Genomic DNA, 56,045 nt, shown 5'->3' with positions numbered 1-56,045 from the left:
GAAGAGGTTTGACGATCTCGCGACACACCGCATCGAATACTCGTCAATTAGTGACACGCGGTCTTACGGTGCGTGACGTGAGCACATCGAAGACGCCAAGAGAGCACAGGCGTTTTCATGCTGCCCTGAACCGGGCCCGGAGGTGGTCGTGAGCAGCGTCCTCCTCTACCTCGCCATTGTCGTCATGTGGCTCTGCGTCCTGGTGCCGATGTGGTTGCGCAGGGACAAGACCAACCTCGCCGAGCTCGCGGAGCTCGAAGAGGAGTACTACACCGGCGAGCACCAGCTACCCGATCTGGAGCAGGTCTCCGGGGCTCCTCCGACGGATCACACCGATTCGGACGAGACGCTGGAGGAGACACCCGTCATCGATCCGCGCCAGTTCCGGGCGCGGCGCCGCGCGATCATCGTGGCGCGGCGGAGACGGCTGCTGTTCTTCACGGCGCTGCTCGTGATCGCCTCTTTGGTCACCGCGGCGGTGAAGATCATGCCGTGGTGGGGCGTCGCGCCCTCGGTGGTGGTCATGATGACGTACCTGGCCTTTCTCCGCATCGCCGTACAGGTGGATCGGGAGCGGCAGCGCCGCGTCGCGGAGATCCGCGCCGAACGGGCGCGCCGCCTGCGCGAACGCCGACGCCGCGAGGCCGAGCAGGCGGAGGCCGAGATCATCGAGTTCACGTCCCGGCAGGCGGACGCTCTCTTCGATCAGTACGCCGAGCCGCCGCGTCGGGCGGTCGGGGACTGAAAGGGTGGCGCGAGGACCCCTGGGAGTTTGCTAACCTGGTCGAGTCCTTGGGGATGTAGCGCAGCCCGGTAGCGCACTTCGTTCGCATCGAAGGGGTCAGGGGTTCAAATCCCCTCATCTCCACCAAGGGCCGTTCTTGAAACGGCTGGACTGACGTTGACGGGATCCCGGCTGATCATCGCGATCGGACGGGATCTCGTCGTTTCAGGGGTTTCCGAATCGGGTTCGTCCTAGTTCGGGGACTGCGGAGCGGGTGGTTGGGAAGGCCCGGGTGGTGTCAGGCCGCTGGTGGAGGACCGAGATCCCGCCGTTGGGCATGGCGAAGCCGACGGTGGGCCGGGCGCTGCGGTGGGGTGGCGGGTTTCGCGGCTTATGGGGCGGGTGGTGGCCTGCTCTGGCCTGCGGGTGGCGTGCCGTCGAAGGTCCCGGTTGGAGTCTGCGGGGCGTCGGCCGGTGTGATCGGCCCGGTTCGGGGCCGGTGGGTGTGGCGCCACTGGTCGAGGAAGTGGTCGTTGGCGACTGTGACGAGCAGTGCGACCAGGATGGTCTGGGCGACGCGGCCGTGGGCGAGCCGGTTCTTGGGATCGCCGAGGTCGAGGTCGTGTCCCTTGAGCTGGCCGTTGATGCCTTCGGTGTTGGCCCGGACAGACTTGTAGGTGGCGATCCAGGCCGGGCTCAGGTAGGCGAGGTCCTGGCGGAACTTGTCGAGGTGGCCGAGGTCGCCGGGGTGCAGGGTGATGGTCTGCTGGTGGCAGATCTTCGGCAGTTCGCCGCTCTTGTGGTCGGGGGTCGGGGGTCGGACACGAGGTTTGGCCGCGGCGTGGGCGGCTCTGTGCCGGGCGTCGGTCAGATCGACCGCGGTGGACCGGCGGGGCCCGCGCTGGTGGAGGCGCTCGAAGCGGGGGCAGGTGACCGACGGAGAGGTTCCTGCTGCCGGGCACTGCAAGCGGATCGCGCCGTCTGCGTTTGCGCTCTGTTTGAGGCGCAGCAAGTACGGCTCTCGCGCGCTGATGAGCGCGGCGAGTTCTTGCGATGGGGTGCGGACGGAGGCGTCGTCGAGGCCGGAGGTGGCCTGCGCGAGCCGGCCGGGCGTCAGCGGGCAGGCCAGGGAGCCGTCGATGAGCAGGGCGCCGTGGGCGCTGCCCTGCACTCCCCGCTGATCGACTTTGTAATCGAGGGCGAGCTTGTAGCCGAGTGCGCGTGCGGGCTGGGCGAAGTGGACGGGTTGCTGGTCGGTGTAGGCGCGGTCGGCAACGGCGAAGGCCGCGGGCAGGCCGAGCGCGGCCAGAGGTTTGAGGGTGGTGACGGCGTTGGCGCCGATGCGTTTGTGCGGGGTGTCCAGGACCAGGCCGAGCGCCAGTTGCGGAAAGGACGCGGAAACCGGGCGGGCGCGGGCGGCGACGGTGAGCGTAGCCGAGTAGCCGTACTCGGGTGGGCCGTTGCCGGCCGAGTGGTGCCAGCCCGCGGTGATCTCGGTGGAGGCGAACAGTTCGCCGGTGGAGCGGCGCGCGCGGGGCGGGCGGGCGAAGACCGGGGCGGCGGTGGTGTCGATGCCGACGTCGCCGCCGAATCCGGCCAGGTAGCCGCGGCCTTTGCCCCAGCGGACCGGGGTGAGCACCAGTTTGGTGACGAGGTCTTGCAGCAGGTCCCGCTTGCGGGTGTGGTCGGGATCGTCGTCGTGCCAGGCGGTGGCGTGCAGGTCGGCCTCGTGCTGGGGCAGGCGGGTGCGGCGGTCGTGCCGGGCCGGATCCAGCAGGCTGGTGAGCCGGTCGAAGGCGCGGTAGAAACGCCGGTTGTCGGCCAGGCAGGCGTGCGGATCATCGACAGGTGGCCGGTCGGCCTCCAGCCCGAGGTGCTCACGGGCGCTCGGGGACAGGCAGAAGGCGGCCAGCCGCCAGGCTTCGGCCAGGGTGGCTTTGCCGCTGTGGTGGATCGAGACCATCAGGCAGACCAGCACCGCCCGGATCGGCACCCCGGCCGGTCCGGGGCGTGGGCCGAGCTCGGCGTCGATCAACGCCATGATGCCGGAATCCTCCAGCAGCCGGGCGTAGTGGCCGATGACGGCGTCGGGGATCTGGGCGGTTTGCTTGACGGGAGGCCGGGGTCGGGTGGTTCGGGCTCGGGTGGTGCGGGGCGGCCAGGCGCGTGGCTTCGCCGTACTCACTTGGCCTGTTCGTCGGGCCTGCCGCGCAGCAGCGCGACCGCGGTGGGCTCGTCCAGGGCGGGGACGAAGTGTTGGTAGCGGGCCAGCGCGGAGACGCTCGTCCCGGCTGCGGAGGCAACCACCCCCAGGTCGATGCGGGCGCTGAGCAGCTCGACGATCCAGGAGGAGCGCAACCGGCGCACCGACAGGGCGGGCAGGCCGCCGGTCGGGGTGTGACGGGCGGTCCAGGAGCTGAACAGGTTCTTGGCGTGCCGGGCGGCGCGCCTGGGCCGGAACACGAAGGCGTCGCTCGGCTGGTCGGCGGCGTGGGCCAGGACGTTCTCCCAGGCGGAGCGGCAGACGATCAACCGCTGCGTGCCGGGGACGGTGACCACGATCGCGCCGCAGGTCAGGCGGCGCAGATGCCCGGTTTGGACGGCGGCGACCTCCCCAGAGGTCAGACCACAGCCGAAGGCGAGCGCCATCAACGCCAGCGCGTCGCCTCTGGCCTGGCCGGGCAGGCGTTCGGCCCAGCCGCGAAGGCGGCCGAGCTGGGCCGGCGAGTACGGCGGGCTGACCTGCTTGGGGGCTGCCATCGGAGGCGGTGCCTGTTCGCCGCGTTCCAGCCAGGCCAGTGTGGCGCGCATGTGCCGCAGCCAGCTGCGGTAGGTCTGCGCCGAGCGTGGGGCCAGGTCGGTGCAGCCGGTCAGGACGAACGTGTCGATCGTCTCGTGCCGCAGCCACACTTCCGGGTCGTCCGGCAGGCCGGTGCGGTGACACCACACGGCCAGGCGGGCGGTCGCGGTGAGCAGTCGTTCCACCTGGTAGGGGGAGCGGTCGGCGCTGGCGGCGACCAGCATGCGCACATGCCCGCGGACGCGGTCCCACTCCGGCGGAGCGTTCTGCGGCCGGTAGCCGGTGATCGTGGCCGAGGTCGCGGGGTCGAGGGTCACACCCCACCCATAGTGGCAGGACAAGCAGCCGTTACGCAGGGCGACGACATCCACTGAAAGGAGCGTTTTGTGATGGTCGGAGGACGCGCACGCTCGGCCGCCCCCCGGGACCTGGCCGAAGACCCGCAGGCCTGGCCCCACGCGGACCTGGCCCGCCATCCCGCCGCAGCCGTCGTCCAGCAGATCGCCGCCACTCTGGCCGGCATCCTCGCCGAACGCCGCCTGAGCCTGCGCGGCCTGGCCGCCGCCTCCGGCGTCAACCGCCAGTCCATCGCCGACCTGCTGGCCGGACGCTCCTGGCCGGACGTGGCCACCATCGCCCTGCTGGAGACCGCGCTCGCCGTCCGGCTGTGGCCGAACGACACCTCGGCGCCCCGATGACGGCGCCGAACCCCGAGACGAACGCCGTGATGACATCGACGGCATGATCGAGCCTTCCCTCCGCCGCCCCGACAACCCGGACATCCGGGCAGAAGCAGCCGTCATTTGGCTCGACAGCCTCCAAGCGACCACCTATCGCGTTAAGCTCGGAAGGCGAGAGCCTTCGAAGAGTCAGAACCTGTTGGGCGCTCACGCAACCCGGTGCCGTCGGGCTGCAACTCGGCGGCACCACCGTTCGACCCGGTCACCAGACCGGCAAATCGCTTCAGCTCGTGGCGGCGCTCCCTCCGCCGGCGAACCCGTTCACCCCGGACGCGATCGAGAACAAGCCCTGCTCACGCTCGACCAGCCAGCCGTCGACCACCAGCCGCTTGAGCCGCGCGCGCATCCCCTCCACCTGGCCGCGGACATCCTGCTGCCCCAGCGCCCGCACCACATCCCGCGCCCGCAACGGCTCGTCGGAACTGGCCAGCAACACCACCGCGTCCTTGCGCAACCCCCGCAGGGCCGGACGCTCCGGGGGAATCTCTGCGTGTCCGGGAGTTTCCGGGGCGCTGCGGACCGCGTCCTGATCGCCTTCGGTGGCCTTGCCGGGCTTCGCGTCGGCCGGCTCGTCAGCCGTCTCCAGCGCGGTCAGTTCCTCGCGCGCGATGGACAGCCGTTCCAGGCGACGCTGTGCCACGGCCAGCCGCTCCCGCAGCTCTTCCAGTTGCCTGGACAGCTCGGCGCATTGCTGCCGTGTGGACTCCTCGGCCCGCTCCAGCTTCGTCAGCAGCGACGTCACCATCGACTCCCTCTCGGCAGTCCCCCGGACCACCGCCATCACTCAACGCATGGCTGCAACTCCACACTGTAGGCGGCAATGGCATCGCTGACCCTGAAGACTGCAAGATCCCTTACGGGCCGCACGAAGACGACATGCCTCCACCACGCGGATGAGGACCACAGCATCCCCATGGTTCCGAGGCCCGAACCGCGACCGAAAGGGATGCCTCGGACGGCCATCACGAGCGCCATGGCGTCAGGACCGAAGACACCGGCACCCGCCGTCAAATGTTCGACAGCAGGCGCGGTGCACCGGCGCGGGTTGGCCCCTCGGCGGGTCTCGGCCGACCACCGTAAATCGGTGGAGCCGTATGTTCCGCGCACGGCAGCAACCCGCACAAGGGCTTGTGGCTACTGGCCCGGTTCTGCGGGAGGTCATGCGGTATCCCGGCGGACCGATCGCGCCCGACGAGCAACTCGACGCCGGACGCGGCAACTCCGACGCGCTCTGACGACCGTGGGAAACGATCATCTCGAGCCCGGGAAGCGATCTTCTAGGCGGCTACTTCACCGCTGTTCAGCGCCATTCGTGAACACCCCACCAAGGGCCGTTCTTGAGACGGCTGGACTGACGTTGACGGGATCCCGTCTGATCACTGAGATCGGGCGGGATTTCGGTGTTTCAGGAGATTCTTGAATCTGGTTCGTCCGGATTCGTGCCTCGGGATGCGGCGGGGTGAGACGATCACGACGCTGGTGGTGAGGTCGCCACGGGCATTCTCGGGCTCAGGCGCGGGATTGCGTTGGTGGGTGCTGCGCCAGTTGTCGAGGAAGTGGTCGTTGGCGACGGGTGATCATCAGCGCGGTCAGGATCGTCTCGGCGACCCGGCCGTGGGCGAGCCGGTTCTTCGGGTCGCCCAGATCGATGTCGGAACTCTTGGCCCGGCCGTTCAATCCCTCCGTGTTTGCCCTGATGGGGCCAGCGGCCGGGGCGCCATCGAGTTCGTCCTCCTCTTGCGCCGGCTCTGGCTGAGTCGCCTCGTCCGCGTCTTCTGCGGCCTGGCCGCCGCCCGCCTCGGTCATCGCCGCAGCCGCGGCGCCCTCCGAGGTGGCCGTGCCCGGTGAGGCGGCGCCGGGCGATCAGCGTGAGCATGCGTTCGATGGTCTCGGCGGGGATCCGGGAGGCGATCTTCGTGGTCAGAGCCGTTTCGGAGCGGCTCAGCGCTGAGCCGATCACCCTGACTGATTCGCAGACGGGCGGGCCGTTCCAGGCGTTCCTCGCGCAGCTGCGCCTCGCGTACCCGCTCGGCCCTGCGCTCCCGATCACACACGTGGGTGGCAAGCCAGTGCGTCGGCCACGGTGCATTCTCGATCCGGCCGATCAGCGGCGCCGGCAAATGGAGGTCAGCGCGCGGGTGAGGCCGCGCGCGTGGAGACGGCCGAGGTCTTCCTCGTCGGCGACGCCCGTGAGGATCCTGGTCAACTTCGTCTGGCAGGAGATCCGCTCGCGGACATGTCCGGTGTCCTTGATGGCCTGTAGCAGTTCGCCGGTGATCCGGTCGAGGTGGGGGCGGACCTGCGTGGCCAGGTCGGGGCGCTCGGCGGGCTGTCCACCGGGGTGAGCCCGCCAGCGCGCGTGCAGAGCGCGCTGGACAAGCTTGTTGGCCTCGATCTGGTCGCGGAAGATTCGGGTGGCGACGGCGGGGTTGAGGCCGAGTGTTTCGGATTGGGTGGCGACTGCGTCGAGTACCTGCTTCTCGCGGGCGGGGTCGTCGATCGGCAGAGTGGTACCCCACTTGGCGGCGGCGACCTTGTCTGCCAGCCGCACCCTCTCAAGGGACAACTCCACCAGCGGCTCCAGCCCGCCACGGTCCGGGGCGATGGCAGACGATGCGGCGCGGGGGTGCGCGGGCGCAGTGGCGGAAGCGAGGGCGAGGCCGAGAGCGAGCGATACGACGGGGATGAGCATGGTGTCCCTTGTCGGTGGTGATCAGCTGGCAGGGCGGGACGGCCGGACCGGAGGAAGACTAGCGAACGGGCTTGACCCTGATCGGCGGGATGCGCCGCAGGCAGGAGGTGTCGCCGAGCCGTTCGAGGCGGATGAAGCTTGTCACGATCGCTTTCGCGCAGCCTGTGGCGCCGAGCTCGGGTATGTGCCCGGTGTTGGGCACCGACAGGAAGCGGGCGCGAGGGAATTGCGCCGCGTTGCGCCTGCCGTTCTCGTCGGAGGTGTTGCTGTCGAGGTCGCCGGAGATCACGAGCGTGGGGACGTCGGGGAGCTTCCCGGTCAGCGTGTACGGCCGGGCCGTACCGTTCTTGGGCCAGGCGATACACAGGTCGCCGCCGTCGAGGGGGCTGGTGGCGAAGGCACGCGGGCTGAACGTGCCGAACTCGGCGGGGCGGGCGCGTTCCACGGAGCGGTGGAACTGCCGCCACCGCTCGCGCAGGGGTGTGTGCACCGACCACGGCCGGGCGTAGTCGTTGCAGACGACACTGGTGGCCTGCGCCTGGTCGTCCTCGTCGGTGGCGAGTTCCTCGAACACGCCGCCGATCTCCTTGACCAGCGGGCGGAAGTCGCCCCGGGCCGCGTGGTGGAGGCGGGCCGGCAGGCGGCCGAGCAGCGGCGCCTTGCCCGGAGTGCTGCCCACGGAATGGCTGGCCGGGAAGGTGAGCACGAGGGCCAGTGTGGACTCGGTGAGCGTGAGGGCGCGCGGCTTGCCGTCCACGGTGACGGTCATCGGACGTGGCTTGGCACGCAGCCGGGCGTTGACGGTCCGCAGGTCGGCGACGACGGCGTCGCCGTCGCAGGCGGCGGCGCGCTCGCAGATGCGCCGCAGGGTGAGGGAGATCGCCCTGGCGCTGGGCCCGCCCAGGGGGTCGAAGCCGACCGGGTAGGCGCCGGAGAACAGGATGGAGCGCACGGTTTCCGGGTGGCGTTCGGCGTAGATCGACATCAGGTAGGTGCCGTAGGAGACGCCGTAGAGGACGATCTGGTCGAGGCCGAGGCGGCGCCGTACCGCGTCGATGTCGTCGGCGGTCGCGGCCGAGGTGTAGCCCTCGGCGCGGGGGCCCAGGGTGGCGGCGCAGCGGGCGGCGGCGCGGTGCAGCTCGGGCCGGGTGAGCAGGGCGAGGCCGGTGAGGCCGCAGGTCAGCTTGCCGGACTGGCCCGTGCCGCGCGGGTCGATCAGCAGCAGGTCGTGGTCGGCGGCCAGCGGCTTGGTCAGCTTGGTGTATCCCTTCACGGACTCGATGGCGCCGCCGCCGGGTCCGCCCGGGTTGACGACGATGGTGTTCTTGGCGGGTTTCGACTCGTCCTTGCGGCGGATCAGGGCGTAGGCGACGTCGATGGTCCCCAGCGCCGGCTTGTCCGCCACCAGGGGTCGCGATTCGGTTCCGCATTCCACGCGGTGGCCGGCGACGGTGGGACACCAGGCGGGCGCGCTCTGCGCGGGGGAGGGCGATGACAGCACGGACAGAGCCGTGGTGATCGCCATGAGGGCGGAAATCAATGACGTTCCTGTCTTTCGCGAAAGCGGGTCAGCCGCAGAACAGCGAGTTGACCACCTTGAAGAGCTGCGCCGGCTCGGCGAACTTCGGGCTGGCCGTCGTCATGTTGAGCACGGCCCGGTGACGCCCGTCCAGCGTGGAGGCGACGTAGGTGGCGTAGCCGGAGATACCGCCGCTGTGCCCGTAGACGCGTTTGCCGCACGGCGTGGTGTACCGGAAGATCCCCAGGCCGGGCTCACCGTCGCCTTGGTCACCGGCCGGCGGGGCCGTGACGTCGAGCATCTCGCGCAGTTGGGCCGGCTTGAGCACCTTGCCGGACAACAGGCGCTCGATGAACCTGTCCAGGTCGGTGGTCGTGGACACCATCCCGCCCGCCGCGTTGGCGGCGGTGGTGTTGAGCCGGGTGATGTCCACGGGCTTGCCGTCGGCCCACTGGTAGCCGCGCGCGTGCGGCCGGGGCAGCCTCGTCTTGTCGCCGGGGTAGGAGGTGGCCCGCAGGCCGAGCGACCTGGTCGCCTCCTCGGCCCAGGGCTTGCCGGTCACCGCCTCGATGATCATGCCGAGCAGGTAGTAGTTGGCGTTGGAGTAGGAGTGCTTGGTGCCGGGCGGGAAGTCCCGGGGCGAGTCGTCGGAGAGCTTGACCAGCTCCTCGACCTCGACGTGGGTGTAGCGGTGCTTCAGCTCGCCGTCGGCCAGGTACTTGCTGTCGCTGGCGTCGGAGTTCAGGCCGCTGGTGTGCCGCAGCAGCATCCGCACCGTGATCTTGCCGCCGTCCTTGAGTACGCCGGGCAGGTAGGTGTCCACCGTGCCGTCGAGCCGGACCTTGCCCTCGCCGACGAGCCGCAGCGCTGCCGTGGCCACGATCATCTTGGTCACGCTGCCGATCCGGAAGTGCCCGTTCAACGGCATCGGCGCCTTCCTGCCCCACACCGCGGTCCCCGAACGCGCGGTCCACGTCCGCCCGTCCTGGACCACGCGCACGACCGCGCCCGCCTGGCTGAGCGCGGTCAGCTCGTCCAGGTTGCGCTGCACGACGGCCTTACGGCTGTCGGGCGCCGCCTGCGCGGGCGCCGAGGTCACCGTCACGGCTGCCGCCGCGGCCAGGATCGCGGTCAACGTCTTCTTCATGGGATTCGCCCTTCTCACACATCGGTACGGCGGCGCCGTCCGCGGCCCGCTCGTTCATGGGGATGGTTCGACCCTAGAAGCGCCTTTGACCGGGGAAATCGGCCCAGAGACCGATCCGGGACACAGTCGGCGGAAGGAGCCGGACGGGGCCGCGTGTCTTTGGATACGCGACCTAAGTCGGAGCTCGTCTAGGCTGGTGCCTCACATGACAACCCAGGTGTCGGCGTCCGTGTCCGCGCTGCGACGGTGGCTGACCGGGCATCCGCGCGCGGCCGACCTCCTCTTGGTCGGCACATTGATCGCCTTCGACGTGCTGGTCTGGGCCGACTACAGCACCGACGAAGGCCCACTGCGGCCCGCACTGATCGTGGCACAGGTGGCGCCGCTGCTCTGGCGGCGCACCCACCCCTGGACGGTCCTGGCTCTGGTGAGCATGTTGAGCCTGGTTCAGGGAGTGACCGCGCCACCGGACGATCACACCGGCGGACTGTTCGTGGCTTTCGCCGGATACGCCGTCGCCCGCCACGCCCGCCCGCCACTCAGCGCAGCGGCCGTTCCCCTCGTGGCCGCCACCATCCTGCTCCCCGACCTCATCCGGCCCTGGCTCGGTATGCCGCCGTCCACCGACGACCCGGGCTGGAGTGTCACGACCCTTCTGCTCCTGCTCACGGTCTCCGCGGGAGCGTGGTCGCTGGGGTTCGCGCACCGCCGTACCCACCTGTTCGCCCAGCGATTGCGCGCCGAACAGGAGCGCAGCACGAGGCGCGCGGTCGCGGCCGAACGCGCCCGCATCGCCCGCGACCTGCACGACCTGATCGCCCACCACGTCAGCGTCATCGCCATGCAGGCACGCTCCACCGCCGAGACCCTGCCGGAGGAACCCGGCCTCGCCGTGATCGGAACCTCGGCCGACACCGCCCTGACCGAGATGCGGAGGATGGTCGGCCTGCTGACCGACGAGCACGACGGCCCGCAACCGTCGCTGGCGCACCTCGACCGGCTCGCCGCCCCGGCCAGGGCCGCCGGATGCCAGGTGGAGATCACCGTACCCGGCCGCCTCGACGCCCCGGACGCCGTCCAGATCACCGCCTACCGCATCACCCAGGAGTCGCTCACCAACGTCCTCAAGCACGCTGGCGCCACCACCGTCGACCTCACACTTCGCCAAGCACCGGGAAGACTGACCGTCACCGTCACCAACGGCCCACCCTCGCGCCCCCGGCCTCCCGCCCCACCCGGCTCCGGGCTCGGCCTGATCGGCATGCGCGAACGCACCGCCCTCTTCGAGGGCACCTTCAGCGCAGGCCGTACGCCCGAGGGCGGCTGGTGCGTCGAAGCCGCCCTCACCTGGCAGGAGACATGACCCCGATCCGGCTGCTGATCGCCGACGACCAGGAACTCATCCGCGCCATCCTCAAGGCCACCCTCACCCGCCGCCCCGACTTCGCCGTCGCAGGCGAGGCCGCCGACGGCGAACAGGCCGTCGCCGCCGCCCTCGACCTGCGCCCCGACGTCATCCTCATGGACGTGCGCATGCCCGGCCTCACCGGCGTCGACGCCACCCGCCGCATCCTCACCGAGTGGCCACACCCCGAGCCCTGCCCCCGCGTGCTCATCCTGACCACCTTCGACCTCGACGAGTACGTCCACGACGCGCTGCGGGCCGGAGCCAGCGGCTTCATGCTCAAGAACGCCACCCCCGACCAGCTCGCCGAAGCCGTCCGCGTGATCGCCGCCGGCGAGTCCATGCTGGCTCCCACTGTCACGCGCCGCCTCATCGCCGCCTTCGCCGCGACCCCTCCGCCCTCTCCCCTGCATGCGCCGGAGGCTCTCGCCGCCCTTACCGAACGTGAACTCGACGTTCTGAAGCTGCTGGCACGCGGGCTGTCCAACGCTGAGATCGCCCAGGCGCTGAACCTGACGCAGACCGGGGTGAAAGGACGGGTCAACCGTCTTCTTGGGCGGCTCGGGCTGGCCAATCGTGTTCAGGCGGCGATCCTCGCTCAGGAACATGGCCTGATCACGCCGCCCGGGACGTGATCACGACTCTGTAGCCGTCATTGGGAAGGTGGAGCTTTTCCGGCTCCACCACACAACTCGAGTGACCTGCGGTTCGATCCTTAGCGTTACCACCCGGGCGTGACGTCGGGAGGAGGATGCTCATATCGCCCCCTGAACTGCGCGAACATGACAGATGGCGGCTGGTTGGGCGTCCTTACCGATAGGCCGTCTCCCCAAGAGCTCTCATCCGAGTCACTCTCGGGCATGTCTGTTCCTCTTCCGGCTGGGTGGCCCGCAGCGGAGTGATCACCTTCTCGGCGATGTCGATCTCGCGCGGTTCCTCTTGCAGGGCTTCCACCTGCTCGCGCACAGCTACCAGCCGCTCGTGCACAGATGCTCTGGCAGTGGCCAACTGCTCCAGCACAAAAAAATGCCATGCCCGACCTCCATATCCCGGCGTTGCGCAACCGACAGAAGGTCTGCGACCGCAAAGAGCCACAAGTTGCCTGCAAAACGTAACTGCAGATAGCGGTGCGGCCGCGTGAAGACACATCTGCAGCAGGCGCCTCACCGCGGAGGCGGCTCACACCCTGTGCATCTACAGCCCGTGCGGATGGCTCGACAGCCACTCCCCATGCGCGGCCTCAAGACGGTTTCTCGCCCCGGGGCTTTCAAGGACGCAATCGGCCCCGCCGTCGTAGGGATGGTAGACCTGGCTCATCTGCAGGTCGGTGACCAGGACACCGGCGACGACATCATCGGCCACGGCTCGCAGCAAAGGGTCGAGCGCTCCCGTGCGCCAGCTCTGCTGTGTCACGAGCAGATGCGAGTAGAAGGGGAACTCTTCGTCCTCTTTGTAGTCCGTCGCGGTCATCCACCGCTGCGCACCAGGATTCAAGGTGAGCGGCTCGGGATGCTCCAACGGCTCGACGAGCGCACTTTCACCGGTGCCAGCGACGGTGACCACGAGGACTTCCCGGCCGTCGAACAACTCCGTCAGCACGGTGTTGTGCCGCTGCAGGATGACGTCGTACTCGGCTGGCGTGTCCGCATACCGCTTGGACTGCGGGAGGCTGTGAAACCGAACCCAGCGTGAGCAGTAGTAGGCCTTCAGCTCGTGACCTATCGGCGGGCAGTCCGGCCATTTCTCTCGCCATCGGCGGCTCAGCTCCGGCTGGTCATCGTGGACGATGCGCCATGTCATCCGGTCAGCCTAGAGAGGTGATCGCCTAGGCTGCGACGGCATTTTCGAAGGCATCAGCGGGCGAAGAACGCGCCCCGCAGCCGCGAGTCAAGCTCAGGAAGCGATCTTTGACGCTCATGCATCGCTACTGCTCAGCCGTACTCGTGAACACCCCACCAGGGGCTGTTCTAGGAACGGCCGGACTGAAGTTGACGGAACCCCGGCTGATCGCTGAGATCGGGCGGGATTCCTTCGTTTCAGGAGATTCTCGAATCTGGTTCATCTGGATTTGTGCCTAGGGATGCGGCGGGGTGAGACGGTCTGATGCCTGCGCGCCGGTGCATAGGCGCGGTGAACGACCTGGTGGGCATGGTGAAGCTGACGGTGGGCCGGGTGGTGGGTTTTGCGGCTTATGGGCGGGTGGTGGCCTGCTCTGGTCTGCGGGTGGCGGGCCGTCGAAGGTCCCGGCTGGAGTCGGCGGGCGTGATCGGCCCGGCTCGGGACTGGTGGGTGTGGCGCCACTGATCGAGGAAGTGGTCGTCGGCAACCGTGACGGGCAGAGCGACCAGGATGGTCTGGGCGACGCGGCCGTGGGCGAGCCGAGGGGGCCGGCCGTTGATGCCTTCGGTGTTGGCGCGGACTTGTAGATGGCGCCGCCTGCGTTCTGCTTGAGGCGCAGCAAGTACGGCTCTCGCGCTGATGAGCGCGGTGAGTGGGGCACCGACGGCGGCGGTGTCCAGGCCGGTGGTGGTGCGGGCGAGCTTGTCGGGTGTCAGACCAGAGGATGCCGTCGCCAGTTAGGGTTGCCGAGCGAGCGCTGTCTCGAATGCCGTAAAGGAGACATGGATGGCAGTACTACGGGAGATCGTGTTCCGCTGTGAGCGGCCGGCGATGATGGCCCGCTTCTGGGCGCAAGCGCTGGACGGATACGAGATACGACCATACGACGACGCCGAGATCGAACGGCTCGCCAGTCTGGGCCGAACACCCGAGACCGACCTCAACGTGGCCGTCGACGGCCCCGGGCCGATCTTGTTCTTCAGCGAAGTTCCTGAGACCGGAAACCCCGGCAATCCCATCCATCTTGATCTCGTGGCAGCTGATCGGTCGGCTGAAGTCGAACGGTTGGTCTCCCAAGGCGGGTCGGTGGTGCGTGAGCTCGACGCCTGGACGATCATGCGAGATCCCGAGGGCAACGAGTTCTGCGTCGCTGACCCCCGCTGAGGTCACGCCGGTCTTTCACGGCCCTGGGAGGCTGCCGGGCATGACGAGAAGCACGAACCACGACGGCCCTGCCGGGAGCGCGGCCGGTGGCCGGGCGCCCGCGTCCGCTGCAGCCCGAGGAGTTCCCCGATAGCGGGTCTGTCGCGTCGCGATCTTCATGGCGCCGGTTCGCACCAGCAGTGACGGGAATGTTCTCAACGAGGGAGGGGTAGCAGTGAGAGACCAACTTCTCGGGGGCCGCTACCGGTTGGTGCGAGCGCTCGGCGAAGGTGGCATGGGGCAGGTGTGGGAGGCGCGAGACGAGACTCTGGGGCGTCCCGTCGCCGTCAAGGTGATCTCCCAGCTCGCCGGTGGCGGAAGTCGCGGCGATGAGGAACGCGCCAGGTTTCTGCGTGAGGCACGGATCACCGCCCGGTTACAGCATCCCAACACGGTGACCGTCCACGATCTCGGCGAGATCGGCACAGGGAACGACTGTGTCCCGTTCCTGGTGATGGAGATGGTCCGCGGCGAGAGCCTGGACGCGGTGTTGAAACGAGGCGCCGTCGCTCTGCCGAACGTGGCCCGGTGGGGCGCGCAGGTTTGCGAGGCGCTCGACGACGCGCACAAAGCCGGGATCATGCACCGGGACATCAAGCCGTCCAACATCTTCGTCACACCGTCCGGCGTCGTGAAGGTCCTCGATTTCGGCATCGCCAGGGCAGCCGATCCCATCGCGACCCGGGTCACCAGGACGGGCTTCATCGTGGGCACACCCGCGTACATGGCCCCCGAACAGGCACGCGGCTACCCGGAACCCAGCAGCGACCTGTACGCCCTGGGCTGCCTTCTCTTCGAGCTGATCACGGGGCGGCTGCCGTTCCAGGCCCCCGATGCCATGGGCTACCTCACCGCGCACTTCACCCAGCAGCCGCCGGCACCCAGCTCGGTGGCCGAGGGTGTCCCGCCCGACTGGGACGATCTCGTGCTGACTCTGCTCGACAAAGACCCTGCCCGGCGGTACCCGGACGCCGCTGCCCTCGCGCAGGCGCTGCGGCAACTCGACAGTGGCCCGTTGGGCCCGTTCCACATCTGGACGTTCGCCAGCAGGAGCCTGGACGTCTGGGGCGTCAGCACCGCAGACCATACGCGGATCGTCCAGCACAGTTGCCACGGTGGACCGAACCAGCAGTTCACCTTTCACCCGGTCGGTGATGGGCTGTACGAGATCAGGACGTTCGCCGGCAAGTGCCTGGACGTCTGGGGTGCCAGCACCGAGGACTTCACCCCGATCGTCCAGTACAGCCGCCACGGCGGGGAGAACCAGCGGTTCTCTCTCCACCCGGTCGGCCAGGGCCTGTTCGAGATCGGGACGTTCGCCGGCAAGCGGCTGGACGTCCTCGGAGCCCGCACCGACGACCACGCGCCGATCGTTCAGTACACCCGTCACGGTGGGCCGAACCAGCTTTTCCGCCTTGTGCTGGTCGGCTGGGAGAACCTGCCTGCGTAGCAAGCTGGTCGCCAGGTCTCGTGAAGCGGCCCTCAGGCGGGGACGGGCTCCTGGTCGGCGCCGTCAAAGGGTGGGTAGCTCTCGCCGGCCATCCGATCGGCGGCATCGATGTAGTCGGCAAGAGCGGCACGGGACTGGGCGAGCCTGTCCATCTGATCGTCCAGTCGCCGCAGCCGTGAGCGCATCGCGGCCACCAAATCGGGACATCCGAGCAGTTCCGGGGCCTCTCCCACCGCACAGGGCAGCAGGTACGCGATGTCCTCAGAGGACAGTCCGGCGCCGAGCAGGTGCCGGATCTGTTTCACCCGGAGCATGGCTGTCTCGTCGTACTCGCGGTAACCGTTCGTGCCGCGGTCTGCCTTCAGCAGGCCCTGGGCTTCGTAGTAGCGCAGCTGGTGGGCGTTCACTCCCGTCCGGCGGCTCAGTTCCCCGATCAGCATCGAATCCTCACTTGACCTTCATATCGGTATCAACGTTGACGATGCTCCCATGGACCGCAAGACCAATTCACCTGTGACAGTCATCGGACTCGGACTGATGGGCCGCGCACTCGCCGGCGCGTTCCTGAAGGCCGGGCATCCCACAACCGTGTGGAACCGTACGGTCTCCAAGGCCGACCAGCTGGTGGCCGAAGGTGCACGGCTGGCGCCGACGGTTGGCGACGCGCTCAAGGCGAGTCCCCTGGCGATCATCTGCGTCACCGATTACCAGGCCATGCGCGAGCTGTTCGATACGAGCGACATCGAGCCGGACGGCCCTATGTTGATCAACCTGACCTCGGGCGACTCGACCCAGGCCAGGGAAGCCGCCCGATGGGCCCAGCAGCGCGGCGCCCGTTACCTGGACGGTGCCATCATGGCCATCCCGTCGGCGATCGGGACCACTGAGGCGGTGATTCTGCACAGCGGGCCGCAGGCGGACTTCGAGGCGCACAAGTCGACGCTCGACGCGCTCGGTACCGTCGCCTACCTTGGCGCGGACCATGGGCTGGCCTCCCTGTACGACGTGGCCGGCCTCGCCATGATGTGGAGCGTCCTGAACGCCTGGCTCCAGGGTACGGCCCTGCTCAGGACGGCCGGGGTGGACGCCGCAACGTATGCGCCGTTCGCGCAGCAGATCGCCGCCGGTGTGGCCGGCTGGCTGCCTGGATATGCCGAGCAGATCGACAGCGGCTCCTTCCCCGCCGAGGTGTCGGCCCTGGAGACCGACGCACGGGCGATGGCACACCTCATCGAGGAGAGCGAGGCTGTGGGCGTCAACGCCGAACTGCCGAAGTTGATCAAGGCGATGGCCGACCGCTCGATCGCCGCCGGACACGGTGGGGAGCAGTATCCCGTCCTGATCGAGGAATTCGGCAAACCCCGCAACGACTGACCTCCCGCCACAGCCATGCCCCGCTTCGGGGCCCAGCTCAACTGATCAGGCTCAGGGATTGTTCGGGGGGATACCGGATGGTTCGGGGAGCGCGCTCCGACAGGCTGTCGATCATGGATGATCATGCGGTTCTCCTTGAAGAGGTGACCATGACCTACGGCAAGGGGGCAACCGAGGTGGCCGCGCTCCGGCAGGTCAGCGTCGCGTTTCCACGCGGCAGTTTCACCGCGGTGATGGGCCCGTCGGGGTCGGGCAAGAGCACACTGTTGCAGTGTGCCTCGGGGCTGGACCGGCCGGATTCGGGGGCGGTTCGCATCGCCGGGCGGGACATCACCCGCCTGAGGGAGAAGGCGTTGGCGGTGCTGCGCCGCGACCAGGTCGGCGTCATCTTCCAGGCGTTCAACCTGGTGCCGTCGCTGACCGCCTGGCAGAACGTGATCCTGCCCAGCAGCCTGGCCGGGCGGCGGCCCGACCCGTCCCGCGTGCGCGAGCTGCTGCACCGGGTCGGCCTGGCCGGCAGGGAGAGGCATCGCCCGGCGCAGTTGTCCGGTGGCCAGCAGCAGCGGGTGGCGATCGCCCGCGCCCTGCTCGGCAGGCCGGAGGTGTTGTTCGCCGACGAGCCGACGGGGGCGCTGGACCGCAGTGCCGGGCACGAGGTGCTGGCACTGCTGAGGGAAGCGGTCGACGCGTTCGGCCAGACGGTGGTCATGGTCACGCACGATCCGCAGGCGGCGGCCCAGTCCGACAGCGTGTTGTTCCTGACCGACGGGCAGATCGTGGACGTCCTGGACAGGCCCTCGGCCGACCGGATCGGCATGCGACTGGGCGGCCGCCGGTGACACTTCTCCTGGCCTGGAACAACGTCCGGACCGATCGAATGAGCTTCGCCGCGTCGTTCGCGGCGGTGCTCCTGGCCGTGATGCTGGTGGGCGGCAGCGGCATGGTGGTCGCCGGCGCCGGAGCCCGTGACGACCTGAGCGGCGTCGTAGGGTTGCTGGTGCTGTCGGCCATGGTGTCGGGGTTCGTGTCGGTCTTCGTGGTCGCGGGCATGCTGAGCCTGCACGTGCTGCGCCGGCGCAGGACCTGGGCGCTGCTCCGGTCGGTCGGCATGACACCTCGGCAGGTGCGCCGGCTCGTCACGGCGGAAGCGCTGGTGGTGGCCGTGCTGGCGAGTGCGGCGGGTTGCGTGCTGGCCGTGCCGTACGCCGCGGCGATGGCGGAGTTCATGCGGATGACCGGATTGGCGCCGACGAGCGTGCCGGTGGAGGTCACGTCGGGGCCGTTCATCCTGGCGCTGGTGGTCGGGTTGGCGGTGACGCTGCTGGCGGCCCGGGGCGCGGCACGCAAGGCGGTGCGCGTGGGACCGCTTGAGGTGCTGCGGGAGAGCGCGGCGCAGCGGCGGCTGCTGTCCTGGCCCAGGGCAGTCTCCGGAGCGGTGGCACTGGGCGGGGGGATCGCGCTGCTGTTCCTGGTGCCGCAGGTCAAGGCGGTGGCCGCAGTGCCGACCGGGCTGGGGGCGACGATGGCGCTCTGCGTGGGCGCGTCCGCACTGGGTCCCGTCGCGCTGCGAGGGATGGGCCGGCTGCTCGGAGCCGTGGCGGTCCGGCTCGACCCGGGCGCCGGGATGCTGGCCGGGTCCTCGCTGGTCGCCCAGCCACGCCGGGCGATGGCGGCCGCGTCCCCGGCGATGTTGACCGTCGCACTCGCCTGCACCTTCTTGTTCGCGGTGGCGACCGGCGACGCGGCGGCGGGCGTCACCCGCACGGGGCCGTCGGCGTGGGCGGCCCCGATGCTGGTGGGATCGGCGGTGGCCTACACCGTGATCTCGGTGCTCAACGCGACGGCCATGACGATGACCGAGCGAACCGAGGAGATTCGGCTGCTGCGCACCTTGGGGATCACTCCGCGGCAGCTCACCAGGATGGTGTGCTGGGAGACGTTGACCGTGACGTGCGCCGGGGCGCTGCTCGGAACCGGCATCGCCGCCGCATCGCTCACCGCGCTCGGCGAGGCCGCGACCGGCCGGCCGTGGTTCGCCTACTCCGTGCCACAGTACGCGGGGCTGGTGCTCGTCTGCGCCGTGAGCGGCCTGGCCGGAGCGCTGACCTCCACCCGGAAGGCACGGCACGGGTCGCTTCGGCACGATGGCTGACCGGCGCCCGTGACGGTGACCGGGGGAAGCCGGGAGCGGTCGCGGGTGAGCCGGTTCCGGTCCGGCGTCAGAGTCCGATGCCCTCGATGATCTTCGTGAGTTCGGGTACGAGAGGCTGGCTGGCCATCACGGTGACGACGACGCCCTTGCGCTCGACCCAGCCCGCATACCTGCCGTGGCCCAGCGCGCCGTCGCCCACCTGGGTGAGCACACGGCGCTCGCCGATCTTCACGGTCTTGGTGGTTCCGGAGAACGTCCCGAGGTCGAACGGCGCGTTCTTGAGCTGGGCCGTCGAGTTCGCCTGCGGCCAGCACACCACCCGGACCCACAGCGACCGGTGTCGGCGGTCGACCTCGCTGCGGTCGTCCGACCACTGGTAGCTGTACTCGGTGAGGCCGTTCTTCTTGTTGACGACGACCTGTCCGTTCGTGAAGCCCGTCGGAATGTAGGCGACCTTGACCCCCTTGATGGCCGTGGCACCCCTGGGCGGCTGGTCGCCCTTGGCGTCGCCCGATCGCTTCTCCTCGGCCTTGCTGGGCACCGGGCAGGCGGGGCGCTCTGCCGCCTGGACGGGGGACGCCACGAGAACCGCGACGACGGGCAACACGGACAGGGCGGCGAGCTTCTGGATCTTGTGCATGCTGGGTTGGATGCGACGAATGTGCGAAAGGTTCGGCAGACGTTCAGCGGCGGCGGATCTTGATGTCGCGCATGTCCGTCACCGCGATCTTCAGGATCTTGTACGGGTGCCCGTACGCGTCCAGCGCCGCCATGGCCCCGAGGGCAGCCTCGTCCTCGCCGTCGTCCGGTGCGGCAGGCACCTGGCAGCGGAAGGTGAAGGCGGTCACGTCCTGGTCATGGGTGAACGTCCCGGATTCGGGGTAGGCGGTGTCGCCCGCCGCGCGCACCGCAGCGCGGCCGTCCTCGCCGAGCCCCTGGAACTTGCCTCGGATCGTTACTCTGAACATGATCAGCCCCTTCGTACGGCGTAGGCGAGAAGGCGTTCACCGAACAGTTCCTCGACGCCGTCGAGGAGGTCCAGCACGGCGGCGGAGATCGTTTGGGGCGATTCGCCGAGCGTTGTCCGCCTGGCGACCTCGGCGTACACGAGTGAGTGCAGGCTTCCCAGGTGCCAGGCCACGACCCGCGGCAGCGGATCGTCCGGTGCCGCCTCGGTCTCCTCCGCCAGCGCCGAGGTGAGCACCGCTGTCATCTCACGGCCGAGGTCTTCCAGTCGGGCGGTCAGGGTGGGTGCGCCGCGCATCATCTGCAGCACCTGCCCGAACCCTTCGGTCAATCCGACGCTGCGATCGCATCTGCGCACCTCCTCCCGCAGACGGGTCAGGACGGCACCGGCCGCCGACTGCCCGATGGGCCGCTCCAGGACGATGTCGGCCAGCCGCCGCGCGGACGCCTCGTCCGGCGGCAGGACGAGATCCTCTTTGCAGGTGAAGTAGTTGTAGACGGTGTTGACCGACACCTCGGCGGCGGCCGCGACCTCGGTGATGGTGACCTGGTCGAATCCGCGTGCCACGAACAGTTCGACGGCGACGTCGGCGATCCGCCGCCGAGTCTGAAGCTTCTTCCGTTCTCGAAGTGACATATTTGGAGTCTATTGCAAATTTGGAGTCAGTCTGTGTTTCCCGACATGGGGCGGCCCAGGAGGGCTGTGGCGACGGTCGCGATGTGCGGGGCCAGGTCGGAGGTGCGGGCCTCGGACAGGGCGGGGGTGGCCACGACCGAGCGGAGGATGCCGATGCCGACCATCCAGGCGCTGAGCAGTTCGGCCCGCAATGCGGTGTCCTCGCCCTCGGCCAGGTCGCGCAGGGCGTCGACGTAGGTGTGGCAGACCTCTTCGCGGATACGCAGCCGGGTGTCCTCGTGGGCGGAGGAGCGCAGCATGGCGACCAGGGGGTGCTCGCCGCCGTAGGCCGTCCAGTCGTGGTCGACGACCGTACGCACCATGCGGGCCACCAGCTCCTCCGGCGGGCCGGCGAGCAGGTCGGCGGGCGAGTCGGCGGTGGTGGCCTGGTCGAAGAGCTGCTTCTTGGAGCCGAAGTAGCGGAAGATCAGCGTGGCGTCGACGCCCGCGTCCCCGGCGATGTCGCGGACGCTGGTGGCGTCGTAGCCCTCGCGGGCGAACCGCAGCCTGGCGGCCTCCAGGAGGCGGGCCCGGGTGGCTTCTCTGTCCCTTTTCTGCAACGCGGGCTCCCTCGCTAGGTCATCGACCGTTGACATTGTATGCGGGTGCTGTGCTACGTTTCCACAAGTCAGCGTTCGATGACTTGAAGGATGTGTAATGCGAACGTACGTGGTGGCAGGTGGAACGAGCGGCATGGGCCGAGGGCTCGCCCTGCACCTCCTGCGCCAGGGCGCCCAGGTGACAGTCGTGGGCAGCGACCCGGACAGGGGGCGCCGGTTCCTCGACGAGGCGGCCGGGCTGAGGGCCGGAAAGCGGGCCGAGTTTCTGCGGGCCGACCTGGCGTCGGCGGCCGAGAACCACCGGGTGGTCGGCGAGATCAAAGCACGGTACGACGCACTGGACGGTCTGGTGTGCACCGCGCTCCGCCCCTTCTCGCGGCGGGTGGAGACCGCCGACGGTTACGAGGGCACCTTCGCGCTCTACTACGTGAGCCGCTTCCTGCTCGCCTACGGCCTGACCGACCTGCTGGAACGCGGCGAGAACCCGATGATCGTGAACATCTGCGGCGTCGGCGCCAGCAAGGGCCGCATCCACTGGGACGACCTGTCGCTCAAATCCGGATTCAGCACCGTCAAGGCCATGCTGCAGGCCGGACGCGCCACGGACCTGCTCGGTGTCGCGTACGCGCGCAACCACCCGGACGCCCGTACCCGCTACCTCCTGCACCACCCCGGCTTCACCCAAAGCGGCACCGACCACCTCCGCCAACCCGTCAAGACCGTCATCAAGCTGCTGGCCAGGCTCGCCGCCCAGCCGGTCGAGCGGGCCATCGCGCCGATCATCGAGCTCATGGACGACCCGCCCGGCACGGGCGGGCTGCTGGCCTACGACCGCCGCCGGGCGCTCGAACCCTCGCTGCCCACGCTCGACCCGTCCGCCGCCCACCGCCTGTACGGCCTGACCAGCCACCTCCTGCACGTCTAGAGAGGCGGGAGCTGACCCGGTCCATGCCCGCGCCCGTGGATTTCGCGGCCGAGGCACAACTGGTGGATCCCGGGGAGATCCGTAATTTCAACTGATCATCCATGCCTCAGCGGGAGGTGAAGAACTGCACCAGCGACCAGGCGGCGAAGGCGAAGAAGACCAGGGCGACCGTACGGCTGATCGTCCCGGCCGCCCTGCGGTAGGTCTCGCGCACCACGCGCAGGCCCGAGATCCAGGCCAGCAGTGCTCCGGCGGACACGCTGCCCACGAGCGCGGCCGTGAGGAACATCGGGATCGCGGCCGCCGTCAGCACCTCGATCCGGTCCCCGAGCAGCGCGGCGAAGACGGCCAGGGTGACCGGGTAGCTCTTCGGGTTGGTGATCCCGAAGACGGCGCCCCGCAGCGCCGCGCGGGTGCCGGCGGGAGCCGTCTCCCGCGTGGGCGCGCCGGTGAAGGCGCGCACCCCCAGGTAGATCAGGTAGAGGGCGCTGACCACGGTCAGCACGGCGAAGAACGCGGGGGAGACCAGCCGTGCCCAGCGCAGTGCGAGCAGGGCGAGCAAGGTCCAGATCAGGTCGCCCGCCATATGGCCGAGGACGAAGCCGAGACTGGAGCGCCGGCCGCCGCTCGCGCCGAGGTGCAGCACCATCAGCGCGCCCGGCCCGGGGGTCAGGACGACGAGCGCGCACGCCAGCGCCGTCGCGGCGAGCAGCGGGAGCACCGCTCAGCGTGGTTCGAGTTCGGCGTTGGTCATCCGGCCGGATCCGGTCACGGTGCCCTGGCCGGAGGCGTACGACCTGATCGTGAGGGTGGCCTCGATGAGCTCGTCCCACGTCGCGTGGCTGAAGATCGTGCACCAGTCTCTGGAGACCTCATCGAAGTCCACCATGTCGCTGGTGCCGTACTTGTCCGGCATGGAGTCGAGGAGGGCCTCGTCCAGGATCTCGAAGCCCTTCTCCTTCGCCACCTGCCGGGCGAGGGTCGGGTTCATGAGCCACTTGCCGGTCAGGGCGCCGAAGTCGGGGTAGAGCGGCTGGGCCTCCAGGGAGGACATCATCTCGTTGTCGATCAGCCAGCGGGCGAAGGCGACCGTGTTCTCCAGGCTCTCCTGGTCCTCGCCCGGCCCGCCCAGGACCAGGGACCCGTGGATGGGGATCCCGGCCTCCTTGAACAGCAGGCCGGCGCGCCGGTTGTTCTCAAGGCTGTCGCGGGGGCCCTTGAGAACCTTGAGCATCCGGGTGTCCCCGGATTCGAGGCCCATGTTGACCCGGTAGACGCCGAGTCGCCGGTAGAGCTCGACCAGCCGGGGTGTGGTCTCGGCGGCCTGCGTGTACACGAAGAACTTGGGGTCGCCGATGTCGTCCGGCTTGGCGTCGACCAGGCTTTTCACCCAGCGCGGCGAACTGCTCATGCTGTCGAACGACTCGTAGAAGATCCGCGCCGAGATCTGGTCCTGCGCGGTGCGGACGTCCTGCCAGAACAGCTCCGGCGAGGAGAAGCGCAGACTGAGGTCCATGATGCCGCAGAAATGGCAGGGCGCCTTGACCCGGGCGCAGCCGCGCGCCCGGTTCATCGTGGTGACGCCGGTGATCTGCTCGCCGGTGTGGAAACCGCCGTAGCGGTTCAGGTAGTTGGACAGGTACCGGTCCCAGTTGTGCTCCGGCATCAGCGTCCGGTCGGGCACCGGGATGGCGTCCAAGACCGCGTTCGCGAGCGCGCCGCCGCTGCCCTTGATCCGGTCGGGGGGTATCTCGGGCAGCCGGTTGTGGGCGATGCCGTCGGGGGTGCGGTACAGCAGTTCCGGGACGGTCTCCAGCGGGCGCTCGCCGTCGAGGGCGTCCACGAGGGCCGACAGGGCGAACTCGCCGACGTCGGCCGCGCACACGTAGTCGACGGCCTCGCGGTGCCGCAGGATCCGCTCGGCCATGGCCGTGGCCTGGTCGTTCCCGAAGACGGTGACCGCGCCGTGCTTCTTGCCCAGTTCGGCCAGGCGGAGGCTGTTGCCGTACGAGGTGGCGAGGACGCCGACGCCGAGCAGATCGGGTTCGAAGTCCGCGACCAGTTCCTCGATCTGCGTCATGGGCGTGATCTGCCCGTCCACGGCGATCACGTCGAGGTACGGATGGTCGTGCTTGAGCACCGTCGCCAGTGAGACGACGCCGAGCGCGGGGAAGGTGCCGTCGTTGGCGATGGCGGTGAAGTCGTCGTCGCTACCGGCGTTGACGAGCAGGACACGTCGTACCTTCTTCGTCATCACGGGCCCTCTCTCAGAAGTCGGACGTACGCTCACTCTCACTCGGGCTCGGGCGCCGTATCAACAGGTGAGACGCAGACAGATAGTTGGCATTGACCGCGTCTGGTCAAGGGTGTAAAGGGTGCGCTTCGTCAGGAGGTCTGCGCAGTCAGCCGGTTGCTGAAGCGCCTGAGCATGCTGGTCTGGAGGGTTTCCGGGACCAACCGGCCGATCGCCCGGGGAATGCGCCGGTTGGACGGGTTGTGCTTGGTCATCCGGGACACCAGGGAGATGTGCGGGTAGCGGGCCCTCTCGAAGGCGCGCAGCCGCCGCACCGGGTCGAAGCCGTCGCCGGCGAACTCGCGGCCGAGCACCCACGCGTCCTCCAGGGTCTGGTTCGCGCCCTGCGCCAGCGTGGGCGGCATGGTGTGGGCGGCGTCGCCGACCACGCTGATGCGGCCCTTCCCCCACACCGGGTCCACCCTGTTCCAATGATGGCCGAAGAAGTCGAGATCCTCCTCGCGGGCGCCGGCGAGCACCTCGGGAACGGGTGAGGCCCATCCCCGGAACCGGCGGCGCAGCGCGTCGAGCGGGGCGGCGGGCCGGGGTCGCGAGGGCGTCCAGCGGACGTCGAACCACCACTGCAACAGGCCGTCGCCCGCAGGCATGAGCCCGCAGGCGCCCTCCCTACCGGTGATCATGAGGGCGCGGGTCGAGCGGGTGAGCTCGATGTCGATCTCGCTGAGGCCCTGCCAGGTGCCGTAGGTCGCGGGCTGGACGCGTCCGTCCCCCCACAGGTGGCGCCGTACGACGGAGTGGTGGCCGTCGGCCCCGATGAGCACGTCCGCGGTGGCCGTCGAGCCGTCGTCGAAGGTGGCGGCGACCCGCTTGCCGTCCTGCGACACGCTCCGGCAGCCCATGCCGAATCGGATCAGGTCGTCGGGCAGGCCGGCGGCCAGTCGCTCCAGCAGGTGCCGGCGGGCGACGGTCTTGGTCTCGAAGCCGTAGCGGGCGGCGGTGTGGGCGAGGTTCTGGCCCAGGCGCAGGTGTCCGTCGGCCGTCATCAGGTCGAGCCGGTCGATGCGCCCGCCGACTCCGTCCAGGCTGACGCCGAGATCGTCGAGCACGGCGTGGCCGTTGCTGAAGACCGTCACCCCCGCGCCGCCCGTTCTGAGCGTGGGGGCCCGCTCGTAGACGCTCACCTGATGGCCGTTGGCCAGCATCGCGCGGGCGACGGCCAGCCCGCCCACCCCTCCACCTATGACGAGGATCTCCATGTCCGCTCCATGGGGCAGTATTCACTACGATCGTTGTAGTACGGATACTGTCTATCATGGTGGTGTGCCGCCTCTTAACCCGGCCAGACGCCGAGCCCTCACCGACGCCGCCATACAGCTCCTGGCCACCTCAGGGGCACACGGCCTGACCCACCGCGCGGCCGAGCGGTCCGCCGGGCTCCCGCCGGGGACGGCCTCGAACTACTACCGCAGCCGCGAGGCGCTCCTGGTCGCCACCGCCGAACGCGTCGCCGAACTGCACCTCGCCGAGATGGAGCAGGCCGTGACGGAAGGCGACCTCCGGCTCGTCGAGTTGCTGTCGCATTCACTGCTCGAAGCGGCGACCACGAACCGCGACCGTTACGTCGCGGTCTTCGAACTCCAGCTGGAGGCCACCCGCCGACCGGCACTGGCCCGCATCCTCGCCTCGATCCTGGACGCCACGGTCCAGCTCACCGCCCGCCATCACACGCGGGCGGGGCTCGCCGTCCCGCCCGACAGAGTCCCCACCCTGATCACCCTGTACGCGGGCGCGCTGTACAGCCTGGTGACCATGCTGCCCGAGCAGGTCGAGGCGGACATGGTCCACGGCCTCGCCCGCGCCATCGTCACGGGGGCGCTGGCCGACGGCGAGGCGCCGTGACAGGAAGGGCCGCTCAGCCGAGCAGGTTGTAGGCCGACGCGACGACCAGGTAGGCCGTGGCGGCGACGGTCACCACGGTGAGATGGACGCGGCCGAACCGGCTCCACCACTTCCGCCGCCAGGCGAGCACCGTGGTCACCGCCGCCCCCGCCGTGGCGACGGCGGCGAGGAGCGGCATGGTCCCGATGAGCGTCAGCAGGGGAGAGCCGCCCAGGAAGTAGGCCGCCTGGTTGCCGTCGAAGTCGGCGAACAACACCACGAGGGTCGCGGCGGAGGCTGTGACCAGCGCCGCCGCCGCCCAGCCCGGCAGGCCCGCCAGGCGCGGCGCGCGGGCCGTGCCCGCGTGCGCGGGACGGCGGCGGGCGGACCGTACGGCGAGGGCCACCGGCCACACCAGCGTGGACAGCACCAGGATGCCGAGGCTCGCGGCCAGGGTGCCGAGGTGCAGGGCGGGAAGCTGGTACCAGGCGACCTTCTGCAGCGGGTCGGACGGGTTCTCCGTGGCCAGCACCCCGTCCTCGCGGAACATGATGCGGCGATGCCCGCCCTTCTCCTGGAACAGGCCGGGCGAGACCTGGGTCCACTGCCGTGGCTCCACCGGTCCGTGCCCACTGGTGCCCGCCGTGGTCAGGGTGCCGTCGCTCTGGGCGGTGACGGTGGTGGTCCTCATGAGCGTGGTGATCCTGCTGAAGTCCTCGGCGTCCGCCCCCTGGAGGGAGCGGTAGGTGCCGGCGAACCCGGAGGGATCCGGCAGTTCGCCCGTCGGCGGGGCGTCCTGCCGAGGCGCGGCGTAACGGTCGGCGAAGGCGTCGACCAGGGCCCAGACCGAGTCCGCGCCGCCCTTGCCGCTGCCGTTGTAGTGGGCGTAGATGCCGACCCCGCGCTCGGGGATCAGCGCCAGCATCGCGAAGTAGCCCGGGATGTTGCCCCGGTGCAGGATGAGGCGGGTGCCGTTGCGCGTGTACTCCTGGAAGCCGTAGCCGAGGCCGTTCGCGCCCTCCGCGTTGCCGAACCGGCGGCTCTGCATCAGGCGGGCGGACTCAGGGCTGAGGATGGCGCCGCCGTCGTTCAGGTGCGCCTGCATGAACTTGGCCATGTCGGTCGCGGTCGTGCGGAATCCGGCGCCGTGCGGCGGCATGTGGCCGTACCTCGCACCGGCCGCCGGGATCTGCCGGTCGCCGGCCAGGCGGTAGCCGACGGCCAGGGCCCCGGAGATCGCATCCGGTTCCGGCTGGGCGAAGGTGGTGCTGGACATGCCGAGCGGCTCGAAGACGTTCTTCCGCATGTACTCGTGGAACGGCAGCCCGGAGCGCAGTTCGACCAGGTGGCCGGCCAGTCCCATGCCGAAGTTGGAGTAGACGGCGGTGACGCCGGGCGGACGGACCCTGGCCGGCCGGCGGTCGGCCAGGTAGGCGCCCAGCTCGCCGATGTCCTTGGGGGAGGCCGCGCCGGTGCCCCGGTCGCCGCCGGCGAACCCGGCCGTGTGGGTGAGCAGGTGGGCCGTCGTGACCGGTTTGCCGGGGTAGGTGTCGTCGATGCGGAAGTCGCGGAGATAGTCGTTGACGTCCGTGTCGAGGGAGAGTTGCCCCTTGTCGACCAGTTGCATCACGGCGGTGGCGGTCATGAGCTTGGCGACGGAGGCGGGGGCGAACACGGTCTGCTCCGCGTCCACCGCGCGGCCGGTGGCGAGGTCGGCGACGCCGTACCCCTTGGCGAAGGTCTGCTTGTCGTTCGTCACCACCACCACGGCGGCTCCGGGGATCTCATGGCGCTTCAGCTGGGCGGTGACGTGGTCGTCGACGAACCGCGTGAGGCTCGTGTCCGCGCTCGCGGGCGCGGCGGATCCGAGAAGTACGGCGACGCCCGCCGACCAGGCGGCGAGGGCGCGCCGGATCGCCGGTTTGCGTTCGAGCAGCATGAGCTGCTCTCCTTTCTTGTGGAAGCGCGTATGCGTTGAAGACACGCCGCTCGCGGCGTGGTCGTACGGGTTTCCCGCTCCGGGGTGAGTTGCCGCTCGCCCCGGAGCTTTTCAGCCGACGTTGCGCAGCAGGTGTTCCAGCGCCGCGATGCGGGCGGTCAGCTCCGCGATCTGCGTCTGCGAGTGTTCCTGCTGTCGGACGGCGCGCTCGGCCTGTTCACGGTTCCTGGCCAGCTCCGCCGTGAGGACCTCGGTGCGGTGGCGTTCGTAGCGGAAGTAGAAGCGGATGCAGAGCGTGACGGTCACGGTCAGCAGCAGGACGATCGTGATGGGGATCACGACGGAAGGCAGGTCAGTCACTGCGGTCTCCTGCACGGGAGTGTCCTTTCTCCTGGTCGGCGTGGAGAGCCGCGAGGACGGTCGAGACGGTAAGGGTGAAGCTGAACGGTCGCAGTTCGATGTACTTCATCGCCTTGCCGTCCGGTGACAGTTCCAGGCGGCCTTCGACGAGACCTGCCTTCTCCAGTCGTTCCAGGTGCATGTAGAGCAAGGGGCGGGACACCCCGACGCGGCGGGCCAGCTCGCTGACGTGCACCCGTCCGGTGGCCAGTTCTCCGATGATCTGCAGGCGCAGCGGATGGCCCAGCCCGGTCAGCACGGTCAGCAGCTCTTCACTCGTCAAGGCATCCCGTCCTTCCATCTGTTAGTCAGAGCTTACAGATGAAAACCGGTGACGCCAACTGATGTCGGTGGTGTCCGAAACCCGCCGGTGGCCGGAGCGCCGCGGCTGATTGGCTGAACTGCCTGATCCGGCGCTTCCCTCCCTCGAACGGACTGCCCATGCCCACGCTCGCGCCTGCCCGCCCGCTGCTCGACTGGCTCGCCGTCGGGTCGCTCACGGCCGGGGTCTTCGCCATCGTCACCAGCGAGATCCTGCCGATCGGCCTGCTGCCCGAGATCGGCGCCGACTTCGGCGTCTCGGACGGCGTCGCGGGACTGACGATGACGCTGCCGGGCCTCGTCGCCGCCGTCGCCGCGCCCGCCGTCACCCTGGCCACCGCCCGCGTCGATCGCCGGGTCATGCTGTGCCTGCTCATGGCGGTGCTCGCCGTGGCCGACGTGCTCGCCGCCCTCGCCCGGTCGTACGAGGTCATGCTGGTGTCCCGGGTGCTGGTCGGGTTCACCATCGGCGGCTTCTGGTCCATCGGGGCCGGGCTCGCCGGACGGATCGTGGCCGCCCGCTCGGTCGCCACGGCCACCGCGCTGATCTTCTCCGCCGTGCCGCTCGGCTCCGTGCTCGGCGTCCCCCTCGGGACTCTTTTCGGCCAGCTCGCAGGGTGGCGGGCCGCCTTCTGGGCCCTCGCGGCGCTGGCCGTACTCGTGCTCGTGGCGCTGCTGGTGCTGCTGCCGCCGCTACCCGCCCACCAGGTCACGAGCGCCCGCGTCCTGCTCGGGCTGCTGCGCGGCCGGGCCACCGCGCTCGCCCTGCTGGCCACCGCGCTCCTGGTGCTCGCGCACTTCGGCACATACACGTATGTGGCGCCGTTCCTGCGGGAGGTGGCCGGGCTGCCTCCGGCGGCGGTGAGCGCGGTCCTGCTGGCGTACGGTGTGGCCGGCATCGCGGGCAACTTCCTGACCGGCCTGCGCCGTCGCAGGTCCACGGCGGCGGTGTCCGGCGGTCGGGTGGCGGCTGCCGCTGATCTCACCCGTGATCCGCGCCGCGTGTTCGCCGTCACCGGTGCGCTGATCGCGGCCGCGACGCTGCTGCTGCCGTTGGCAGGGGACACGGTCGCGGGCACCGTGGGCCTGCTGGTTCTCTGGGGGCTCGCGTACGGCGCCGTGCCCGTGTGCTCGCAGGCGTTGTTCCTCCGGGCCGCGCCGCACGCGCCGGAGGCCGCCACCGTGTTGTTCACCTCCTCCTTCCAGGCGACGTTCGCCGTCGGCGCCCTGCTGGGCGGGGTCGTGGTCGACACGTGGTCCGTGTCGGCGGTGATGGTCTGCGGCGGGCTGGTCGCGGCCGTGATGGCGATGGTCACCTTCCGGGCCCGCTGACCGCACCCGTTCGCGGGACGGGCTGCCCGATAATGGCGCATATATCGCGTAATTCGGTTTCATTGTGGCGGTGTTTCCCGTAAAGAAAGTTCTCCATGGATTGAAGTAGGTAATTCGGATGCTGTTTGCTTGGATCGAGGTTGGTGCGGGGCACGGCCTGGCGGAATTTCGTTTGCGGACATGTGCGCTCTCCTGCGGTAGGCGTCGGAGAGTGCGGAAACACTCAAGGATCGCCTGTATGCGGCCTCACCAAGTGCGTGGCATTGATCGTGATCTTGTGGGAGTGTTGTCGCACTGCCATCAAAGTCAAAAGGAACGGGCTCATACCTGCGGGAGCCGTTCAAGTGCTTCTGCGAATGATGGGAGCCGAGCGGCAACATGCCGACACCCGTAAGACCCATAGAACAGGCAGGAACAGCGGCCCGACACGCGCCCTTCCCCTCGCGTGAGCACCCGACCAGCCTGCCGCGCATCCTTGGAGCGGCCCGATGAGGTATTACCGCCGTCCCTGGCACGAGGACCGGAGCGACTCCTACTCCCACTGGGGCACCTCGGTCTACTACCTGGCCATCGACGCCGACGGATTCGCCCACCGCCAGGTCGTCGTGTACGCCACCGGCGTCGTCACCGCCTACGACGAGGACCACCAGGAAGACCTCTACGGCGGCCTGACCTACTACCAACTCGCCCAGCGCGACCTGGAGGAGTTCGCCCCCTTCGAGATCAGCCCGCAGGAGTACTTCGCGGCCCTCGCCGACCTCGCCCCCATGAACCGCCCCGACTGGTCGGGCCGCAAGGCGGTGGTCGCGCGGACCTACGACGAGATCGCCGCCCACTACGACCGGCTGGGCTCGCCGTTCTACGGCCAGGTCGGCGAGCGGCTGGTCGGCCTGCTCGGGCTGCGCCGAGGCGAGCGGGTGCTCGACGCCGGATGCGGGCGGGGCGCGTGCCTGTTCCCGGCCGCCGCGGCCGTGGGGCCGGAAGGCCAGGTGCACGGGATCGACCTGTCGCCGGGGATGGTGGCGGAGACCGCCGCCGAGGCGGCCAGGCGCGGGCTGTCGCAGGTGGCGGTGCTGAAGGGCGACGTCGAGTGGCCCGCCTTCGAGGAGAACTCGTTCGACGCCGTGGTGTCCGGATTCGTGCTGCGCATGCTGCCCGAGCCCGAGCACGCCGTCCGCGCCTTCCACCGCATGCTGCGACCGGGTGGACGGCTCGGCGTGAGCGTGTTCGTGTCCGGGTTCGCCGAGCGGTGGGCGGTCGTCGGCGAGGCGCTGGAACCGTTCCTGACCGGGGCGGCACCGGTGCTGTCCGCCCACGCGGGCAAGGAGGCGGCCCTGCTCCAGGACGCCGGGTTCGACGCGGTCGCGGTCGCGGACGAGCCGTTCGACGTGGTGATGCCCGACCTCGGCACCTGGTGGGACTACCTGTGGCTGAGCGGCTACCGGGGGACGATGAACCGGATCGCCGCCCGCGACAGGGACAAAGCGCGCAGGGTCGTGACAGAGACCGCAGAGCGCCTGTGCGAGCCGGACGGGTCCGTGCGGATGCGGGTCCGGGTGCGCCTGATGACCGGGGTCAAGGGCGAGGCAGCAGGCGGTGGTGGTAGCTGTAGGCCACGGTGAAGCCGGCCTTGCCGTACAAGCTGAGGGCGGGGTGGTTGTCGCTCTCGACCTGTAGGTACATACGGTCGGCGCCCTGTGAGAGCGCCCAGCGGGCGGCTTCGGCGAGGATGGCGGCGGCGACGCCCTTGCGCCGGTATGCGGGCTCGGTCCGCATCGAGAACACCCCGGCCCAGCCCGAATCCGCCACCACCAGCGCCTTTCCGGCCCCTGGCACGCTGAGGTAGGCGGCGGGCGTGGCGATGCGCGACAGGATCTGAACGTCCGGGTGGTCGCGACCCGTCCACAGCTCCGCGTCGTCCACCACCGCCCAGCCCTCGGCGGCGGGCACATCACCGGCGAAAGCCGTCATCACCCGCACCTCGCCGTCCATCTCCCAGCCGCGTGCGTCCAGCAGCGCGTCGAGATCCCGGTGTCGGGAGGCGGGTCCGATCTGGACGCGGGCCGGCAGCCCCCGCGCCGCGTAGAAGTCCTCGACGACTCCCGGCTCGTACGCTCCGGAGAACAGCGTCAGCGCCGAGTTCGACCGCTTGCGCGGCACCCCCGGCGTGTGGCGGAGCAGCCAGCCGGAACGTTCCACGACGTCCACGGCGGGCCAAGCCGAGGCGGCGCGCCGCTCGACCTGCCAGTGGGCGGCCGCCTCGCACACCTCGACCAGCGCGGGGACCAGTTCGGCCAGCGTCTGCCGATCCCGCGCGGAGGCCGGCTCGTACTCGGTGATGCCGAGCCCGGCGATCTCGTACCGCTCGGCCAGCGCCGTGACCCGCGCGAGCAGTTCGCCGGGAAGCAGTCCGCCGACCTCGGGGCAGCCGACGGAGGAGAACACCGACGGGTCGAGCACGTCCAGGTCGATGTGGACGTACACGGCGGTGGTGCCGTCGGGCACCTGCCGCGAATCGGGCACCACGCCCTTCTCGCCCTCGTCCATGGCCCGCACCCCGGACAGCACCACCTGCTCGGGACGCAGGACCGCGTCCGGCACCAGTTCGGCGGGCCCCTCGCCCAGCAGCGTCCGCAGCACCATGCCGTGGAAGGCGCCGGACGGCGAGGTCTCCGGCGTGTTCAGGTCGGCGTGCGCGTCGAACCACACGACCGCCAGCCGCTCGCCGTACCTGCGCACCGCCCGCGCGATCGGCTCCAGTTCGACGCCGCAGTCACCGCCCACCGTGATCACGAACCCGTCTCCGGGCAGCGCCGCGCGCACCCGGGCGGCGGTCTCGGCCAGCGTGTCACCCGGTGCCACCCGCACCCGCTCGTGTCCGGGCACCAGGTCGGCCAGCAGCGACGCGCCCTCCACGAGCCGGGAGGCGGTGGCGGACGACGAACCACGCGTTTGCGGAACCTCGATGACAGTCATGGCTCCGGATCTTAAGGGTGGATATGGTCCCTTTGTCATGACGCAGACCACCGTCGAGCGAGAACAGGTCGTCGCCTTCCGTCTGCGGCGCCACCGGCTCCACCAGCGAGGCGAGCTCCGCCAGGCCGCGGCCACCGCACCCCAGAACAGCCCGCAGGGCTCCGCCGTGCTCGCGCTGCGGGCCAGAGCCGACGTCGACGCCGCGCACGTGGCCAAGGCGGTCGAGGCCGACCGCACCCTGGTCCAGCTCTGGAGCCTGCGCGGCACCCCCTGCCTGGTCAACAGCGACGAACTGCCGCTGTTCAGCACCGGCCTGCTGCCCGACGACGAGGAGTCGTGGCGGGCCCAACTACCCGGATTCTTACCGACGCTCGACGCCATGGGACGCAGCGCCAGCGCCACCATGGAACTCGTCATCGCCGCCACCCGCGACGCCCTCGACGGCCGCGCCCTCACGCTGCGCGAGCTCGGCCGCGCACTGGCGCCGCGACTGCCCGCCGAGTTCGCGCCGTGGACGGAACCCGGCCTGTTCTGCTCGCTGACCGCCGTCCTCGCCAGGGCCGCGTCCCTGACCGGCGAGTTCGCGATCGTCCCCAGGAAGAGTGGCGAGGTCGCGGTGCTGCGGGCCGACCAGTGGCTCTCGCGCCCGGCCGCCGACCGGTCGGCACGGGCCGGGCTCGTACGGCGCTACCTCAGCCTGTACGCGCCCACGACCTGCGCCGACTTCGCCGCATGGGCGGGCGTCAGCCGACACTACGCGGGCCGGTCGTGGGCGCTGGTCGAACCCGAGCTGACCGAGATCCGATACGCCGCAGGCCCCCGTTACGCGCTCACCGCCGACGTGCCCGAACTGACCCTCGGCGGCGCTCCGCCTGGGATCCGGCTGCTGGCGCCGTACGAGCCGCTGCTCCAGTCGCGTGACCGGGACACGCTCGTCCCCGACGCCGCGATCCGCGACGAGATCTGGCCGGGCGCGGACGGCCCCGGCGTCGTCCTCGACGGCGGCGAGGTCGCCGGGCTGTGGCGGCGGCGCGGCACCACACTGGCCATCACCGCCGCGCAGGCCGTGGACCAGGAGGCCGTTCTCGCCGAGGCGCGGCCGTACGCCGACCTGAGCGGTTGCCTGGAGGTCGAGATCAGCCGGTGCTGACGTACTGCCTGGGCCGCAGCGCGTGCGAACGCAGCGCCGTCAGCGCCGCCAGGTGACCTCCCGGCGTCAGCCGTACGGCGAACTCGTCTCCGAAGGCGAGGTCGAGCGCGGTGAGCTGGCTGACCAGGCCCGTGAGCGGCCGGTCGAGGTTCTCGCGGCCGGTGGCGGGCCGCCAGCCCTCGCCGCCGACGATCTCGGACACCCGCGCCTGCAGTTCGGCGGGAGACATGACGCTGCCGTCGGCCAGCAGCATGAGCGCGGCCTCGCGGACCGAGACCGCGAACTCGTTGCCCACCCGGGCCAGCAGCAACCCGGTGACGGCCGTCCACATCGCCTCCGGCGTGCTCAGCAGCAGCCGTCCGACGTCGGTGATCGTGAGGCGGGCACCGTCGCGGCTCAGCGCGCCGAGATCGTGCTCGGCCAGTTCGCGCAGCCGCACCGCCTCCGGCGACGGCGCCAGGCGCAGCGGCAGGCTGTCGGAGGCCGCCCGGCTGAGCAGCCGCTCCAGCGCGGGCAGCGGCTGCGGCGAGATCGGCGCGTGCAGTCGTACCTCGAACGGCTGCGCCAGGTCGCGCCGGGCGGGGCCTCTGCCGAGCACCCACCGGTTGAGGCGCTCGCCGTGGACGCGGTTGAGCCAGCTGTCGCCGCCCAGTTCGGCGCGCGGCTCGGTGAGCCAGCGCCGGGTGAGCGCGCCCCGGTCGACCTCGTCGCCCGACAGGATCGCGAGTTCGAGTGCGGCGGAGCAGGCCACGTGCGCGCCCAGCTCCTCCGGCCCCATGATCATGCTCCAGCACAGGTCGGGCACGTCCGGAGGAAGCACGCCGGTGCCCTCCAGGGCCTCCTGGTAGGCGGAGGTGCCCGCGTCCTCGCCCTCTCCGGTGTAGACGTCCAGGATCCGGAGGGTCTCCGCGGACTCGCACAACGCCGCATAGCGCTCCAGCCCGCCGAGCCGCAGCAGGCTGCCGAGCGAGCGGGCCAGGCGCTCGTGGTCTCCGCCGACCTTCAGCGGCAGGGTGTACCAGAGGAACTCGCAGACGTCGAGCTGCGTCACCGTCTCCAGCGGCTCGCCACCGGTGAGCCATTCGACGGCGGTTCTGGCGTCGTCGGCCAGGTCCGGCTCGGAGCGCTCCAACTCGGCGAGGAGGGCGATGACATCCGGTGCACTCATGCCTCGAATTTTGCCGTATGGACCCCGGGGCTGACGATGACCGAATCCAGTGCGTATTGGGTCGTGCACAGCGACTACCCTACGGAACCCCGCGAATGTTGCCGATCATCGGGTCAGATCCACCGCTTGTCGAACAGCATGCGCGCCTTCCACTCCGCGTACGGGATGACCTCGGCCGACAGGACCGGGTACAACCACCAGAAATTGATCAGGGCCAGCAGCGCGAAGGCGCCCACGACGGCACCGCCGACCGTGCGCCGCAGCGGCGCCCGCGACCCCGCCGCGCCCGCCGGGCCGATCAGCCACCCGGCGCACAGCGTGATCGCCAGGATCATGAACGGGAGCATGGGGATCGCGTAGAACAGGAACATCGTCCGGTTGTTGGCGACCGCGTAGTAGATCCACGGCAGCAGGCCCGCCGCGTAGGCCAGCAGCACCGCGCCCGCCCGCCAGTCACGGCTGGTGACGTACCACACGACCAGTCCGAGCAGCGCGGCCGCCGCGCCGAACCAGATCACCGGCGTGCCGACGCCGAGCACGGCCTCCGAGCAGTCCTGCGCGGCGCCGCAGGCGCCCTTCTTGCCCTCGTAGTGGAAGGCCACCGGACGCAGCAGCAGCGGCCACTGCCAGGGCTCCGACTGGTAGGGGTGCGTGGAGGCGAGCCGCTCGTGGAAGCCGAGCACCTGCAGGTGGTAGCCGAACCACGAGCGGAAGGAACTGACGACGAAGTAGAACGGTCCCGACGAGGTCGCCCGCGCCCAGTCGCGGCCGTAGCCGCCCGCACTGGCGAACCAGCCCGCCCACGTCGCGATGTAGGCGAGCGCGGGCGCCAGCGCCGCCGCCGCCAGCCACTGCGGGCCGTCCTTGGTGAATCCTCCCTGGTACGGCCTGCGGATCCCGACCGCCTTGCGCGCCCCCATGTCCCAGACCAGCGACATCACGGCGAACGCGAGCAGGAACCAGATGCCGGACCACTTGACCGCGCAGGCCGCGCCCAGGCAGAGCCCGGCCGCGAGGCGCCACGGCCGCAGCCCGAGGCCGGGGCCGGTCGCCGACAGCGGCGAGCGGTCGTGCCAGTCGGCCAGGCGTTCGCGCATCCGGTCGCGGTCGACGACCAGGCAGGCGAATCCGGCGAGGATCCAGAACATGAGGAAGATGTCCAGCAGTGCCGTACGGGACAGCACGAAGTGCAGGCCGTCGATGGCCAGCAGCAGCCCGGCGAAGCAGCCGAGCAGCGTCGAGCGCGTCATGCGCCGCGCCAGCCGGGCGAGCAGGAAGATCGACAGCGTGCCGACCACGGCGGCGGCGACGCGCCAGCCGAACGGGTTCATGCCGAACAGCCACTCGCCGAGGCCGATCATCCACTTGCCGAGCGGCGGGTGCACGACGAAGGAGGCGCACTTGTCGAGCGCGTCCGGCGCGCACTTCTGCCAGATGTCGGTGCCGCCCGCCATCAGCGCCTTGTCGGCGTCCTTGATCGCGGTCTTCTCCACGCCCCAGGTGACCAGCGAGTAGGCGTCCTTGGCGTAGTAGGTCTCGTCGAACACGACGGCCTTGGGATGGCCCAGGTTCGTGAAGCGCAGGATCGCGCCGAACACCGTGACCAGCAACGGCCCCAGCCAGCCCCAGAGCGCGCTGCCGGGCATCGGCGGGACCAGGCGGTCGCGCACCGACGACGGTCGTTTCCGCTCGTCCACGGCCTGGTACTGGTAATCGGTCACGGCCATTCGGACATCGTACGGGCCCCAACCCGGTGCTTACCTAAGAAACACGGCCCAATCGGGGTGCCCTGCCACAATGGTCGGGTGACGAGCAACGGCAGGTTGGTGCTGGCAGGGGCCCCCATCGGGCAGGCGGGTGACGTCTCTCCCCGGTTGAGGCAGGCGCTGGAGGGCGCCGACGTGGTGGCCGCGGAGGACACCAGAAGACTGCGCAGACTGGCCTCGGAACTCGGCGCCGACATCACCGGCAGGGTCGTCTCCTACTACGACGCCAACGAGGCCGGACGCGCCCGGGAACTCGTCGAGGCGCTCAAGGACGGCCGTACGGTGGTGGTGATCACGGACGCCGGAATGCCGGGCGTGTCGGATCCCGGCTACCGCCTCACCCGCCTCGCGGTCGAGGCGGGCATCACGGTCACGGCGCTGCCGGGCCCGTCGGCGGTCACGACCGCGCTCGCCGTGTCGGGCCTTGCCAGCGACCGGTTCTGCTTCGAGGGTTTCCCGCCGCGCAAGCAGGGCGAACGCTCCCGCCGCCTGTCCGCGCTCGCCGAGGAGGAGCGGACGATGGTCTTCTTCGAGTCGCCGCATCGCCTGGCCGAGTCGCTGGAGGCGATGGCCGCCGCCTTCGGGGCCGACCGTCCCGCCGCAGTCTGCCGCGAGCTCACCAAGACCTACGAAGAGGTACGGCGCGGCGGCCTCGCCGAGCTGGCCGAGTGGGCGGCGGGCGGGGTGAAGGGCGAGATCACGGTGGTCGTGGCCGGGTACGCCGCACCGGAGGGGGAGGCCGACATGGACGAGCTGATCGCCGAGGTCGAACGCCTCACGGCAGCCGGAACCCCTCGCAAACAGGCCATCGCCGACACCGCCAAGACCGCCGGGATCCCCAAGCGTGAGCTGTACGACGCGGTTCACAGGAGATCCGCCACCCCATAGGGTGCGCTTCGTGAAGAACTGGGGGGTTTCAGCACAAAAGCTGGTTCCGCCGATGCAGGAGCGCGGCCTGTGGCCCTGGCTCGGGCCGGGGCTGGTCGCGCTCTTCGGCGGGATCCTGCGCTTCTTTCGGCTGGGGGAGCCGCACACGGTCGTCTTCGACGAGACCTACTACGCCAAGGACGCCTACGCGCTCCTTCTCCACGGCGCCGAGCGGACCTTCCTCGGCGACGCCAAGAACCCGGTCGCCGACCAGCGGCTGATCACCGGCAACCTGGACATCTTCAAGCAGTGCGCCCAGCAGACCGACTGCGCCTCCTACGTCGCCCACCCGCCGCTCGGCAAGTGGATGATCGCCGTCGGCGAGTGGATGTGGGGGATGAACCCCTTCGGCTGGCGCTTCATGGCCGCCGTCGCCGGCACGCTGTCGATCCTCGTCCTGGCCCGCCTCGCCCGCCGGATGACGCGCTCGACCCTGCTCGGCTGCTTCGCCGGGCTGCTGCTCGCCCTCGACGGGCTGCACCTGGTGCTCTCGCGCACCGCGCTGCTGGACATCTTCCTCATGTTCTGGGTGCTGGTCGGCTTCGCCTGCCTGGTCGTCGACCGCGACCAGGTCAGGCAACGGCTGCTCGCCGAGGCCGGAGCACGGCTCGGGCCGCGCCCCTGGCGGCTCGCGGCCGGGGCCGCGCTCGGCGCGGCCTGCGCCGTCAAATGGTCGGGCATCTGGTTCCTGCTCGGCTTCGCCGTCCTCTCCCTCGTGTGGGACGTCGGCGCCAGACGGGCGGCCGGGGTGCGGCGGGCCTGGCGGGACACGCTCCGGCGCGGCCTGCAGTCCGCGCCGGCCGCCCTGGCGGCCGTTCCCGCCGCGACGTACCTGCTGTCGTGGACCGGCTGGTTCACCACCGCCGCAGGGTACGGCCGCAACTGGGAGCAGGCCACCTCGGCGGGGCCCGGCTTCTTCCTGTTCGACTCCGCCAGGTCCTGGCTGAAGTACCAGCTCGACGTGCTGCGCTTCCACACCGGACTTCAGGAGAGCCACTCCTGGCAGTCCTGGCCCTGGGACTGGCCCGTGCTGCGGCGGCCCGTCCTGTTCCACATCAAGAGCGACCTGCCGCCCTCCGCCTGCGGCGCGGACAAGTGCACGCAGGCCGTGCACGGCGCGGGCACCCCCGCGCTCTGGTTCGCCGCCCTCGTGGCACTCGTCGCCCTCATCGCCTGGTACGTCGCCAGCCGCGACTGGCGGGCTGGCGCCGTCCTGCTCGCCTACGCCCTGGGCTGGGCGCCCTGGCTCTACTACGCCATCGCCGACAAGCGCACGATGTACCTGTTCTACATGGTGCCGCTGGTGCCGTTCATGGTGCTCGCGCTCACGCTCGTCGCCGGGCTCGTCCTCGGCAGACAGGACGCGGCGCCCCTGCGAAGAGCGGGCGGCGGCGCCGCCGTCGGGGCGTTCGCGCTGATCGTCCTCATCAACCTGTGGTGGCTGTATCCCGTGCTGACGTCCGAGACGGTTACGAACGCGGAGTGGTGGTCGCGGATGCTGCTTCGCTCGTGGTCGTGACCCGTTTGGGCCGGATGCCCCGGCGTAGCGTGATCGCCGCCGCCAGGCAGGCCAGCGGCACCGCGGGCAGGACGTAGCGGTAGTCGAACTCGGCCGTCGCCGCAGGGGCCAGGAGCAGGCCGAAGGCCGCCAGCCACGGCAGCGCCACCGGGCCGCCCCAGACGCGCCAGCGGACGGCGAGGCCGTACAGGCCGATGATCAGGATGCCGCCGAGCAGGATGCCGCGCAGGTAGAAGACCTTCTGGTAGGCGCTCATGATGTCGGCCCACGGCGAGACGACGCGCGTCTCCGGCGGGCCCTGCTCGTAGGCGAAGGCGTCGGTGTCGGTGCGTCCGCCCGCGTAGGAGGACCAGGTCGGCAGCCGTTTCGGCTGTCCGTTGACGAGTTCTTCGTATGGACGGAACTCGTACATGTTGTACGTCTTGGCGTCGGGGAAGGTCGGCCGGCCCCAGTGGAAGGCGCGGAAGAAGTCGGCCGCCACCACCTTCAGGTAGTCGCCGGGCTGCGACAGGATCGCCCGCCTGGCGAACGCGCCCGCCGTCTCGTTCTTGAAGTCGTCGAACTTCTTGCCGCCCCACACGTGCAGCTGTTCGCCCCGGCCCTCGCCCCACAGGTACCACTGCGAGAACTTCTCGCGGGCCTCGCCGGGCTTGTCGGTGATGCACATGAGCGCGAGGTCGAGTTCCTTGCGCGGGTCGATCTTCATCTTGGCGCAGTCTGAGAAGATCGCCGTGCGCATGTAGAGGATCAGGCCGTCGCTCTGGGTCATGGCGAAACTGCCGAACGCGGAGTTGAACCAGGCCATGTACGCCACCACCGGGACCGCGCACGCCGTCATCACCGCCGCGACCGGCTTCCAGCCCACCCGCTTCAGCAGCAGATAGGCCACCACCAGCGCCAGGATGGGCAGCCCGATCGAGCGGGTCAGCCACGTCAGCGCCAGCAGCAGGCCGACCACCGCGCCCACCCGCCACGACATGCGCCGGTGCCACAGCACCAGCGTCACCACGCCGACCACCAGCAGGATGAACATCGAGTCGGACATGATGAGCTGCTCAAGCTGGATCTGGTAGGCGTCGAACAGCACCGGCGCCGCCGCGAGCGTCGCCCCCCACGTCGGCAGCCCGAATCGCTTGCGCAGCAGCGCGTAGACGAGCACCGCCGTGGCCAGGCCCATCAGGTGCTGCGTCAGCGTCACCAGGGTGAAACTGTGGAACGGCTTCAGCAGCAGCAGCCAGAAGCTGTAGCCGTCGGGCCTGATCGCGTGCGGGCGCGGGTGCAGCGCCACCGACACGTACTCGTAGGAGTCGTTGAACCACATCGCCGGGCCGTACCCGAGCATGGTGATCAGCCGCAGCAGCCCGCCCATGGCGAGTGCCACGGCGAACACCCGATGTCGGCGCAGGAAGGAGCGCATGCGCGCGAGTCGGTCTTGGGCGGAGTCTTCCAGCGCGGAAGCGTCCGCGACGCTCACCATGCCATCAAGAATGCCAGGCGTTTTTCGGACTTGACCCGAGCATGGCAGGGCACAGGGCATGATGGTGTGCTGGAAATGCCATCCCTGGAAGGGTCGGGACGTGGAACTGACGGTGGTCATGCCCTGCCTCAACGAGGCGGAAACCGTGGAAGTCTGCGTGCGCAAGGCGATTGCGTGCATGAAGGCACACGGGATCGAAGGCGAAGTGCTGATCGCCGACAACGGCAGCACCGACGGCTCCCAGCAACTGGCGAGGGACGCGGGCGCGCGCGTCGTCCACGTCGACGACAAGGGGTACGGCAACGCGCTCATGGGCGGCATCAGGGCCGCGCGCGGCAAGTACGTCATCATGGGCGACGCCGACGACTCCTACGACTTCGAGGGCCTGCTCCCGTTCGTCGAGCAGTTGCGCGACGGCGCCGACCTGGTCATGGGCAACCGCTTCAAGGGCGGCATCGCACCGGGCGCCATGCCCCCGCTGCACCGCTACCTCGGCAACCCCGTCCTGTCGTTCGTCGGCCGCCTGTTCTTCCCCAGCGCCATCGGCGACTTCCACTGCGGCCTGCGCGGTTTCCGCCGTGAGTCCATCCTGCGGCTGGGCCTGCAGACCGGCGGCATGGAGTTCGCCAGCGAGATGGTCGTCAAGTCCACGCTGCAGGGTCTCGACGTGCGCGAGGTGCCCACCACGCTCTCGCCCGACGGCCGCTCCCGCCCGCCCCACCTGCGCTCCTGGCGCGACGGCTGGCGTCACCTGCGCTTCCTGCTCCTCTACAGCCCGAAGTGGCTGTTCTTCATCCCCGGCCTCGCGCTCATGGCCGTCGGCCTGGTCATGGGCACGCGCCTGACCTTCGGCCCGCTCCGCATCGGCGAACTGGCCTTCGACGTCGACACCCTCGTCGGCGCCTCCGCCATGGTGGTGATCGGCTTCCAGGCGGCGCTGTTCGCGCTGTTCACCAAGGTGTACGCGGCGGAGGAGGGCTTCCTGCCCGAGTCGCCGCGCATCCGCAAGCTGCTCGGCCACGTCACCCTGGAACGGGGCCTGATCATCGGCGGGTTGCTGGCCGTCGCCGGTCTCGTCGGCCTGGTCATGTCGCTGGTCCACTGGCAGGTTCGCAGCTTCGGCGAACTCGACCCGCGCGAGTCGCTGCGTATCGTCGTGCCCGCCGCGACGGCGCTGATCATGAGCTTCCAGACCATCTTCGCCTCGCTGTTCATCAGCATCCTCGGCATCCGCCGCAGCCGGGAGAACCCGCTCGACTACGCCGCCTCCGCGGCGGAGGAGGCCGCTGAGGCCGTCAGCCGCGAGGGTTCCAAGACTTCCTGAGCTGTTTTCGCCACTCTGATCGAATACATAGCGTAGTTTTACCGTCACCCCCTGTTCAGAGGAGTGACTGTGTCGCCTACGCACCAGCACGAGATGCCGCTGGAGATGATCCAGCGGCGTCCCGAACTCGCCGTCGAACTGCTCGCCCTGCGCTTCGGGCGTGACATCGAGGGCTTCAAGGACGCCAGGCTCGAATCCGCCGAGCTCAACGAGCGGCTTCCGGTCGAGGCCGTCGCCGACTCGGTCGTGTCCGTCGTCACACCCCACGGCAGCCGCGCCTACGTGGTCGTCGAGGTGCAGCGGCGGTTCATCGAGGCGAAGGTCTGGAAATGGCTCGCCTACGTCGGCAATCTCGCCGGCCGCCACCGGGCGCCGGTCGCGCTCGTCGTCATCTGTCTCGACGAGAAGACGGCGGCCAAGTGCGCGGAGCCGCTGTTCCCCGACTACTCCAGCGTCATTCTGGCGCCGATCGTGGTCGGACCCGCCGAACTCCGCCGATGGCTACTGATCGGTGATATCCGCGCGTCACCCGAGATAGCGACGCTCGCGGCGGTGGCGCTCAACGATCTGGAGGTCGCCGTCACCGTGGCCAACGACTTGGTCACCCGGGGTGACGAGAGAGGCTCGTTTAACTACGCTTACCTCAAGGCGTGCCTGGGGGAGCCGATCCGGAAGGAACTGGAGAAGATGATTTCCAAGACAGAGCTCTACGCGTGTCGCGAGGACGATTACTTCACCAGGCCCTTCTGGGACGCAGGGCACGACGCAGGACACAAGCAGGGCCTCGTGCAGGCCGCCGTCGTCGCGCTGCACGGTGTGCTGGCCGCACGCGGCCTCGAACTCCAGGAGCGTCACCGCGCGTTGGTCGACGCCTGCGAAGACGAAGCGGTCGTCCAGCGGTGGGTCACCCGCGCCGTCGTCGCCGCAGACGCCGACGAGGTCTTCGCCTGAAGCCGGCGAGGCGGGCACTCCCCGCCTCGCCTCCGGGGCGTTATCCGTTCGATGCGATGACGCGCGAGCCGTAGGCTTGGGGGCATGTCCCAGCACATCTTGACCGCCGTCGCGTGGCCCTACGCCAACGGCCCTCGCCACATCGGGCACGTCTCCGGGTTCGGCGTGCCTTCCGACGTCTTCAGTCGCTACCAGCGCATGGCGGGCAACAAGGTCCTGATGGTGTCGGGCACCGACGAGCACGGCACCCCCATCCAGGTGCAGGCCGACAAGGAGGGCGTGTCGGCCAGAGAGCTCGCCGACCGCTACAACAGGGTGATCGCCGAGGACCTCACCAGTCTCGGCCTGTCGTACGACCTGTTCACGCGGACCACGACGAAGAACCACTACGCCGTCACGCAGGAGATCTTCAAGGGCCTCCACGCCAACGGCTACATCTTCCCGAAGTCCACGCTCGGCGCGATCTCGCCGTCCACGGGCCGCACCCTGCCCGACCGCTACATCGAGGGCACCTGCCCGATCTGCGGTTACGACGGCGCCAGAGGCGACCAGTGCGACAACTGCGGCAACCAGCTCGACCCGGTCCAGCTGATCAACCCGAAGAGCCGCATCAACGGCGAGACCCCGGTGTTCGTCGAGACCGAGCACTTCATGCTCGACCTCCCGGCCTTCGCCGAGGTCCTGGGCGGCTACCTGCAGAGCAAGCAGGGCGAGTGGCGTCCCAACGTGCTGAAGTTCGCCCTCAACCTGCTGGGCGACCTCCAGCCGCGCGCGATCAGCCGCGACCTCGACTGGGGCGTGCCGATCCCGCTCGACGGCTGGAGCGAGCAGGCCAACAAGCGGCTGTACGTCTGGTTCGACGCCGTGATCGGTTACCTGAGCGCGAGCGTCGAGTGGGCCCGCCGCAGCGGCGACCCCGACGCCTGGCGGCAGTGGTGGCAGAACCCCGACGCCCGTGGTTATTACTTCATGGGCAAGGACAACATCGTCTTCCACGCCGAGATCTGGCCCGCCATGCTCTACGGCTACAGCGGCGTCGGCGCCAAGGGCGGCACCCCCGGCTCGCTGGGCGCGCTGAACGTGCCGTCCGAGGTCGTGTCGAGCGAGTTCCTGACGATGGAGGGCCGTAAGTTCTCCTCCTCGCGCCAGGTCGTCATCTACGTCCGCGACTTCCTCGCCCGCTACGACGCCGACGCGCTGCGCTACTACATCGCGGTCGCCGGCCCTGAGAACCAGGACACCGACTTCACCTGGCAGGAGTTCGTCAACCGCAACAACGGCGAGCTGGTCGCGGCCTGGGGCAACCTGGTCAACCGGTCGATCTCGATGGCGGCCAAGAACTTCGGCGCCGTCCCGGAGGCGGGCCAGCTCACCGACGCCGACCGCCACCTGCTCGAACGCTCCCGCAAGGCGTTCGCGCCGGTGGGTGCCGAGCTGAACCGCTCGCGCTTCAAGAACGCGATCACCGAGGCGTTCGACGTGGTCCGCGACGCCAACAAGTACCTCGCCGAGCAGGAGCCCTGGAAGATCAAGGACGACCCTGAGCGGCAGAAGTCGATCCTGTTCACCGCGCTGCAGGTGGTCGACGACGCCAAGACGCTGCTGACGCCGTTCCTGCCGTCGTCGTCCAACAAGGTCCACGCGATGCTCGGCGGCGAGGGCGTGTGGTCGGGCATGCCGGAGATCCATGAGGTCGACGAGGACGGCGGCACGCCGTACCCCGTGATCACGGGCGACTACCGCGACGGCGCGCGCTGGGAGCACCGGCCGATCCGTCCGGGCACCCCGCTGGCACCGCCGGTCCCGCTGTTCAAGAAGCTCGACCCGAAGGTCGTGGACGAGGAACTCGGCAGGCTGGGCAACCCGGACGGCCAGGCGTGAGCCAGGCGCCGCCCGCCCCGGAGCCGTTGCCCGCCGAGGTGTTCGACAGCCACTGCCATCTCGACATCATGGTGGGCGACCGGCAGGCGTCCTCCGGAGATCCCGTGGCCTTGGCCGCCCAGGCCGCGGCCGCGTCCATCGAGAGCATCGTGGCGCAGGCCCGCGCGGTCAACGTCACGCGGCTGGTGACGATCGGCTACGACCTGGCGTCCTCACGCTGGAACTGCCAGGTCGCGGCCGAGCACGCAGGTGTGTACGCCGGGGTCGCGATCCATCCCAACGACTCGGGCAAGGCGACGCCCGAGGTGCTGGCGGAGATCGAGGAACTGGCGCGGCGTGAGGTCGTGCGCGCGGTGGGGGAGACCGGGCTCGATTACTACCGCGACTGGGCCTCGCGCGACGATCAGCATGCGAGTTTCCGGGCGCACATCGAGATCGCCAAACGCACGGGCAAGGCGTTGGTGATCCACGATCGGGACGCGCACGACGACGTGCTGAAGGTGCTGGCCGCCGAGGGCGCTCCGGAGGTCGTGGTGTTCCACAGCTTCTCCGGTGACGCGGAGCTGGCCAAGAAGTGCGCCGATGCCGGATATTTCATGTCTTTTTCGGGCCCGGTTACGTACAAGAACGCCGGATACCTCCGCGCGGCGGCCTCGGTCGCGCCGACCGAACTGCTGCTGGTCGAGACCGACGCGCCGTACCTCCCGCCGGTGCCCCACCGGGGCAAGCCCAACGCGCCCTACCTCATCCCGCTGATCGTCCGCTGCCTCGCCGAGGTCAAGGGCGTCGAGCCGAAGGCGTTGTGCGAGGCGATCAGCGCCAACGGCACGACCGTCTTCGGCGACTTCTCGTGAATCGGTGGCTACGCACGGTCACCAACCGCTAGCCTCGGGCGCTCCGGTCCAACTGGAGGTAGCCCGTGCGTGGGAAGAGGCGTGCGCCGCGCCCTCGGATTCCCTGGCGCTCGCCGTGGACACCGGTGCTCTGCCTGGCCGCAGCGGCGGCCGCGGGAGCGCTGGTGGGGGCGGCGAGCCTGGCCAAGGACATCAGGCTCGTCGTCGACGGCGAGGCCGTCGCCGTGCGCAGCTTCGCCGGGTCGGTGCACGAACTGCTGTCCGACGCGGGGGTCACCGTCGGGTTCGGCGACTACCTCAGCCTGGGCGCGCAGCAGGACCTCGCCGACGGGGCCACCGTCGTGGTCAAGCGGGCCCGGCCGGTACGGCTGACCGTCGACGGGCGGACCAGCCACCGGGTGGTCACCGCGACGAACGTCGGTGACGCGCTCGACGAACTGGAGATCGGCGGTGTGGCCGGGCGGCTGTCGGCCGAACTCGGCGAGGCGGTGCCGCTGTCGGGGATGTCGCTGACGGTCTACACCGAGCGCCGGGTGCTCATCGTCGCCGACGGGAGACGGCGGTGGGCGCGGACGACGGCGGGAACCGTACGGCAGGTGCTGGCGCAGGAGCGGATCCGGGCGCCGCGCGGGTACCGGGTGACGCCGGAGCCGTCGAGTTTTCCCCGGCAGGGGGTGGTGATCAGGGTGGAGCCGGAGCGGGTGGTACTGGTCGCGCCGGAGGTCGCGCGGCTGGACTGGGCGGCGCTGGCGGCCTGCGAGTCGCGGGGGAATCCCAGGGCGTACAACGCGGCGGGGCCGTATTACGGGTTGTACCAGTTCAGCCTGGACAGTTGGCGGGCCGTGGGCGGGGGCGGAGTGCCGAGCGCGTGGCCGCCGGAGGAGCAGACCTATCGGGCGCAACTGCTCTATCAGCGGGTTCAGGGACGATGGCAGGGGCAGTGGCCACACTGCGGCGGGCGGCTGTTCGGGCGGTGAGCCGGGCCCCGTTCGACCTGGGTGGTTCGCCGGTGCGGGAGACTGGTTGGATGATGGACCTGTTGGGCCCGGTGGAGATTCGCAGTCTGGCGGAGAAGCTCGATCTTCGTCCTACGAAGAAACTGGGGCAGAACTTCGTGATCGACGGCGGCACCGTACGCCGGATCGTGCGGGTGGCCGAGGTCGAGGCCGACGATGTGGTCATCGAGGTCGGTCCTGGGCTGGGATCGCTGACGCTGGCGCTGCTGGGGGCGGCGCGGCATGTGGTCGCGGTCGAGATCGACCCGGTGCTGGCGGGGCAGTTGCCGGTCACGGTGGCGGCGCGGGGGCTCGGTGACCGGCTGACGGTGGTGGAGGCGGACGCGCTGAAACTAACCCCCACCCACTTGTCCGGATATTTGCCGACAGCGTTGGTGGCGAACCTTCCGTATAACGTCGCGGTGCCTGTGGTGCTTCACCTGCTTGAGGTGCTTCCGTCGCTGCGGAAGGGGCTGGTGATGGTCCAGTCCGAGGTGGCCGACAGGCTGGCGGCCGGGCCCGGATCCAAGGTGTACGGCGTGCCGTCGGTCAAGGCCGCCTGGTACGCGGATGTGCGGCGGGCCGGGCCGGTGGGCCGTACCGTCTTCTGGCCGGTGCCGAACGTCGACTCCGGGCTGGTGGCCTTCACCCGCCGCGAGCCGCCCACCACGACGGCCACCCGTCGGCAGGTGTTCGCCGTCATCGATGCGGCGTTCGCGCAGCGCCGTAAGACGCTGCGGGCGGCGCTGTCGGGGTGGGCCGGATCCCCGGCGCGGGCGGAGGAGGCGCTCAGGGCGGCGGGCGTGGACCCGTCGGCGCGCGGCGAGCAGATCGACGTCGAGGCTTTCGCCAGAATCGCGGAGAACACCCCCTCCCAGCCGCCCGCCTGAGGCCCCGCCGGCCTGTCGCGTCAGGGGCGCGCCTGAAGCCGTCCGTTGGCGGCCAGCAGGCTCACGGCGCGCACGGTCGCGTAGCCGCGCCAGTCCAGCACGCCCGACGGGGAGACCTTGAGGTAGTCGACCTCCCAGCCGCCGTCGTCCCGCTGCTCGGCGATCACCCGGTCCAGATCCGCCGCGATCACGTCGGCGGCGAACAGCTCCCGCGCAGGGCGTCCGGGCTCCGGCGCGAAATCCAGCGGGCGCAGCGCCTCGTCCTCCGTCCCGCCCTCGACATGTACCCGCCCGTCGGCCGGGATGTACTGGGCGAGCCGCTTGAGCAGGTCCGCCGCCTCCGGATGCCGCTCGTGGACGGCGTCCAGGAACCGTACGGCGAACAACAGCACGTACGCGGGCGGCGCCGTGTCCATGGCCGCGATGGCGTCCAGGCAGTAGCGGGTCGCCCGCTCCAGCCAAGGATGCCGGGCGACGTCCGGATCGTGCGCGGCCACCCGATGCGCGGCTGCGGCCGTCACCGACGTGATCTGCAACGACGAGCCCGCCGTGTCCGCCCCGCGCCACCACGGAGCCGTGGCCGCCCCACTGGCCATCGGCAGCGCGAACGGCACGCCGCCGTCGGGCAGCGACACGGACTCCAGCCAATCGCACAGCGCTGCGGCATGCGGACTCGTCGCGGGTGCGATCTCCTCGAACACCTCGAACGCGTGCAGCGCCGCTCCGGGCTGGCTCTCCGGGGCGCGGAGGTCGGCCTCCAGGCCCCAGCCGTACCCGCCGTCCGGGTTTCTGTAACCATCCAAAGCAGCCAGTACGCCGGAGGGGTGGCCGCCGCCGGTGATGAGCTCGAACCGCCGCCGGTCGAGGACTCTCGCATGCCCAGCCATGAAATCCTGGATCACTGCGATGTCTATGGCCATGTCGCACCTCGATATCCGTTTCGTGATGTCCCGCAACCTTCCTCGGAAAGGCCCGTGGGTTGCCTGTCTCCTATCCTCTGACCAGGCCACTTACCCGTCTTGCAAGAACCGGACGCCGTACGGGGACTCGGGCTTCGGGTCGGCGCTGACCGTGATTCCTGGCGGGGTGAGGCTGTGCGGGGACTCGGGCTTCGGGTCGGCGCTGACCGTGATTCCTGGCGGGGTGAGGCTGTGCGGGAGCTCGGGCTTCGGGTCGGCGCGGCGAACCTGACCGCGATCCCTGGCAGCGCATGGAGGAGCACCACCCTTCCGGCGCCGTTATCCACAGCCCGCTCCTGGCGTCACACACTCATCCACAGAATCCCGTTCTGCTTCCCGAAGGGCCCGCCCGGCGTTCGATCCTGACCTCCCACCCGCAACGCCCTTCACGGGAGGCCGTCGATGACCACATGCTCCTGCCGCCTCAAGCGGCTCACCCTGACCGGAGGCGTCCTGGCCGCCCTCATGGCTGCCCCAACGGCGATGTCGAACTGCCCCCTCGATATCTCGGTGGCCTCCAACCATCCGTCGATGCCGCCGCACACCTCGCCGACCACATCGACATCGAGCCGCTCACCGTTCACCCTGAGACCCGAAACGCCTCTCAACCACCTGGCCACCGCTGTGCCCAGGCAGATCTGCACAGCGCCCGCTCAGGCCCCAGAGCGGCCGCCTCGGCCATTCGTGTCCGCCTTCCACCGCTCCATACCCACGCGCGTCCACCTCGCGCGATGGGCTGTGCCCGAAAGCGTCCACCTCGCGCGATGGGCTGTACCCGAAAGCGTCCGCTTGGCGCGGTGGGTTGTGCCCGAGCGCGTCCACCTCGCGCGGTGGTTCGTGCCCGAAAGTAGCCACCTCGCGCGGCGGCTTGTGTCTGAGCGCGTTCACCCGGCGCAGCGGTTCGTGCCCGGAAGTGTCCACCTTCCGCAGCGGGTCCTGTCCGAGCGCGGTCACCTTGTGCAGTGGGTTGTGCCCGAGCGTGTTCGCATGGCGCGGTGGGTTGTGTCCGAGAAGCCCGATCCCACCGCACCAGACCCCGCCCACGACCGATCGAACGCCGACCCCTCCGAACTTCGGCGCACCCCACCCAAAGTCCGCATCAAGACCACAGCCCTCGTCGTTCACCCCAGCCATCTCCCGGTCTTCGAGGAGAGATTCCGACACCACCGCCACGTGCTCAGCCACACAGCCGCTGTGCGCGAGCGCACCCGCCGCGAGCGCGAAGCAGTTTCCGGCGCTCACTTCGCCTCCGCCCACCCCACGCCGCCGGTGCCAGATGCCGAGCCTGCGCCCAGGCCCGTGCCCACCCCGACCCCCGCGTCAGGGGTCCGTTCTGTGTCAGTGGCTTCCGCGTCAGGGGTCCGTTCTGTGTCAGTGGCTTCCGCGTCAGGGGTCCGTTCTGTGTCAGTGGCTCCCGCCTCAGGGGTCCGCTCCGCACCAGAGGCTCCCGAGTCAGAGACCTCCTTCATGCCAGCGGCTCCCGAGTCACAGACACGCTCCACGTCAGAGGCTCTCGCACCACCGGACGAGTCCGCAGCAGGCATCTTCCCCGTGCCTGGCACGGTCTTCTCCGTGCCCCATACGGGCTCCGTGTCCGGTGCAGGCTCCCTGTCCGGCGTGAGTTCGCATGACGCGGCCTACATATCTGCGGCCGGCGACGAGCGGTTGCTCATGAGGGCCGACACCAGGCAATCGACTCTTCCGGCCGACGGCACGTGGCGGCCCCTGCGGGCCGACGGCAAGCGGTCGCTCCTGCAAGTCGACAGTGAGCGGTCGTCCGTCCAAGTCGCCGGCGAGTGGTCGCTTACCCACGTGGATGGTGAGTGGCTCCTCACTCGCGCTGACGGCTGGCGGTCGGATCTGCAGGCCGATGGCGAGAGGTCGACTTCGCAGGCCGACAACTTGGGGGCCAATGGCGAGCGGAGGACTTTGCACGGCGACCGCAAGCGCTCGTATTCAGGAAGCGGCGGCGACTGGCCGAGACTGCGTGCCGACAGTCAGCATTCGACTCCGAGGTCTGTCACCATGCGGTCGGTCGCGAGGGTGGGCGTCAAGCGGTCAGCTCTGAGGGTGGGCGTCAAGCGGTCGACTCTGAGGTCTGTCACCACGCGGTCGGCCGCGAGGGTGGGCGCCAAGAGGTCAGTTCCGACGTCTGGAAGCGTGATATCCGCCAGAGGCGAGGTAGCCGCCAGGGCGGCCCTGCGTCAGCTCGGCATCCCGTTCTCTTGGGGTGGCGGGTCTCCCACCGGCCCGACCCGGGGCGTGGGGCGCGGCGCACGAACCACCGGCTTCGACTGCAGCGGCCTCACCCTCTATGCCTGGTCGCAGGCAGGTGTGAAGCTGCCCCGCCACACCGGAGCTCAGTTCCGTCAGGGCCGCCGCATCACGTTGAAGGACCTTCGCAGAGGCGATCTCGTTTTCTTCGGTGGCGGTTCCGGTGATCCAACGCACGTCGGCCTGTACGTCGGCCGAGGCACCATGATCCACGCCCCCAAGACCGGAGATGTCGTCAGAAAGACCCCCTTCCTCGGTTCGACGTACTTCAGATCCACCTTCCGTGGTGCCGTCCGCCCTTCCTGACGGACCGCAGAAGTGCTCCACCGCCGATCTCGGTCAGCGTCTCCGCACTGTGTAGTGCCCAGACCGGGTCAACCCGTAGTCCCCACTCGGGCCGCCCACAATGCCCCGGTTGGGGCGGCCTGCCCGCTGCGCCCAGCAGAGCTGGTTTGCGGCGTTCCGGTTGGATCTGCTCGCGGTGGCCCGGGTCGGGGTGGCCAACCCCGTGGTGGTGGTTGGTTCGGTCTGTGGTGCTTGGGTTGGGGTGGGCAATTTCGTGGTGTGCTGGTTGGGGTGGCTTGTGGTGGTTTGGTTGGTTCGGTTTGCGGGGCTTGGGTTGGGGTGGGCAATTTCGTGGTGTGCTGGTTGGGGTGGCTTGTGGTGGTTTGGTTGGCTCGGTTTGCGGGGCTCGGGTTGAGGCGGGCAACTTCGTGGTGCGCCGGCTGGGGTGGCCTGCGGTACTCCGGTCGGGCCAACCGCTGATGCCCTGCTGAGGCGATCCACGATGTCCCAGTCGGGCCGGTCCACGATGCCCAATTGGGCCGACCCGCAGTGCCCCGGCCGGGTCGGCTCACGGGCACGGCTGGGCTGGCCCGGTTGACTCCAGACTCTTCCGGACGATCGGTGTCGCCCTAGCCAATGCCCAGTTGACCCGGCCGGGCTCAACGCGCCCCCGGTTCCGCCGACTCAGCCGGCCTAACGGAGGCGACTGTCTCAACTCGCCACCCCACTCGACGATGGTTGAGGGATCTCGCCAGTTTGTGGACGACTCAATTGCGTGGACGTGGTCGTCAGGGCTGTCCATGGCATCGAGGAAGGGGAGGCGGGGCTGGGGAGGTGGGCGGTGGGTCTGCGTGTGAAGTGCATCGCCTGAACGTGGTCGTGGATGTCGCCCATGGCTGCGAAGGTGGTCGTGGATGTCGCTCATGGGTGCGAGGGTGGTCGTGGACGTCGCCCATGACTGCGTGGGGGAGAGATATGTGGCGATTGCGATATGGAGAGCATCCACGGTGATATTCGTCATGGCCGTCGGATTTACCAGGGTGACAATTAGGGTTGAGTCGGACAACGTGTTGAGACCTTGGTCGGCGGGCGGGTCTGCCCCGCTACGATCGACATCCTTGAATCCGAGGCGATGAAAGTGGAAAGAGATCGATGAGTTCGGTGACCGTACGGGTGCCCGCCAAGGTCAACGTGCAACTTTCCGTGGGTCCGCTTCGGGACGACGGCTACCACGATCTCGTGAACGTTTTCCACGCGGTCTCGATCTTCGACGAGGTGGAAGCCAGGGAGTCCGAGCGGCTGAGCGTCAGGGTGAGCGGGGAGTCCGCCGAACTGGTCCCCGTCGACGACAGCAACCTGGCCATCCAGGCCGCACGTGCGCTGGCCAAGCACGCCGGGCGGGCGTACGGCGTCGATCTGGTGATTCGTAAGGCGATCCCCGTGGCAGGCGGCATGGCCGGTGGCAGCGCCGACGCGGCGGGTGCGCTGGTCGCGTGCAACGAGCTGTGGGGGATCGGGCTGCCGCTCGACGACCTCATGGAGATCGCCGCTGATCTGGGCAGTGACGTACCGTTCTCGATGATCGGGGGGACGGCCATCGGCACGGGGCGTGGTGAGCAGCTCAGCGAACTGGAGACCAACGGCACGTTCCACTGGGTGCTCGCCGTCGCCGACGGCGGGCTCTCGACGGCCACGGTGTATCGCGAGTGCGACCGTATCCGTGAGGCGAGCGGCGAACAGGTGGCATGGCCGCAGGTCAGCGAGCCGCTGCTGGCAGCGTTGCGCACCGGCGACGCGCGGGCGCTCGGTGACGCCTTGGTCAACGACCTGCAGCCTGCCGCGCTGATGCTGCGGCACAGCCTGGCACGCACGCTGGAGGCCGGGCGGGAGTTCGGGGCACTGGGTTCGCTCGTGTCAGGATCCGGGCCGACGTGTGCGTTCCTCGCGGCGGATGCGGAGCATGCGGCGGATCTCGCCGCCGCCATCGCGGGCACGGGGGTCTGCCGATCGACCTCCACCGCGTATGGTCCCGTCGGAGGGGCCCAACTCGTCTGACCGGGTGAGCCGGAACCTGTCGCTCCGCCATCGCGGGCAGTACGCGCGATGATGGGCGTCGGCCTTGGGCGGTACGAGGGCACCGGGTGGGTGTCAGTAGGGCGCCGGGTGGGCGGTTGCGAGGGCACCGCGTGGGGTGGTCACAAGAGCACCGAATGGGCCGTCACTAGGGCACCGACTTTCTCGCAGGCACCATTACGGGTCTTTGATGAAGAGGCTCGGCGGGAGCCAGGGTGTGGCCTGGGCCGGTCGCCTCGAACGGTGCGCAACGGGGTGTGCGCCACTTTGAGTGCTGTGCCTGTCCTGGTGTTCGGATTTCGGGGTCGTGCGCTGCCGGTGGCTTGATTCGTGGGGTGCTGACCGGGCAGTTGGTGCTGGATGCGACTCGCGTGGCGGCGACCACCGTCCGTCCACGGCCGAACTGCTGCGCGCGCTGCCGTCCGTCCCCTCCCTCCTCGTACGGCTGGCCCGCCAGCCCCGCGCGGTCGCGGACTTCCTGCGCTGGTGGGACCACATGGTCGGGCGTGGTTGAAATCCGGTTCCGGCTCGCGGGGCCGGTCGCCTTGGGTGGTGTGTTACGGGGCGTGCGCTGCTTTGAGCGCTGTGTCTGCCGTGGTTGCCGACACGGCCGATGCGGATGCAGTGCCGGGCGTGCTCACCAGTCGCCGCGCGCCGCTGCTGACCGTTGGTGGGTTGGCGCGAAGCCGCAGGTGCTTGCGTGGGTTGAGTCGGCCAGGAGGTTCGGTCCGGTTCGGTCCGGTTCGGTCCGCTTCGGTCGTGCGACCTGGAGCGTAGGAGCAGGCTCCTAGGGGACCGTCCCGAAGAACGGTTCCTGAGCAGGACGAAAACGGCTCGCCGCAGCGGGACGCTTGAAGCATGATCGACGTCATCCGGTCCGAATGGACCAAAATCCGTTCGGTCCGCTCCACGGTGTGGACGCTGGCCGTCACCGCCATCCTGATGGTGGGTTTCTCGATTCTGCTGCACGTCGTGAACGAGGCGTCCGGAAGGGGCCCGATCACGGGCGACGAAGCGGTCTCGATGAGCGTCAGCGGGACGATGTTCGCCTCGCTGTCCATGGCCACACTGGGCGTGCTGGTGATCTCCGGCGAGTACCGTACCGGCGGGATCCGTACCTCGCTCACCGCCGTTCCTCGGCGGATGCGTCTGCTGACGGCCAAGATCCTGGCATTCGCCGGGGTGGCGCTGGTCGTCTCGCTGGTGGCCTCCGTGGTCGCGGTGGGTGCCGGGCTGCTGGTGTCCCAGCCGCCGTCGGTGGACATGGGCGAGGTGGTGCGGGCCGTCACGGGGGCGGGCCTGTACCTCATGGCGTGCGGGCTGTTCGGCCTGGGGCTGGGTACGGTGATCAGGCACACGCCGGGCGCGATCGTCACAGTTATCGCGCTGATGCAGTTCCTGCCCACGTTGTCCGGCCAGCTTCCGCCCGAGTGGGGCCCGGTCGTGGCCAGTTACTTCACCACGAACGCCGGAGCGCTGATCGTCTCGGGCCAGAGCAACGAGTACCTGGGCCCGTTGAGCGGGTTCGGGGTGTACCTGGTGTGGGTGGCCGTGACGGTCGCGGCAGGCGCGGTACTGCTGCAGCGCAGGGACGCCTAATGGGCCGGAAATCGAATCTCGGCCGCACCGCGTGAGCCGCACCGCGTGGGTCGCGCCGGGTGAGCGGCACCGGGTGAGCCGTACCACGTGCGTTGTGTCCGGCACCAAGTTCCTGGGCGGCACCCTGGATCAGGATGTCGGTGGTGCACGATCCAGACGGCGGAACACCAGCCGGGCGGAGCCGATACGCTGGTACTGCGATGAATTTGGTCAATCTTGAGTCAGTCTCCCACGCCTACGGCCCCAAGCCGCTCCTCCACGACGTCTCCCTGGGCATCGCCGCCGGTGAACGCGTCGGCGTCGTGGGCCGTAACGGTGGCGGCAAGACGACGCTGCTGTCCGTGCTCGCGGGCCTGCTGCGCCCCGACACCGGCCGGGTGACGCACAATCGGGGCCTTCGGGTCGGATTCCTCTCGCAGCAGGACACGATGGACCCAGCGGCGACGGTGGGTGAGATCGTCCTCGGTGTGCGGGCAGAGCACGAGTGGGCGGGCGACCAGGGCGTACGCGAGATCCTCGCGAACCTCATCGGCGACCTCGACCTGGGCTCCCGGGTCGGTGAGTTGTCGGGCGGTGAGCGGCGGCGCACCGCGCTGGCCAAACTGCTCGTCGACGAGCACGAGCTGATCATGCTGGACGAGCCCACGAACCACCTCGACATCGAGGCGATCGCGTGGCTGGC

53 protein-coding genes and 1 tRNA gene (2 of these 54 cut by a window edge) are annotated in these 56,045 nt (G+C 69.7%); 29 read left to right on the top strand and 25 right to left on the bottom strand.

Annotated elements, in window-relative coordinates; all coding sequences use genetic code 11:
- From ABD120_RS26025 to ABD120_RS26015, 3 genes are all read left to right on the top strand, one after another.
- A protein-coding gene (locus ABD120_RS26025) for a GNAT family N-acetyltransferase (protein ID WP_343952689.1) crosses the window boundary here: on the top strand, positions 1–12 show its 3' end. The gene continues 633 nt to the left of window position 1, outside the view; 12 of the gene's 645 nt are visible here — the last part of the coding sequence; the start codon falls outside the window, past its left edge; it ends in the stop codon at positions 10–12.
- Between the two features lie 136 nt (positions 13–148).
- Positions 149–745: a divisome protein SepX/GlpR gene (gene sepX / locus ABD120_RS26020; protein ID WP_343952688.1), complete on the top strand. Its 597-nt coding sequence runs from the start codon at positions 149–151 to the stop codon at positions 743–745.
- Positions 746–794: 49 nt separating this feature from the next.
- Positions 795–871, top strand: a tRNA-Ala gene (locus tag ABD120_RS26015).
- A 244-nt stretch (positions 872–1,115) separates the two neighbouring features.
- Here ABD120_RS26015 and ABD120_RS26010 read toward each other — a convergent pair.
- Positions 1,116–2,909 (bottom strand): hypothetical protein, encoded by a 1,794-nt coding sequence (locus ABD120_RS26010; protein WP_343952687.1) that lies wholly within the window; start codon positions 2,907–2,909, stop codon positions 1,116–1,118.
- Complete coding sequence (locus ABD120_RS26005) at positions 2,906–3,841, bottom strand: hypothetical protein (RefSeq protein WP_343952686.1); 936 nt, start codon at positions 3,839–3,841, stop codon at positions 2,906–2,908. Before ABD120_RS26005 ends, ABD120_RS26010 begins: the two co-directional genes overlap by 4 nt.
- Positions 3,842–3,913: 72 nt before the next feature.
- On the opposite strand from ABD120_RS26005, the gene ABD120_RS26000 reads away from it, so the two are divergent.
- Positions 3,914–4,222, top strand: coding sequence for a helix-turn-helix domain-containing protein (locus ABD120_RS26000; RefSeq protein ID WP_343952717.1), 309 nt, complete (start codon positions 3,914–3,916; stop codon positions 4,220–4,222).
- Between the two features lie 265 nt (positions 4,223–4,487).
- Here ABD120_RS26000 and ABD120_RS25995 read toward each other — a convergent pair whose 3' ends face one another.
- The 5 genes from ABD120_RS25995 to ABD120_RS25975 all read right to left on the bottom strand — a co-directional run bounded on the left by ABD120_RS25995 (position 4,488) and on the right by ABD120_RS25975 (position 9,622).
- The gene (locus tag ABD120_RS25995) at positions 4,488–5,009 is read right to left on the bottom strand and encodes a hypothetical protein (RefSeq protein ID WP_343952685.1); all 522 of its coding nucleotides are present in this window, start codon (positions 5,007–5,009) and stop codon (positions 4,488–4,490) included.
- Positions 5,010–5,773: 764 nt separating this feature from the next.
- Positions 5,774–6,070 carry a hypothetical protein gene (locus tag ABD120_RS25990; RefSeq protein WP_343952684.1) on the bottom strand — a complete coding sequence of 99 codons (297 nt, stop codon included), beginning with the start codon at positions 6,068–6,070 and terminating at the stop codon, positions 5,774–5,776.
- A gap of 298 nt (positions 6,071–6,368) precedes the next feature.
- On the bottom strand, positions 6,369–6,956 hold the full coding sequence (locus ABD120_RS25985; protein ID WP_343952683.1) for a chorismate mutase: 588 nt from the start codon (positions 6,954–6,956) through the stop codon (positions 6,369–6,371).
- Positions 6,957–7,014: 58 nt separating this feature from the next.
- Positions 7,015–8,361, bottom strand: a complete 1,347-nt coding sequence (locus ABD120_RS25980) for an alpha/beta fold hydrolase (RefSeq protein WP_343952682.1) — start codon at positions 8,359–8,361, stop codon at positions 7,015–7,017.
- Positions 8,362–8,524: 163 nt separating this feature from the next.
- Complete coding sequence (locus ABD120_RS25975; protein WP_343952681.1) at positions 8,525–9,622, bottom strand: serine hydrolase domain-containing protein; 1,098 nt, start codon at positions 9,620–9,622, stop codon at positions 8,525–8,527.
- Between the two features lie 205 nt (positions 9,623–9,827).
- On the opposite strand from ABD120_RS25975, the gene ABD120_RS25970 reads away from it, so the two are divergent.
- Together ABD120_RS25970 and ABD120_RS25965 are read left to right on the top strand one after the other, a co-directional pair.
- Entirely contained in the window at positions 9,828–10,985 is a 1,158-nt protein-coding gene (locus tag ABD120_RS25970) for a sensor histidine kinase (protein ID WP_343952680.1), read from the top strand.
- The gene (locus ABD120_RS25965) at positions 10,982–11,662 is read left to right on the top strand and encodes a response regulator (protein ID WP_343952679.1); all 681 of its coding nucleotides are present in this window, start codon (positions 10,982–10,984) and stop codon (positions 11,660–11,662) included. Before ABD120_RS25970 ends, ABD120_RS25965 begins: the two co-directional genes overlap by 4 nt.
- 559 nt (positions 11,663–12,221) lie before the next feature.
- Here the strand turns inward: ABD120_RS25965 and ABD120_RS25960 are convergent.
- Positions 12,222–12,827: a DUF3885 domain-containing protein gene (locus ABD120_RS25960; protein WP_343952678.1), complete on the bottom strand. Its 606-nt coding sequence runs from the start codon at positions 12,825–12,827 to the stop codon at positions 12,222–12,224.
- Between the two features lie 330 nt (positions 12,828–13,157).
- Here ABD120_RS25960 and ABD120_RS25955 point away from each other — a divergent pair, with 330 nt between their 5' ends.
- The 3 genes from ABD120_RS25955 (at position 13,158) to ABD120_RS25945 (ending at position 15,519) form a co-directional block, all read left to right on the top strand.
- Complete coding sequence (locus ABD120_RS25955) at positions 13,158–13,331, top strand: hypothetical protein (protein ID WP_343952677.1); 174 nt, start codon at positions 13,158–13,160, stop codon at positions 13,329–13,331.
- 321 nt (positions 13,332–13,652) lie between these two features.
- On the top strand, positions 13,653–14,030 hold the full coding sequence (locus ABD120_RS25950; protein ID WP_343952675.1) for a VOC family protein: 378 nt from the start codon (positions 13,653–13,655) through the stop codon (positions 14,028–14,030).
- A gap of 157 nt (positions 14,031–14,187) precedes the next feature.
- The gene (locus ABD120_RS25945; protein WP_343952673.1) at positions 14,188–15,519 is read left to right on the top strand and encodes a serine/threonine protein kinase; all 1,332 of its coding nucleotides are present in this window, start codon (positions 14,188–14,190) and stop codon (positions 15,517–15,519) included.
- A gap of 32 nt (positions 15,520–15,551) precedes the next feature.
- Here ABD120_RS25945 and ABD120_RS25940 read toward each other — a convergent pair whose 3' ends face one another.
- Positions 15,552–15,959, bottom strand: a complete 408-nt coding sequence (locus tag ABD120_RS25940; RefSeq protein WP_343952672.1) for a MerR family transcriptional regulator — start codon at positions 15,957–15,959, stop codon at positions 15,552–15,554.
- A 49-nt stretch (positions 15,960–16,008) separates the two neighbouring features.
- On the opposite strand from ABD120_RS25940, the gene ABD120_RS25935 reads away from it, so the two are divergent.
- The 3 genes from ABD120_RS25935 (at position 16,009) to ABD120_RS25925 (ending at position 19,045) form a co-directional block, all read left to right on the top strand.
- Positions 16,009–16,893, top strand: coding sequence for an NAD(P)-dependent oxidoreductase (locus ABD120_RS25935; RefSeq protein WP_343952671.1), 885 nt, complete (start codon positions 16,009–16,011; stop codon positions 16,891–16,893).
- 113 nt (positions 16,894–17,006) lie between these two features.
- The gene (locus ABD120_RS25930) at positions 17,007–17,732 is read left to right on the top strand and encodes an ABC transporter ATP-binding protein (protein ID WP_343952670.1); all 726 of its coding nucleotides are present in this window, start codon (positions 17,007–17,009) and stop codon (positions 17,730–17,732) included.
- On the top strand, positions 17,729–19,045 hold the full coding sequence (locus ABD120_RS25925) for an FtsX-like permease family protein (RefSeq protein ID WP_343952669.1): 1,317 nt from the start codon (positions 17,729–17,731) through the stop codon (positions 19,043–19,045). Before ABD120_RS25930 ends, ABD120_RS25925 begins: the two co-directional genes overlap by 4 nt.
- 67 nt (positions 19,046–19,112) lie before the next feature.
- On the opposite strand, the gene ABD120_RS25920 is transcribed toward ABD120_RS25925, so the two are convergent.
- The 4 genes from ABD120_RS25920 to ABD120_RS25905 are packed head-to-tail and all read right to left on the bottom strand — an operon-like array spanning position 19,113 to position 21,247.
- Positions 19,113–19,685: a hypothetical protein gene (locus tag ABD120_RS25920; protein WP_343952668.1), complete on the bottom strand. Its 573-nt coding sequence runs from the start codon at positions 19,683–19,685 to the stop codon at positions 19,113–19,115.
- A gap of 43 nt (positions 19,686–19,728) precedes the next feature.
- On the bottom strand, positions 19,729–20,013 hold the full coding sequence (locus ABD120_RS25915) for a DUF6204 family protein (RefSeq protein WP_343952667.1): 285 nt from the start codon (positions 20,011–20,013) through the stop codon (positions 19,729–19,731).
- Between the two features lie 2 nt (positions 20,014–20,015).
- Positions 20,016–20,648 carry a TetR/AcrR family transcriptional regulator gene (locus ABD120_RS25910; protein WP_343952666.1) on the bottom strand — a complete coding sequence of 211 codons (633 nt, stop codon included), beginning with the start codon at positions 20,646–20,648 and terminating at the stop codon, positions 20,016–20,018.
- A 26-nt stretch (positions 20,649–20,674) separates the two neighbouring features.
- Positions 20,675–21,247 (bottom strand): TetR/AcrR family transcriptional regulator, encoded by a 573-nt coding sequence (locus tag ABD120_RS25905; RefSeq protein WP_343952665.1) that lies wholly within the window; start codon positions 21,245–21,247, stop codon positions 20,675–20,677.
- 97 nt (positions 21,248–21,344) lie between these two features.
- On the opposite strand from ABD120_RS25905, the gene ABD120_RS25900 reads away from it, so the two are divergent.
- Positions 21,345–22,172 carry an SDR family NAD(P)-dependent oxidoreductase gene (locus tag ABD120_RS25900; RefSeq protein ID WP_343952664.1) on the top strand — a complete coding sequence of 276 codons (828 nt, stop codon included), beginning with the start codon at positions 21,345–21,347 and terminating at the stop codon, positions 22,170–22,172.
- Positions 22,173–22,278: 106 nt separating this feature from the next.
- Here ABD120_RS25900 and ABD120_RS25895 read toward each other — a convergent pair whose 3' ends face one another.
- The 3 genes from ABD120_RS25895 to ABD120_RS25885 all read right to left on the bottom strand — a co-directional run bounded on the left by ABD120_RS25895 (position 22,279) and on the right by ABD120_RS25885 (position 25,682).
- On the bottom strand, positions 22,279–22,893 hold the full coding sequence (locus tag ABD120_RS25895) for a LysE family translocator (RefSeq protein ID WP_343952663.1): 615 nt from the start codon (positions 22,891–22,893) through the stop codon (positions 22,279–22,281).
- 3 nt (positions 22,894–22,896) lie between these two features.
- Positions 22,897–24,426: a B12-binding domain-containing radical SAM protein gene (locus tag ABD120_RS25890; RefSeq protein WP_343952662.1), complete on the bottom strand. Its 1,530-nt coding sequence runs from the start codon at positions 24,424–24,426 to the stop codon at positions 22,897–22,899.
- 131 nt (positions 24,427–24,557) lie between these two features.
- Positions 24,558–25,682: an FAD-dependent oxidoreductase gene (locus ABD120_RS25885; RefSeq protein ID WP_343952661.1), complete on the bottom strand. Its 1,125-nt coding sequence runs from the start codon at positions 25,680–25,682 to the stop codon at positions 24,558–24,560.
- A gap of 64 nt (positions 25,683–25,746) precedes the next feature.
- On the opposite strand from ABD120_RS25885, the gene ABD120_RS25880 reads away from it, so the two are divergent.
- Positions 25,747–26,325 (top strand): TetR/AcrR family transcriptional regulator, encoded by a 579-nt coding sequence (locus tag ABD120_RS25880; RefSeq protein ID WP_343952660.1) that lies wholly within the window; start codon positions 25,747–25,749, stop codon positions 26,323–26,325.
- A 13-nt stretch (positions 26,326–26,338) separates the two neighbouring features.
- Here ABD120_RS25880 and ABD120_RS25875 read toward each other — a convergent pair whose 3' ends face one another.
- The 3 genes from ABD120_RS25875 to ABD120_RS25865 all read right to left on the bottom strand — a co-directional run bounded on the left by ABD120_RS25875 (position 26,339) and on the right by ABD120_RS25865 (position 28,925).
- The gene (locus ABD120_RS25875; RefSeq protein ID WP_343952659.1) at positions 26,339–28,243 is read right to left on the bottom strand and encodes a serine hydrolase domain-containing protein; all 1,905 of its coding nucleotides are present in this window, start codon (positions 28,241–28,243) and stop codon (positions 26,339–26,341) included.
- Between the two features lie 111 nt (positions 28,244–28,354).
- Positions 28,355–28,603, bottom strand: a complete 249-nt coding sequence (locus ABD120_RS25870) for a hypothetical protein (RefSeq protein ID WP_343952658.1) — start codon at positions 28,601–28,603, stop codon at positions 28,355–28,357.
- A complete protein-coding gene (locus tag ABD120_RS25865) occupies positions 28,596–28,925 on the bottom strand; it encodes an ArsR/SmtB family transcription factor (RefSeq protein ID WP_343952657.1) in 330 nt (109 codons plus the stop codon). Before ABD120_RS25865 ends, ABD120_RS25870 begins: the two co-directional genes overlap by 8 nt.
- A gap of 158 nt (positions 28,926–29,083) precedes the next feature.
- Here ABD120_RS25865 and ABD120_RS25860 point away from each other — a divergent pair, with 158 nt between their 5' ends.
- Positions 29,084–30,295, top strand: coding sequence for an MFS transporter (locus ABD120_RS25860; protein WP_343952656.1), 1,212 nt, complete (start codon positions 29,084–29,086; stop codon positions 30,293–30,295).
- A gap of 488 nt (positions 30,296–30,783) precedes the next feature.
- Positions 30,784–31,917, top strand: a complete 1,134-nt coding sequence (locus ABD120_RS25855; protein WP_343952655.1) for a class I SAM-dependent methyltransferase — start codon at positions 30,784–30,786, stop codon at positions 31,915–31,917.
- On the opposite strand, the gene ABD120_RS25850 is transcribed toward ABD120_RS25855, so the two are convergent.
- Positions 31,871–33,271 (bottom strand): GNAT family N-acetyltransferase, encoded by a 1,401-nt coding sequence (locus ABD120_RS25850; RefSeq protein ID WP_343952654.1) that lies wholly within the window; start codon positions 33,269–33,271, stop codon positions 31,871–31,873. The two genes, ABD120_RS25855 and ABD120_RS25850, sit on opposite strands and share 47 nt — an antisense overlap.
- A gap of 37 nt (positions 33,272–33,308) precedes the next feature.
- On the opposite strand from ABD120_RS25850, the gene ABD120_RS25845 reads away from it, so the two are divergent.
- Positions 33,309–34,421 carry a DNA glycosylase AlkZ-like family protein gene (locus ABD120_RS25845; protein WP_343952653.1) on the top strand — a complete coding sequence of 371 codons (1,113 nt, stop codon included), beginning with the start codon at positions 33,309–33,311 and terminating at the stop codon, positions 34,419–34,421.
- On the opposite strand, the gene ABD120_RS25840 is transcribed toward ABD120_RS25845, so the two are convergent.
- Positions 34,408–35,589 (bottom strand): hypothetical protein, encoded by a 1,182-nt coding sequence (locus tag ABD120_RS25840; RefSeq protein ID WP_343952652.1) that lies wholly within the window; start codon positions 35,587–35,589, stop codon positions 34,408–34,410. The two genes, ABD120_RS25845 and ABD120_RS25840, sit on opposite strands and share 14 nt — an antisense overlap.
- A 113-nt stretch (positions 35,590–35,702) precedes the next feature.
- Positions 35,703–37,316 (bottom strand): dolichyl-phosphate-mannose--protein mannosyltransferase, encoded by a 1,614-nt coding sequence (locus ABD120_RS25835; RefSeq protein WP_343952651.1) that lies wholly within the window; start codon positions 37,314–37,316, stop codon positions 35,703–35,705.
- 78 nt (positions 37,317–37,394) lie between these two features.
- On the opposite strand from ABD120_RS25835, the gene rsmI reads away from it, so the two are divergent.
- Positions 37,395–38,243: a 16S rRNA (cytidine(1402)-2'-O)-methyltransferase gene (gene rsmI, locus ABD120_RS25830; RefSeq protein ID WP_343952650.1), complete on the top strand. Its 849-nt coding sequence runs from the start codon at positions 37,395–37,397 to the stop codon at positions 38,241–38,243.
- A 52-nt stretch (positions 38,244–38,295) separates the two neighbouring features.
- Positions 38,296–39,801, top strand: a complete 1,506-nt coding sequence (locus ABD120_RS25825; RefSeq protein ID WP_343952649.1) for a dolichyl-phosphate-mannose--protein mannosyltransferase — start codon at positions 38,296–38,298, stop codon at positions 39,799–39,801.
- Here the strand turns inward: ABD120_RS25825 and ABD120_RS25820 are convergent.
- Positions 39,752–41,278 (bottom strand): hypothetical protein, encoded by a 1,527-nt coding sequence (locus ABD120_RS25820; protein ID WP_343952648.1) that lies wholly within the window; start codon positions 41,276–41,278, stop codon positions 39,752–39,754. The genes ABD120_RS25825 and ABD120_RS25820 overlap by 50 nt on opposite strands.
- A 100-nt stretch (positions 41,279–41,378) precedes the next feature.
- Here ABD120_RS25820 and ABD120_RS25815 point away from each other — a divergent pair, with 100 nt between their 5' ends.
- The 6 genes from ABD120_RS25815 (at position 41,379) to rsmA (ending at position 48,173) form a co-directional block, all read left to right on the top strand.
- Positions 41,379–42,602 carry a glycosyltransferase family 2 protein gene (locus ABD120_RS25815; protein WP_343952647.1) on the top strand — a complete coding sequence of 408 codons (1,224 nt, stop codon included), beginning with the start codon at positions 41,379–41,381 and terminating at the stop codon, positions 42,600–42,602.
- Positions 42,603–42,671: 69 nt separating this feature from the next.
- On the top strand, positions 42,672–43,553 hold the full coding sequence (locus ABD120_RS25810) for a hypothetical protein (RefSeq protein ID WP_343952646.1): 882 nt from the start codon (positions 42,672–42,674) through the stop codon (positions 43,551–43,553).
- Positions 43,554–43,637: 84 nt separating this feature from the next.
- Positions 43,638–45,434, top strand: a complete 1,797-nt coding sequence (metG, locus tag ABD120_RS25805) for a methionine--tRNA ligase (RefSeq protein WP_343952645.1) — start codon at positions 43,638–43,640, stop codon at positions 45,432–45,434.
- Entirely contained in the window at positions 45,431–46,288 is an 858-nt protein-coding gene (locus ABD120_RS25800) for a TatD family hydrolase (RefSeq protein WP_343952644.1), read from the top strand. The genes metG and ABD120_RS25800 overlap by 4 nt, the downstream gene beginning before the upstream one ends.
- Before the next feature lie 65 nt (positions 46,289–46,353).
- Positions 46,354–47,265, top strand: a complete 912-nt coding sequence (locus ABD120_RS25795; RefSeq protein WP_343952642.1) for a resuscitation-promoting factor — start codon at positions 46,354–46,356, stop codon at positions 47,263–47,265.
- A gap of 53 nt (positions 47,266–47,318) precedes the next feature.
- Positions 47,319–48,173, top strand: coding sequence for a 16S rRNA (adenine(1518)-N(6)/adenine(1519)-N(6))-dimethyltransferase RsmA (gene rsmA, locus ABD120_RS25790; RefSeq protein WP_343952716.1), 855 nt, complete (start codon positions 47,319–47,321; stop codon positions 48,171–48,173).
- A gap of 20 nt (positions 48,174–48,193) precedes the next feature.
- Here the strand turns inward: rsmA and ABD120_RS25785 are convergent, their stop codons facing one another.
- Positions 48,194–49,093, bottom strand: a complete 900-nt coding sequence (locus tag ABD120_RS25785) for a hypothetical protein (protein ID WP_343952641.1) — start codon at positions 49,091–49,093, stop codon at positions 48,194–48,196.
- 425 nt (positions 49,094–49,518) lie between these two features.
- Complete coding sequence (locus tag ABD120_RS25780) at positions 49,519–49,776, bottom strand: hypothetical protein (protein WP_343952640.1); 258 nt, start codon at positions 49,774–49,776, stop codon at positions 49,519–49,521.
- A 973-nt stretch (positions 49,777–50,749) separates the two neighbouring features.
- Here ABD120_RS25780 and ABD120_RS25775 point away from each other — a divergent pair.
- The 4 genes from ABD120_RS25775 to ABD120_RS25760 all read left to right on the top strand — a co-directional run.
- Complete coding sequence (locus ABD120_RS25775; RefSeq protein ID WP_343952639.1) at positions 50,750–51,712, top strand: C40 family peptidase; 963 nt, start codon at positions 50,750–50,752, stop codon at positions 51,710–51,712.
- Between the two features lie 1,131 nt (positions 51,713–52,843).
- Positions 52,844–53,746 (top strand): 4-(cytidine 5'-diphospho)-2-C-methyl-D-erythritol kinase, encoded by a 903-nt coding sequence (locus tag ABD120_RS25770; protein WP_343952638.1) that lies wholly within the window; start codon positions 52,844–52,846, stop codon positions 53,744–53,746.
- Positions 53,747–54,622: 876 nt separating this feature from the next.
- A complete protein-coding gene (locus ABD120_RS25765) occupies positions 54,623–55,363 on the top strand; it encodes an ABC transporter permease (RefSeq protein ID WP_343952637.1) in 741 nt (246 codons plus the stop codon).
- Between the two features lie 200 nt (positions 55,364–55,563).
- Positions 55,564–56,045: the 5' end (the start) of an ABC-F family ATP-binding cassette domain-containing protein gene (locus ABD120_RS25760; protein WP_343952636.1), read on the top strand. It continues 1,309 nt past the right edge of the window; only the first 482 of its 1,791 coding nucleotides appear in the window; it begins with the start codon at positions 55,564–55,566; the stop codon falls past the right edge of the window.

It is taken from the genome of Nonomuraea longicatena (genome assembly GCF_039525605.1).
GTDB lineage: Bacteria > Actinomycetota > Actinomycetes > Streptosporangiales > Streptosporangiaceae > Nonomuraea > Nonomuraea longicatena.
Note: the sequence above shows the minus strand (reverse complement) of the source record. Positions and strands in the feature narration are given on the sequence as shown.

What these genes read in the sequence shown, in the direction of transcription:
- ABD120_RS26000 (WP_343952717.1), top strand. Translation starts at nt 3,914, where the DNA reads ATGGTCGGAGGACGCGCACGCTCGGCCGCCCCCCGGGACCTGGCCGAA.
- ABD120_RS25995 (WP_343952685.1), bottom strand. Translation starts at nt 5,009, where the DNA reads ATGGTGACGTCGCTGCTGACGAAGCTGGAGCGGGCCGAGGAGTCCACA.
- ABD120_RS25990 (WP_343952684.1), bottom strand. Translation starts at nt 6,070, where the DNA reads ATGACCGAGGCGGGCGGCGGCCAGGCCGCAGAAGACGCGGACGAGGCG.
- ABD120_RS25985 (WP_343952683.1), bottom strand. Translation starts at nt 6,956, where the DNA reads ATGCTCATCCCCGTCGTATCGCTCGCTCTCGGCCTCGCCCTCGCTTCC.
- ABD120_RS25975 (WP_343952681.1), bottom strand. Translation starts at nt 9,622, where the DNA reads ATGAAGAAGACGTTGACCGCGATCCTGGCCGCGGCGGCAGCCGTGACG.
- ABD120_RS25970 (WP_343952680.1), top strand. Translation starts at nt 9,828, where the DNA reads ATGACAACCCAGGTGTCGGCGTCCGTGTCCGCGCTGCGACGGTGGCTG.
- ABD120_RS25965 (WP_343952679.1), top strand. Translation starts at nt 10,982, where the DNA reads ATGACCCCGATCCGGCTGCTGATCGCCGACGACCAGGAACTCATCCGC.
- ABD120_RS25960 (WP_343952678.1), bottom strand. Translation starts at nt 12,827, where the DNA reads ATGACATGGCGCATCGTCCACGATGACCAGCCGGAGCTGAGCCGCCGA.
- ABD120_RS25950 (WP_343952675.1), top strand. Translation starts at nt 13,653, where the DNA reads ATGGCAGTACTACGGGAGATCGTGTTCCGCTGTGAGCGGCCGGCGATG.
- ABD120_RS25945 (WP_343952673.1), top strand. Translation starts at nt 14,188, where the DNA reads ATGGCGCCGGTTCGCACCAGCAGTGACGGGAATGTTCTCAACGAGGGA.
- ABD120_RS25940 (WP_343952672.1), bottom strand. Translation starts at nt 15,959, where the DNA reads ATGCTGATCGGGGAACTGAGCCGCCGGACGGGAGTGAACGCCCACCAG.
- ABD120_RS25935 (WP_343952671.1), top strand. Translation starts at nt 16,009, where the DNA reads ATGGACCGCAAGACCAATTCACCTGTGACAGTCATCGGACTCGGACTG.
- ABD120_RS25930 (WP_343952670.1), top strand. Translation starts at nt 17,007, where the DNA reads ATGGATGATCATGCGGTTCTCCTTGAAGAGGTGACCATGACCTACGGC.
- ABD120_RS25920 (WP_343952668.1), bottom strand. Translation starts at nt 19,685, where the DNA reads ATGCACAAGATCCAGAAGCTCGCCGCCCTGTCCGTGTTGCCCGTCGTC.
- ABD120_RS25915 (WP_343952667.1), bottom strand. Translation starts at nt 20,013, where the DNA reads ATGTTCAGAGTAACGATCCGAGGCAAGTTCCAGGGGCTCGGCGAGGAC.
- ABD120_RS25910 (WP_343952666.1), bottom strand. Translation starts at nt 20,648, where the DNA reads ATGTCACTTCGAGAACGGAAGAAGCTTCAGACTCGGCGGCGGATCGCC.
- ABD120_RS25900 (WP_343952664.1), top strand. Translation starts at nt 21,345, where the DNA reads ATGCGAACGTACGTGGTGGCAGGTGGAACGAGCGGCATGGGCCGAGGG.
- ABD120_RS25890 (WP_343952662.1), bottom strand. Translation starts at nt 24,426, where the DNA reads ATGACGAAGAAGGTACGACGTGTCCTGCTCGTCAACGCCGGTAGCGAC.
- ABD120_RS25885 (WP_343952661.1), bottom strand. Translation starts at nt 25,682, where the DNA reads ATGGAGATCCTCGTCATAGGTGGAGGGGTGGGCGGGCTGGCCGTCGCC.
- ABD120_RS25875 (WP_343952659.1), bottom strand. Translation starts at nt 28,243, where the DNA reads ATGCTGCTCGAACGCAAACCGGCGATCCGGCGCGCCCTCGCCGCCTGG.
- ABD120_RS25860 (WP_343952656.1), top strand. Translation starts at nt 29,084, where the DNA reads ATGCCCACGCTCGCGCCTGCCCGCCCGCTGCTCGACTGGCTCGCCGTC.
- ABD120_RS25855 (WP_343952655.1), top strand. Translation starts at nt 30,784, where the DNA reads ATGAGGTATTACCGCCGTCCCTGGCACGAGGACCGGAGCGACTCCTAC.
- ABD120_RS25850 (WP_343952654.1), bottom strand. Translation starts at nt 33,271, where the DNA reads ATGACTGTCATCGAGGTTCCGCAAACGCGTGGTTCGTCGTCCGCCACC.
- ABD120_RS25845 (WP_343952653.1), top strand. Translation starts at nt 33,309, where the DNA reads ATGACGCAGACCACCGTCGAGCGAGAACAGGTCGTCGCCTTCCGTCTG.
- ABD120_RS25840 (WP_343952652.1), bottom strand. Translation starts at nt 35,589, where the DNA reads ATGAGTGCACCGGATGTCATCGCCCTCCTCGCCGAGTTGGAGCGCTCC.
- ABD120_RS25835 (WP_343952651.1), bottom strand. Translation starts at nt 37,316, where the DNA reads ATGGCCGTGACCGATTACCAGTACCAGGCCGTGGACGAGCGGAAACGA.
- ABD120_RS25825 (WP_343952649.1), top strand. Translation starts at nt 38,296, where the DNA reads ATGCAGGAGCGCGGCCTGTGGCCCTGGCTCGGGCCGGGGCTGGTCGCG.
- ABD120_RS25820 (WP_343952648.1), bottom strand. Translation starts at nt 41,278, where the DNA reads ATGGTGAGCGTCGCGGACGCTTCCGCGCTGGAAGACTCCGCCCAAGAC.
- metG (WP_343952645.1), top strand. Translation starts at nt 43,638, where the DNA reads ATGTCCCAGCACATCTTGACCGCCGTCGCGTGGCCCTACGCCAACGGC.
- rsmA (WP_343952716.1), top strand. Translation starts at nt 47,319, where the DNA reads ATGGACCTGTTGGGCCCGGTGGAGATTCGCAGTCTGGCGGAGAAGCTC.
- ABD120_RS25785 (WP_343952641.1), bottom strand. Translation starts at nt 49,093, where the DNA reads ATGGCCATAGACATCGCAGTGATCCAGGATTTCATGGCTGGGCATGCG.
- ABD120_RS25770 (WP_343952638.1), top strand. Translation starts at nt 52,844, where the DNA reads ATGAGTTCGGTGACCGTACGGGTGCCCGCCAAGGTCAACGTGCAACTT.
- ABD120_RS25765 (WP_343952637.1), top strand. Translation starts at nt 54,623, where the DNA reads ATGATCGACGTCATCCGGTCCGAATGGACCAAAATCCGTTCGGTCCGC.